We start from the raw sequence: 57,671 nt of genomic DNA, 5'->3' as shown, positions 1-57,671 counted from the left end.
GCTAAGATGAATGGAACCGTCATTGGCCCTGTCGTCACCCCGCCAGCATCAAAAGAGATGGGGATAAATGTATTAGGGGTTATTGCTGCTAGGAGAAAAACGACACTGTATCCGCCTAATAACAGCCACTTCAACTGAATCTTAAAAATAATTCTTGCCATAGCAAGAGCAACAAATATGCCTACCCCTAAGGCAACCGAATAAATCAGCACCATCTGAGAGATCTCCCCTCCTGATACATCATCTATTTGCTGCGCAAGAACACGAACATCAGGTTCTGCCACTGTGACGACAAACCCCAAAATAAAGCCGACTGCAATAATCAGCCATATCTTTTTTGATTTAGGCAAAGTGGACCCGATCATTTCTCCTACCGGAAGAAGTCCTACATGCACTCCAACTAAAAAAAGAATCAAACCGACACTGACCATCACTACGCCGATAAGAAACTGTATAAAAACCTCAGTCGGCAGCCATATAAGAGTAAACTGCAAAATGACAATAACTAAGGTAATCGGAAGCACAGCAAAGACGACTTCTTTGACCGTTTCCATAAACTGCTCCATCTAACACTCCTCCTCGGATAGACTCATGATATATGTACCCTGCTTATCAGATTTGATCTGCATGAGTACCTATTACCTTTAAAAGAAGAGACAAAACCTGTAAATTCCTTCTTTCAATCTAGCAAAAAACATATGACAAGCTATGCGGCTTGCTATATAATGATAAAGATATTCCATTTAGAGTACGACAGGAGGCACGTAAAGAATGAGCGAGAAGAAGAAGATTAATTTACAAGAAGCGATGAAACAGCAGCTAGCACGTAAAAAGCAGCAATCAGCTCAAGGAGCCAGCCGCCAGCTGAATTCACACCAAACAAAGCCGCTTACAAGTCAGCTGACGAAAAAGCCTAATAATCAAAGAAAACGTATGGGGATTTAATTGATTTAGAAAGCGATATTTTAAAAGCTTTCTTTTAAGTTTACATAATAATATTATGATAAATACATTAAATAGCCGTACACCCTTTGATGTACGGCTGACGATTAGCGAGCTGCTGCCGGCTGTTTCACATACATGGATTCGACTTCTTTTAATAAAGGTGTTACCCATTCAATAACAGACGTGCCCTCTTTTTTATCCTGCCATTTAACAAACGCTCTTAGGACGCTGACAAAGTCCTTACTCTGCGTTTTGCTCATAGTAGAATAGGTTTCTTTTAATTGAGAGTATAATAGAGCTTCCCATTTTTCTTCAGTAAGCTCACTCCATGTTTTTACATCCATTGCATTTAATAAGCCAGCAAAGATCTCAACACTATTTGAATACTTTCGTATTGTCGCATCTGACTTACCGTTCGTCTTTTCTTCTTTGAACGTTTCTAGCTCCAAATCGAGGTCAACTACTGTTTTAGGAGCAATGGTTTTCTCCTCTAAAGTCTCATTCAAGCCTTTATCTTCATTTTTGGCCTCTGCCCCGTCCGTCACTTCAGACTGCTCCAAATCTGTTGGGATGCGCTCATGCTTCGTAACTCTCTTACTACCACCCGTTACAAATGGGGACATAGGCAGGTTCAGCTCTTCTCTAAGCGTGTTATAGTCTGCTGTTACTTCTACTTGTCCAAGTTTATTTTTTTGAGCGACGTATACATTGTATTCAGATTGACGCAGCCATCCTTCTACTTTTTCAATTTCATCAGCACGAACAAGTTCTTTTATCGTACGTTTTTCTTCAGTTGAATATGGCTTATCAAGCTGAGCTTCAATATTATTTTGAGCAAAAAGCGAAAAATGCTTTGGAAGTTCTGGATTCATTTGCACAAGCATATTTTTCATTTCGGCATGATATGGAATCTCCCATTCTTTCGTGCCCTCATTCATAAACGAGACAGAAGTAAGTCCACTTAAGCTATTTTTGACCTCGTTCATCGAATCAGAATCGAATGCTTCCACTTCTACGATGTTATCCTGAATTTTAAGCGTGCTTTTTACTTCAGTCGTCAGAACATCACCAGACATTTCTGAGTCTGTATAACGATACCAGTCAAGAATAAAACTAGCCATTTTTTCCTTCTCTGACCAGTTCTCTAAATAAATAGAAGGCTGTTTTTCTAGATATGTTATAAGTTCAGTCTCATTTTCGACTTTCCATTGCGTCTTAAATTGTTTGACAATTTTCATTTTATTAGAGTCTTCACTTTGCTGACCTTTAATGAAAGCAGACAATATTTCTGGAAATTCATTCACTAACAGCGTATCAACTGTTTCTTTTGTCTGTTTTGTTCTCTCTTTTACATAAGTAGCTGCTTCTTCAAGATTTAATGGTCCTTCAAACATTCTCACACCGTAAAAAATAGATTCTTGATTCAGATCTTCAATTAGACTAAATGTTCCATACCAAGGGGCAAAAGAACGCTCACCCTCATCTGTCAGTGTCATTGTATATACATCGTCATTTAAACGATCTTTAAACGTGACTTTGCTTTCTTTACGATCGATTGCTTGCACAAGACGCGGTGTTAACGTGCTCCATTTTTGGATCATCTCATATTCTTCAGCAGTAAGAAAATCCTTGCGCTCTTCTAAAAATGCCGTGATTAACCGGCCTTTTGAACTTTTGTTGAAAAATAACAGCCACAGCTCTGTAAATGATGCTTTTAATTCCTTTGGAACAGCATGGTTTGAGCGTTCATCGAATTCTTTTTCAAGCATAAAACGTTCTTTTACCGTAAATGTTTCTTTTACATACATACGTAATTTTTCAATCACTTGTTTACGTTTCGCAATATAGTGCTCACGCTGTTGTTCAGCGACTACCTTTACCGTTTCTTTATTCATACAGCATTTCTTATACTTCTTGCCGCTGCCGCATGCACATGGGTCATTTCGTTTAATTGTCATTAGCCGTCTCTCCTACTTCATCCGAACAATTTCTGTTTTTATTTCTTAACGTAAAAACAACGCACCTTTAATAATAGACGAAAAATGCCTAATAAATCAATGGTTGTAGTTGAATATAAGGAAATAGAAATAAGACCGCTCCAATCGATAGCTGCATCCATTGGAGCGGTCTTGGCTAATAAGCTTACTGCAGGACCACTTTATCGAAATCCTTTTTTAAGCTTGCTGCATCTTCAAATGAACAATCATGATGAAATGTTTGCTGCATATAGCGTTTTAATAAAACTCTTTCACGCTCTGAACCATCAATTGCCCACTGGATGGCCGTTTTCGCTTCAAAAATCCCAACCATCTTCACAGCGATTTTTTTAGCATAATACGTTTGAGTCTCTTCATCCGCTCGCTCAATATATGTGGTCATGCGATTTAGTGCATGCAGTTCTTTAGACAAGATCTCTTTCTCCTGTTCAAACTGCTTCAAATCATTTTCCAAAAACGCTTTTATACGTTTACAGAAATGTTTATGGACATGTGTTTTCTGCATGAGACGTAACAACTCAAGTCCCAATATATTAGCCGTTCCCTCCCATACCGTCAGGACCTGTGCATCCCTTAACAGCCTTGGTGTCACAAAATCTTCTATATACCCATTTCCACCAAGCAGTTCTATCGCCTCGTGTGAAAAATGGATTGCTTGTTCAGCTGTTTCTTTCTTCAAGATGGCAATCAACAGCCGCACATACGCTGCCTGTTCTTGATCCTTTTGACCTTCATTCATAAGCAGGTCATATTCCTTAATTAAATCAAAGATAGCGACAGTTTCCACTTCATGTTTAACACATAAGGCAAGCAGACTTTCCTGCACCATTGGGTAATCAATTAACTTTTTCTTAAATGCTTCACGGTTAAAAGCATAATCAAGGGCCTCTTGATACGCCCGTCTCATAATGCCAATTGAAGCGACCGCATTACAAATACGAGATAAATTAAGCGCTTCCATCATATAATAAATACCCTTTGATTCTTCTCCTACTAAATAAGCCTTAGCATTGGTAAATTCCACTTCCGCCGACGGAACAGCCCTTACTCCAAGCTTATCTTTTAAACGACGGATGCTTATTCCATTTAATTGCCCATCCTCTAATCTCCAAGGTACAGCAAATAAGCTTAACCCTTTTGTACCTGATGGGCTGCCATCAACTCTTGCAAGCACCATGGCAACACCGCACATCCCCGCATTTGAAGCAAAATATTTTTCCCCGCTGATCAAATAATGGTCCCCGTTCTTTACTGCAGCCACTTCATTAGCTCCTACATCAGAGCCCCCTTGTCTTTCAGTAAGAAACGTCGCCCCTTCATACAATTCTGTTTCACCCGTTGATAATACATGTGGTAAAAAACGATCCTTCACCTGATCGTTTGCATACTTGTCTAACAGAAGAGCAGTCGCCATTGAGAGGGTCACAGGACAGTAGAAACCAGGCTCAGATTGTGAGAGGAGATAGCCTTGTGCATATGAATACATGTAATTTCCTTTTGTATTCAGCTCAGGGATTTCTTTATAGACATACCCGACAATTCCAGTTTGATAGGTCTCTCTTACCGTTTGTTTATAGCCTTCGTTCACCCAAATATGAGATATATCTTCCCCAAACTGATTGTATTTCACAAGTTTCGGCTGCCCTTCCCGGTCTGTATGCTTTGCTCGTTCATCGATCACGGTCCCGCACCTTTCACCAAATGATACAAGCTGCTTATCAGCCCAATTAAACATTCGTGAATCCAAATGTGTTTCTAAAATTTTTTTTAGTACCGGGTCATTCTGATAAAAGTTCATGTTCGCTCCCCCTGGACGTTTCATTTTTGAGATAAACTTTTTTGGCACAACCTAGCTTTTAGATCTGTTAACATATCTGTCATTTCACTTTTTAATTGTTCAAGCTCACTCATCCTGCACTCAATTTCTTCAATCTTTTTTTCTCCATATAAAATAGTTCGTGACAATTGCTTTGTCCCGGTTGAATCCTCTTCAAATAACCCGATCATTTCTTTAATTTCCTCTAATGTAAATCCATATCTTTTTCCTCTAAGAATTAACTTCAGACGTACATGATCTCTTTTTGTATAGATACGCTGATTCCCGCTAGATCGTTTAGGGGTTAGTAAATTCAGCTCTTCATAATACCTGATTGTCCTTGTCGTCACCTGAAACTCTTCTGCGAGCTCCCTTATCTTGTACATGCACGGCACAACCCTTCGAATCTCTACTTTGACCTTATCATTTACGTTAACGTTAACTTCAAGAAAAATCATAAAATTCCTTTTTCAATTGACATTTTCCAGCTTTCTGCTAAAAAGACCTTGATTGAAAAACCCTTCTTATGGTAAAGTTAAGATACTTATTTTTGATCGTTCTTAAGGTGCTAGAAGAAAGAAACTGATGTTGATTTCCTCTTGAACATTATTAATGACGAGAATAGTAATACAATTAGTGCGTATGGCACTTCTAGGAGGAAATACAATGTTAGAAGGTACAGTAAAATGGTTTAACGCAGAAAAAGGTTTCGGTTTCATCGAGCGCGAAGGTGGAGACGATGTATTCGTTCACTTCTCAGCGATCCAAATTGATGGTTTCAAAACTCTTGAAGAAGGTCAAGCAGTAACATTTGAAATCGTTGAAGGTAACCGTGGCGAGCAAGCTGCTAACGTTCAAAAAGCATAATCTAGTATAGCCTAGATACAACCCCACTTCGGTGGGGTTTTTATTTTATCCAAAATACTTTTTAAAAATAATAATGACGGTATACAACCAGTCTCTTGAAATTAACACGGACGTCGGTTACTTCAGCTATTTAAAGCGTTTATGCGTTAGATTTTTATGAGTATTCCGATAAAATCACCTTTATCAGATTATTCAAATACTATTTTAGAATATTTATAGGACTTAAGATTCATTTTTTCGATCATTTTAGAATTCTTGTTTCATCTCCTCTTATTTGTGATGTAGAATGAATGACGTGTCTAATCTAAGATGCTAATCGTCAGAAAATTACATATTAGAGGGGAGCTTTTCTAACTCATGGAAAAAGGTAAAAAGCAAGGTGCCTTTAATAAATTTTTAACTTTTATTGAAGTCACCGGTAACAAACTGCCTCACCCAATTACGCTGTTTGCAATCCTTGCGGTGCTGGTTGTTTTCGCTTCTGCTATTCTCTCAAGCTTAAATATAAGCGTAGAGAGTCCAGCTGAACCTGGTGTAGAAGTAACTATTACAAACTTACTTTCATCAGAGGGCATACATTATATTGTCACTAATATGGTAAGTAACTTTATCAATTTCGCTCCACTCGGAGTCGTACTTGCGACGATGATCGGGATCGGGGTCGCTGAGCGCAGCGGATTAATCAGTGCAGCTCTAAGAGGGCTTGTAACATCCGTGCCAAAGCGTTTAATTACAGCAGCACTTGTATTTGCTGGAATTATGTCAAGTGTGGCATCTGATGCAGGTTATGTTGTCTTACCGCCGCTTGGTGCATTATTATTTATCGCTTTAGGAAGACACCCGCTAGCGGGTCTTGCAGCTGCTTTTGCTGGGGTTTCTGCTGGATTCAGTGCTAACTTATTCTTATCGGCAACAGATCCAATGCTTGGGGAATTAACAAGACAAGCCGCTGCAACATTTGATCCAGCTTACGCTGAAACGATTAATATTGCCATGAACTATTACTTCATTATGGTTTCAGTATTTGTATTAACAATCGCTGGTACATTCGTTACAGAGAAGCTAGTTGAACCGCGCTTAGGGTCATATAAAAAGACAGAATCTGACGAAGCTGAAAAGATTGACTATTTAAGCTCTAATGAGAAAAAAGCATTACTATGGTCTGGTATTTCTATGCTGGCAACAATCGCTGTAATGGCTTTATTAATTGTGCCAGAATGGGGCCCGCTTCGCGGAGATGGTCCTAACCCAGTTGTAAACTCGCCATTTATGCGTTCATTAGGTCCTGTCATCTTATTTGTGTTCTTAATTCCAGGTATTGTTTACGGAGTTATGACGAAAACGATTAAAAACGATAAAGATGTGGCCAACCAAATGTCAGATACAATGGCTTCAATGGGGATGTTTATTGTACTCGCATTTACTGCAGGTCAATTTGTTGCTTTCTTTAACGAAACAAACATGGGCCTTGTACTTGGTGTATATGGTGCTGAATTCTTACAAAGTGTTCAATTCACCGGTATTCCGCTTGTCATTGCTTTTATGATCGTAGCTGGTTTTATCAACCTGTTTATCGGAAGTGCATCGGCAAAGTGGGCAATCATGGCTCCGGTATTCATACCAATCATGATGCAGCTTGGGTATTCACCAGAATTAACTCAAATGGCATATCGTATTGCCGATTCAACAACAAATATCATTTCTCCTCTTATGACATACTTTGCAATTATTATTGCCTTCGCTCAAAAGTATGATAAAAAAATGGGAATTGGTACGTTGATTTCAGTAATGCTGCCTTACTCAATTGTCTTCTCAATCGTATGGGCTCTTATGTTAATTGTATGGATGCTTCTAGGGATTGACCTTGGACCAGCTTCACCAATTCACTACCCATAAGAAGCAAAAAACATGGACCGGTTTCGGTCCATGTTTTTTATTGATCTCCGAGATATCCAATAAACGGAATACCAGCCTCATTCATCTTGTCACACACTTCCACAGATAACAAAGCGTCTTTTCTACCTTCTTGGCTCAGCTCTTTTTGCACTTGTTTAATTAAGTCTTTCATCACATAAACTCCCCCTTTATGTTCTTATTAAAATAAGTATAAAGGAATATTATGTTATATTCTAGTTCTTTTTTACCAATACCAATTTAACTATGATGTTTTTAATATGTAAAAATAAAAAGCACCCCTGATGTTCATCTGACTGATCAGGGGTATGTGTATTATAAGCGGTTCATTTTTTCAATTTGAGCTTCTAGCATTTCAATGTATTCTTCATACACCTCAATAAAAGCTTCTCTTTTATATTGATGCCTGTCATCTTTCATCATATTAATTTTCTTTCTCATTTCTAATAAGTTTGGTTCAACCTCTTGTTTCATCTTATCTCCTCCATTTATACCTTCATTTTAGAAATAATCTTAATGTAACTATTCCACAAGAGCACTGCATTTAAACCTGTAAGCTATTAGACTAAGAAGGAAGAATTAAAAATTCAGTATAAAAACAAAAAAGGCACTACCCATAAGGGCAGTACCTGTATATGTGCAGCTTAGCGTTTTACAACGTTAGCAGCTTGAGGTCCGCGATCGCCTTCAACGATTTCGAACTCAACAGCTTGACCTTCGTCAAGAGATTTAAATCCTTCACCAGTGATAGCGCTGAAGTGTACGAATACATCGTTTCCGCCTTCAACTTCGATAAAACCGAATCCTTTTTCTGCATTAAACCATTTTACTGTACCAGTTTGTGTCATGCTTAAAACCCCATTCTTAATAATTTCTTAATATGCCAATCGTATTTACAATCCTTGGTAAATGAAAATTCACATATTATAAGGAACATCAGTCACTAAACCGAGTGAATATCCCTTATAACATGTGAATACTAAACCTCTGCTTGTGTTACTCATGATTTACCATTAATAATATAGAAGGTATAAAAGATCCCGTTCTATTCTTCCAAACAATAAAAGCCCTGCCTCTCTTTCATCCTTGCGGCTCCGATGACCGCGCCAGCAGATTGAAATGCGCTTGATATTGATGAAGAATTAAACTGTTAACTAGACTATACCTGATTTTATTCTTTTTTGCAAGTCTACTGTTCCTGAACGCGAAAGATGCAGCTTAGTATTTACCTATATTTATGAATTTGTCCTTTGTCTGTTACATAACAAAACCACTTAATTTAAATAAGTGGTTTTGTTATGTTTTGTTTAATAACTAGTTACGACTGTAATAGTCATTGATCATTTCAAGAATTGTCGGTTCTTCTTTTACCTCAACTGGTTTACGCTCCGAGTTCGTTTTGATTTTTTCCATTTTCAACACCCTTTCTATGTTTTGTTCGAATGTTCAATCTTTTTATCTTACTCATAGTATATGCAACTGTACTATAATAGTCAACAACTTTTTTTATGTTGTATTATTACAAATGTATGACAGCTGTCATTAATATAGACCTAAAGCAAAAAAGCATCCGACTGCAATAGCCGAATGCCTTTAATAAGTTGCATACTCACGATAAACTTCTTCCCTTTCCTGAATCAGAAATCGCCACAAGAGCCTCAGGATATGGGGTAAAATAGTTTTGGGAAAGTAAATATTCATTTTCAAATCGATAACTCCAAGAACGGAGCATAGTTAATAGACTGCTGAGAGGAATTTTTTGGTCTTCAAACTGATCAAGAGCTTGCAGAAAATGGTCTTTTTCAGCTTTTGTTAAATGCTTAGAAAAATAGCCGAAAACATGTTGACATACATTAATGTGGTCACTTGGTTTTGGTATACGGTTAAATAACTCATCAAGCTCTTCTTCATAGAGATCAAATACTTCTCCATCTTCTAGTTTTTCATGGTTCGCTACAATCCTCCCGAGTCTCCTCATAGAGTCTTGATTACAAGCCATAAACAAATATTTATTTTTCGCTTGAAACTGCATCAGTTTTGAAATCGAATGACTCTTTTTCACTTCTTTGAATGCAGCAACTGTAAACAATCTTGTTAAAAAGTGTTCACGCACAATAAAATTCTTTAACCTTCCTTCATCTTCTTTAGCTGCCTTTGGAAAATGCTCTTTTACTTTGTTAGCAAACAAGCCGGCTTCTGTTCTTACTACAGGAGATTTTTCAAGGCCGCTGTATACTTTCGCATCATATAAACCGCAGCTAGGGCTTCTTGTTTTGAGTATAAATCCATCAACCTCTTCCAGTTCACTCAAAAAGTCATTTGAATACTCCTCCATTTGTTCGGTAAGGTCACGACCTGTTTCAGGTTGTTTAAGTCTTGTTTCATCTCCGCTTGCTACAAGGCGAATGACTTCTCTTGGAGTACCTAGTCCAATTTCAACTTCCGGACAAACAGGAATAAATTCAACATATGGAGATAATTTCTCAATTAACTTATCCGGGATTCTTTCCCCGTTATACCGGCATGCCTCAAACTCAAGACATTTACTAACCACCACTCTTGGCTTAGCGAACGAACGCATAGGCTCACTCCTATCTCTACTTTTAAAACGATTAAGATAAAATGTTATAAATGGCTTTAGCTACGCCACTATTATCATTCGTGTCTGTCACTTCTTGAGCAAGGCTCTTTACTTCTTCAATCGCATTGCCCATAGCTACTGCATGGCCAGCTACTTTAAACATAGAAAGGTCATTACCGTTGTCACCAATCACCATAACTTCCTCCATTGGAATATTGAGACCAGACGCATATCGTTTAACTGCTCTGCCTTTTTGTGCCTCACAATGAGTAATTTCAAGGTTATCAGAAGCTGAAGAGCTGATGGCTAAATGATCCATCTCCTCTAATTCTTGTTTAGCCTTAGTTCGCTTTTGGTCATCTTTCGTAAAAGCCAGCAGCTTATAAAATGAGATCGTTGGATCATCGAATAATGCTTGATAATTCTCAATATGCGAAACAGCTCCTGTATCATATCTTTCTTCCGCAATTGCTCTCATATGATCTAAGCTGTCTGTAGACCCAGAAGACAGTAATACATCGATAACTGTTTCAATTCCTTTTTCATAATCATCTGTAAAAGCACCTTTATTTGTATATAATTCGAAATACACTTCATGTCTATGTAAAATTTTTGAAGCCTTTTTTACGGTTTCATTATCAAGGGAATGAACGTCTAGAACTTTCCCATCAGCAGATTGAACTTCTGCTCCGTTTACACTGATAACCGGACAGGTAAGTTTTGCTTCATTTAAAGGGATTCTTGCTTCTTTATCATCTCGGCCTGTGGCAATCACTACTTCAATTCCGCGTTTTTGTGCCTCTTTTATCGCCTTAACATTCTCAACTGTCACCTTGCGTTCATCATCTAATAATGTTCCATCCATATCAATTGCGATCATTTTCATTTTTACCACTCCAATTTCTATTCTGTTACCCTTTTCTTCTTATTTTAATCAAGTGAAGGACGAGCCGCAAATTTAGAATCTTTTGTGAGCGGTTACAAAAGTATATATAAATAAAAAAACAGAAGAACTTGAGTTCCTCTGCATGATTTTTAAGATTTTAGCTGGTCATCAAGTTCTTGATTAAGATCATAAAGCATCTGATCTGCGTTTTCTGAAGTAATTCGCTCAATTAAATGAGACATATGATTTCCAAGCATCATGACCCAAAAGAAAATGGTAAAAAAGAAGACAACTAAAAAGACAACCACTACACATCCCTCCCGGTAGTCAAAGTTCGAGTTTTGCTCTTTTGTCTACCGTATGTGGATAGGAGATGTCCTCATGCATAATTTTTCCTGTTTCCCTAAATACTAATAGCATTAGACGATATGGGGTGATGACTATGAAAAAACAAATGTTTTTAATACTAGCTAGTATGAGTATTCTTTTTGCAGGGTGTATGCAAGATAACAGCGCTGATCTGATGGAGGATATTAAACAATCTCAGACAGAAGGATCGTTTGGCGCTCAACGTTTTTCAAATAATACAGACCAGAATCACGCTATCCGCCGTGCTGACACGGAACTCCTTACTTATGCAAAAGAAGCAGGCGTATACCTAGAGCAAACGATCAATCAATTAGAAGACCTGGCTCCGACTTTCCAAGAGGATTCATTTCAAGCAGACTCACTTCATTCCGTTTTATCAACGATCCATGCGATCAAACAGAACAGTGAACGCTTCCATAACATACGTATCCCTCATGAATTTGAAGGCTTTCACCAAATTCATATAGGGTTTATCACTGAATTAACAGACCTTGAGCGGGTTATTGATGACATGAGAGAACCAGTCGACCCAAGACAAGCCTTGAATGCCCGTGTCCATTATGAAAATATTATGATTTCCCATAAGTCAATGGAACGTGAATTTATGTCTTTATCAGAAGACCACGGGTTTCATTAAGTTCTCTTGGAACCAGTGATGAACAAAAAGATAAGGCATGCGGATGCATGCCTTATTGATGAGACAATCGCTCCATTCTTCTTAGAAACTGGCGATCGCTTGTCACTATAATTTCGCGTTTAGGGTAATAGCTTTCTGCCATCCCTTCAATCATATCTTGCAGGGATTTAAGATTTTGGTTATCTGCTGCAACACCTATGACCAATGTTTGATCATCTGATAGCATATATACTTTATTTACCTCTTCAAGGTTTTCAAGTGTCTGCTTTAAATCATCTTGGCCTTGCTGTTTAGTTAAAATCGATTGACCGCTAATCATATCCCGTTTTGTACGATTAGAATATCTCACCTTATCCCTTAAAATCCCAGGCCTGCTGTTTTCAATTCTACGGCCCATATGATTAACACCCTCATGCTTCATCCCTAAATCCCGGTTGTTTGAAACATAGTCATAATGGGTAGTGAGCCTGGCTGTTGAATCGGTTAAGCCTTTTGGGGCAGCATCCGGAACCATCATATCCATTAAAGGCCCTTCGAAACTTCTCGCCCGCTCTACACCATACCCGCTGTATCCCTGATCACGATGTGAGTTCGCTCCTAGTGTAGCTTTTTGTTCTATAGAGCATCCACTCATGATAATTAACAAGAGCATCGTTACAACAATCCTTTTCATTCTTTCCCCTCCTTTGCCTTAGTGTTTGCGAATTTTCACTGAAGAAACAAAAAAACAACCAAATCAGTTCAATTGTTGTTACCAAATGAGACAACAATCCATTTGTTATCCTATAAATCCCATTTTTCTGGTTGCGATGTTTGTCGAACATTTTCTAATAACGACTTATTATGACTACTTTACAAGAATGACTTTTCAACTTTCCTGCAATGGGTATAATAATCTTTGTGTGAAAAAAGACATGACTTCAACAAGACCCTTCAGAAAAAAATAAAATAGTCCGTCTTCTTTCGAAAGTTTAAAATTGGAGTTGAAGGGTATGCTATCTATAAAAATTGAATTAAAGCGCAGACAAATGTTTAAGCTAGCCAAAAAATACGGATTCACGTCTCCACAAACAGTTAAATGCAGCCAAGAACTTGATGACCTTTTAAACCAAGTACAATTTAAACAAAATGCGGAGACAGATATGAAAGGTGTCTAAAGTGAAAATTTTTCATTAAATCCATTGCAATCCCCCTTAAGTTTTGATAAGGTTAACTCACAAAATCAATAATCTTTACTTCACATACTGAAGTGAGGGTAGAGGCGCAAATGTCATGAGTAAAGATGCGGAGGAGAATGAGCTCCATTGATGCATTTTAAAAGGGGGATTTGCCGAAGCGTACAAATGCTCATTCTTTCTACGCTGGGACTGTATTTAACAAATACAGGACTGTCATGCAGCACTGTCTGCATGGAGGGCTATCTCACGCATTGGAATGATTGTGCAGCCACAACATGTCCATGCAACAATGAGACTCCCTCATTGTTGTTTTTTTGTGCCTTGGCACATAGCCCGCTCATACTTGAATGATATTATTACGAATTGAGGGTGAATAGGATGAATTTTGGACGAATACTTACTGCAATGGTAACGCCATTTAATCAACAAGGGGAATTTTGCGTTGAATCTACAAAGAAACTAGTGAGATATCTCATTGAAAATGGTTCCGATGCATTGGTTGTCGGGGGAACAACAGGTGAATCACCTACCCTGTCAACAGAAGAGAAACTAGTATTATTTAAAACGGTGGTAGATGAAGCTGGCGGGCAAGTTCCAGTGATTGCTGGAACAGGTTCGAATAATACGAAAGCTTCGATTGAATTAACAAAACAAGCAGAAGAAATTGGTGTAAATGGAATTATGCTCGTTGCACCATATTATAATAAACCTTCTCAAGAAGGCTTGTACCAACATTTTAAAGTGATTGCAGATGCAACAAAGCTGCCGGTTATGCTCTACAATATTCCTGGTCGCAGTGCAGTTACGCTTAGTGTCGAAACAACTCTTCGCCTTGCGGAGGTTCCAAATATTGTCTCAACTAAAGAAGCAAGCGGAGACTTAGATGCTATTGCTGAAATTATTGAGCATGCACCTGAAGGGTTCTCTGTATACAGCGGTGATGACAGCCTGACACTTCCAATTCTTGCAATCGGTGGAACAGGTGTCGTCTCAGTGGCTTCGCATATTGTCGGAGGCCAAATGCAGCAAATGGTTAAGAATTATTTAGCTGGACAAGTTCAAGCAGCAGCAATGCAGCACCGCCAGCTTCTACCTGTTATGAACACATTGTTTATGGCACCTAATCCAACAGCTGTGAAAGCAGCTCTTGAATTAAACGGCGTTCAAACAGGATCTGTCAGATTGCCTCTTATTCCACTTACAGCTGAACAAAAACAAGAGCTTGTACGTATCATTAAACCTACTATGAACTTTTTTGTGAGCTAATTGTACTGCCAACGATATAAATAATAAAAAGCATGCAGCCTAAAGGCTACATGCTTTTTTCATGAATAGGAACTTTTCTGACCCAATATCTCTCAGCATATCCAGTACCAAATAACACACCGGCTACAATAAAGAGAAAACCAATTAATTGATACATATGGATCGTTTCCTGGAGAAAGATGGCTGAAAAGACAAGCCCAAAAAACGGGACAAAATTATTAAATATCGCTGTCTGACCAGCGCCGATTTTTTGGATGGCTGCATTAAAAACAAAATGACCGATGGCTGTTGCTACAACGGCAGAAAAGAAAAACACTCCATACACAAAGGGCTGTGCCCCTGCCATTGATGCTACCCCTTGCGGTTCTACAACCAAGCTTACGATAAACAGGCCGGCAGAACCAATGATCAGCATCATACCGGTTACTTGCTTAGAGTCTAGTGTAGCTGTAGCTTTTTTAATAAAGATAAAACTGATTGCTTGAACGACCATAGCAATAAATAAATAAATTTCACCAAGTGAAACCGATAATGCCCCTGCTCCGCCCTGAATAAACAACACACCGATTAACGCAAGGGCAATTCCCAAAAGTCGCCACTTTGTTAATTTCTCTCCTAGAAACCATACAGCAAAAAGCGCTGTAGTAAGAGGAAGCAAAGCTAAAATTAAGACAGCATTAGACGCATGAATCATCGTTAATCCTTGTGCAAGGAACGTATGGTGTAAAATAACTCCAAACAACATGCCAAGCAGCATATACATCCATTCACTTTTTGTAAGTGTCCTGAATGAGCGTCCAAAAAGTACAATTAAAACTGTTACCACTCCTGCGGTCATTATCCTAAACGCTGTCATCGTCTGCGGCGGAAACGCTTCTACTAACACCTTTAACATGACTACATTTAATCCCCATGACACCATAACTAAAAACATTAATCCATATGTAAGGAACAAGGCTCGCCTCTCCACTTAACACGCCTACCCTTCATTTTCTATTAAAGCTTTTTTCTATTTTAGCTTTTTCTATTTTAGCTTTTTCTATTTTAGCTTTTTCTATTTTAGCTTTTTCTATTTTAGCTTTTTCTATTTCTGTATTATTGTATCTTACCATCTGACAATCAAAACGTCATTGATTTTTTTCGCATTACGAAAGAAGCACTAGGAACACCTAGTGCTTCAATTTAACTTTAATAATCTTGACACTATTTATAATGCTGTTTCAATAATTGGCTTTTCATATAAATCACGCGAAAACTGTGTCAGTGGTTCCACACCTTTTTTAGTAATTAAGATTGATTCTGTAATCTCTACCCCGTAGGATTCATACCAAATACCAGGCATTAAGTGGAACGTCATATTCGGTTTCAAAATCGATTTATCCCCTGTCCGGAAACTGACAGTATGCTCTCCCCAGTCCGGAGGAAAACTTGCTCCAATTGAATAGCCAAGGCGTGAGCTCTTTTGATAACCATACTTAGCAATAGCCTCACTCCAGGTCCTCTCCACTTCTTCAGCGGTAATTCCAGGTACAATCACCTCAAGCGTTTTTTCAATTCCTTCCTGCACCACTTTTGAGAGTTCCTTTACATGATGAGGAGCTTCCCCCAGCGCAAGGGTTCTTGCAAGGGGTGCATGATATCGTTTATACACACCAGCAATTTCTATCGTTAAAAAATCACCTTTCTTGTATCTGCGTTCACTAAATGTTAAATGCGGACAGGATGTGTTATCGTTAGTCGGCAGCATCGGAACAATCGAAGGATAATCTCCCCCGCATTCATCAAGCCCGCTGATCTGCGCTTGATAGATTGCTGCTGCCACATCACACTCTCTAACCCCTGTACCGAGAGTGTCATAAGCAGCCTGCATCGCCCTCTCTACAATGCTCGCTGCCTTTCTCATGTAAGATATTTCTTGGTCAGACTTAATTAATCTCACCCGGTTTACAAGAACTGTAGCATCCTTAAACTCCGCATTAGGAAGTCCATTTAGTAAACGTTGAAAACATAGAGCTGTAAAGTAATGTGCATCCATTTCAAGTCCAATTTTTCGTTTGCTATGGCCGATTTCATCAATAATCTTCACTACAAAGTCCATTGGGTGTCTCTCTGAAGACTGGACATAATAATCTGGGTACGAAATAATATGGTTTTCATCTAGCCACGTTGTTTTTGCTACACTTGTAGCGTCCATATGTCTACCTATCCAAATGGGCTGAGAGTCTTCAAGAGTAACGATCATCATTTGATGAACATAGAAGCTCCACGCATTGTAATTGGTTAAATAATACATATTAGAGGGGTTTGAGATTAATAAAACATCGATCCCAGACTCTACCATTTTCATCTTCGTTTTCTTCAAACGTTCTTCATATTCTTTCACAGAAAACATATCCCCACCCCTATCCTATTACAAGCTTCATTTCACATAAATAATGATGCTTTTTTCAGTGATCCATTGATTTTAATCTGTTTTTTTCATAGGATTGTTCATTCGAAAGGCTACCACTTTCTCCTCTGTCATTGCTTCCATCGCATATTTAATTCCTTCTCGCCCCAGTCCTGAGCGTTTTACACCTCCAAAAGGCATCCCATCAATTCGTACATCACTGCTATCGTTAATCATCACACCGCCTACTTCTAGCTCTTGGATCGCATAAAAGGCAGCATCAATATTGGATGTAAATAAACCAGCCTGAAGTCCATAACAACTGTCATTTGCTAAATTTACTGCTTCTTCAAGAGATGATACCGGCAGGATGGACACAACTGGACCAAACACTTCTTCTTGAATGATTCTCTCCTCTTTGCCAACATTAACGAGAACAGCAGGTGTTACATACGCTCCGTAACGCTCTCCTCCGCAAAGCAGATTGGCACCATTAGCTACAGCTTCTTTAATCCACGCTTCAACGCGCCTTGCTTCTTTCTCAGAGATCATAGGACCGATATCGGTTGCAGGATCCTTCTTTTCACCAACTTTTAACTGCTTCGCTTTTTCTACAAACTGACTTATAAATTGTTCATACACCATGTTCTCTACATAGACCCTCTGTACACCGATACAGTTCTGACCAGCCACACCAAAAGCTCCATCGACACACGCCTCTACAGCTTCCTTTAGATCCGCATCTTGAAGAACGATGGTTGGAGCATTTGAACCAAGCTCCATTGCCATTTTTTTCACGCCAGCTTTTTGAGTGATCCCCACCCCTGTTTCATAGCCGCCTGTAAATGATACAAATCTTACATCTTCATTGGATACTAGTTCATCACCTAACTCCTTGCCGCTGCCCGTCAGGACTGAAAGGATGCCATCAGGTAACCCAGCTGCTAGAAAGGCTTCAGCAAGACGCAATGCACTTAAAGGCGTTTCACTTGATGGTTTTAAAATCACTGCATTCCCACAAGCAATCGCAGGCCCGACTTTATGTGCTACCAAATTGAGCGGATCATTAAACGGTGTGATGGCCGCTACAATCCCTACTGGCTGATGCGTAATATAACCGATACGTGATTCATGGCCTATCATTTGAGAAAAGGGGATCGTCTCACCATTTAAACGACGGGCCTCTTCAGCACTCAGCCGTATGGTCTCTATACACCTTCTAACTTCTTTCTCTGCTTCTTTCATCGTTTTACTACTCTCTAAAACAATCGTTCTAACAAACTGGTCTTGATGTTCATTAATATATTCTGCAGCACCCATTAAGATAGATTGTCTTTTATAAACAGGTAAGTTTTTTGAAATGTCGGCCCCTTTTTTTGCAAGCTCGATCGCTCGTTTGACATCTTTTTTCGTCGCTTTTGGAACGGTAGCAATACAAGTATTAGAGCCTGGGTCCACGACTTCCAAATAGTCTTGTCGTTCTACCCACCTGCCCCCAAGCAGCATTCTTTCAATAACCATTTGTTCCCTCATCACATCCCCCTCCTTCTAAACGAATAAAGATAGCTTTGTTGATGTTTGTGTTAATAGACTTTAAATGAAATCATTCATATTCATTCAATATATTCATTCAATATATTCATTCAATATGGAGCAAATCAACTAACACAGCAAATGCGGTTTCCCGAATACCAGCTCCTGCACCTACCAGCGTAATATCACCGGAAATATCACACTCATAAGTAATGGCATTCAATGCCCCTTCAATCGATGCGAGCGGGTCTGTCAAATCAAGCTTGATAGGCTTTACGGATGCTTCAACTCCCTCATCTGTCCTTTCTACCGTACCAATTAATTTCCAACGCTTCCCCTCTTTTTTGGCCAACTTAATATCTTCCTCTGTTAGTTCAGTAATGCCGATGCAAGGCACCTCATCTTTTGTTACGGTTTGGTCAAATAACTCCGATGCTAAGATCATTACTTTATAAAGCACATCATATCCTCTCACATCGCTAGTAGGATCTGCCTCAGCATATCCAAGAGCTTTAGCTTTCTCTAATGCCTCCTTATAACTCATCCCGCCCTCCATTTGGGTCAGCATATAGTTGGTTGTTCCGTTTAAAATTCCACGGACACGGATAAAGTCATTTCCCATAAGAGTCAGCTTAGGCATCCTGATCGCCGGTGTACCGCTCATGACAGAACCTTCATAGAAAAACTTAACGCCGTTTTCCCGAGCCATCACTTCTAATTCTTTTTTCTTTAAAGCGACTGGCCCTTTATTAGTCATCACCACATTTTTATTGTGGGTAAAGGCAAGTTCGCAATGGGCAATCGCCGGCTCTCCTGTTTCAATATTGGTAAATGTCATCTCTACAATCGTGTCCGCATTTGTTTGCTTAATTGTCTCTTCACTTGAGAGGCCTCTCACTAAGCCTCTTTGATCTGGATAATGATCAAGAGTACCGTCTTTTTCAATGGACTTCATCACACAATCGAGGTCAAGACCCTCATCATGATGGATAGCCCCTTTATACAAATCAGCAATCGAGACAACTTTAAATTGACGATCATACTTTTTCAAAAGGGAGGACTCTTTCTCTTGAAGGAGCTTAACAACTCCCTGCCCGACGCCTCCAAAACCAATAAGAGCTATTTTTTGGATCACCTAAAATCACCTGCCTTTATGGAATACTTTCCTGCTATTCAATGGCATCAAGTGCTCCTTTGAGATCCTCTATTAAATCAGAAATATCCTCAATCCCTGCAGAATATCTTACGAGCCCTTCAGGAATACCTAATGCCGCTCTCTCTTCCGGAGTGTTTTCAACATGGCTTGTTGTTCTAGCAGGTCCTACAGTTGTTTCAACGGCCCCAAGATTAGCTGCTTTATTGGCAAATTTCAGCTTCGGCAGAAACGCTCTTACAGCATCTAGTTCACCTTTTAGAGCAAAGCTTAGCATCCCGCCAAACCCGGTCATCTGTTGTTTAGCAATCTCATGATGACGATGATCCTCTAAACCCGGGTAATAAACCTCTTGCACTTTATCATGAGTCTTCAAAAACTCAGCTACTTGCTGGGCATTTTTTTGTTGCTGTTCTACCCTTAGCTTTAAGGTTTTCATCCCTCGCAGCAAAAGATAGGCAGCATTCGGGTCCATAGTCGCCCCGTTAATTTCACGATAATGATAAATTTGTTCAACTAGATGCTTGCTGCCAAGTGCCGCCCCTCCTAGCGCATCAGCATGCCCTCCTAAAAATTTAGTAGCACTGTGTAAAACTAGATCAGCACCAAGAGCAAGCGGCTGCTGGTTAATAGGCGTTGCAAATGTATTATCAACAAACGTCAAGGCTCCTACTTTTTTTGCAGCCTTGATAATACGCGCAAGATCAGTAATCTTAACCGTTGGGTTGGTCGGGGTTTCTAAATAGACGAGTGTGCATTCCTTAGCAATCTCTTCTTCCATTTCATCGTGATCACCAGTATTCACTAACGTCACCTCAATATTTAACCGAGGAAGGAATTCACTAAAGATTTTATTTGTTCCGCCGTATGTGTCTTTCAAAGAGACAATGCGGTCACCAGGTTTGAGAAAGGTTAAAAGGGAATTAGAGATGGCAGCCATTCCAGTTGAAAAACTAGTGCAAGCTTCTGCATTTTCTAATATGCGAAGTTTTTCCTCAAACGCTTGAACGGTAGGATTTGTGTTTCGACCATATATGTGGCCAGCCCTTTTTCCTATTGCGACTTCATACCACTCATCTATATCGTCATACGTAAAGGCTACACTGTTTACAACAGGTACTTGAGATGCCCCGTGCACTAGAGCGGCTTTTTCACCTGACCAGACGCTTTTTGTTCCATCCTTTGGAGTATGTTGTTTCATTGACGATCAGCCCCTTTCATCTATACATCCATCCTACGCCAGAAAGCCAAATAAAATCATTCGCAAAACTGTATGAAAAAACACCAGCATCCTTAGATAAATTATACAAATGTTCTGAAAATGATTGCGGCGTTGAATTCCTTTCTTTTACAATAAGAAGAAAGGGGGGATTAGATGAAGCTCACGATGGATGAAGTGTTATCATTACCACTTTTAAAAGATGTTGTTCATCATACGTCCGTTGACTTACAGACAAAAAAAGTGGAATGGATCCAAGCACTTGAGGCCCCTGTAGAGCAGTTTGTACGTCCAAATGAATTAATCCTCACTACAGCAGTAGGCTGCTTGGATGATGAGCAACTATTTGATTTCGTCTGTGACATTATTGACTCTAAAGCGAGCGGGCTGGCTATCGCTGTTGGAAAGTTCGTTAAACAGATTCCAGAGAAGATCATTAAAAAAGCAAATAAAGAAGATTTTATTCTGCTTGAAATGGAATGGGATATTAGATTCTCAGATGTAATTAAAGAAGCACTCCATTTACTTGATACGAAAAAGAGGCAGCATTATCATCAAATAGAATCCTTACAAGAAACCTTACTAGACTTTATTTTAAAAGGAAAAAAGCTGCAAGATGTTTGTGAATATGTTGCGGATACGCTAAAAGCACCTGTTCTTATCACAGATAACCGAGGGAGTCTATATGGATCAAGCAAACAAGTCACTTCGTCTTTAATAACCCACTTTAATCAATATCTTCATAAACAGCTTACGGAGAATGGAATCATATTCAATCATTCAAGCACGATAGAATGGTTTCAATACGAGGAAGACTATGCCCTAGTCCTCGGAGTTGAATCAGCAAATCAGTTGAAGGGCTATATCATTGTAGGGGGTTTTGGACCAAAACCTTTTGCCAGCACTGAATATGAGGAATGGGGCAAGCTTCTTAAGCATGTATCTACAGCGATTGCCCTCTTCTTTCTGCATGAGACGGCTGTCAAAGAAACCGAATGGCTGCTTCGGGATGATTTTGTTTGGGAGCTTGCTAGCGGCGGGGTTCATTCTAGTGACACCTTATCATCACGCGCTAAATCATTAGGTTACAGACTGAACTTGCCATATGTCTCTCTTGTTGCCACACCTGAATATTTCAAACAACGTTTTGAACAAGAGGATAGACTTCAAATGTCGTATGATCATTGGCTTCATTACCAAATCCGGCAAATTGAAGAAGAGGCTGAGAAAATCGCCAAAAAACAAGCTTTAAAAGCGATGATTACTTATCAGCAAGATGAATTAATTATTTTTTTAGAAGTCATTTTTGATCAAGCAGCAGAGTGCGCCATGCGATTTATTAATGAATTTGAAGAGCGTCTTTCTTTTCTCTATCCATCTATTCAGTTCAGCTGGGGAATCAGTAAGCAGTACGGCTATCATTTATTTCAAGAGTGTTATCAAGAAGCAAAGAAAGCCCTGACTTTAGGAAAAAAACGAAATGGGCGAGGAAGCAGAAATCTGTTTACAGATACTAAAATTGACCGGTTAATTGAAGCCATGAGTGAGGTATCGGTTCTTACGGAGTTCACGAGTCATTTACTCGATTCATTGATTCACTATTCTAAAGAGCGTAATATCGATCTTTTGCATACGTTTATGACTTATCATTCTCATAAAGGGAATGTCAGCCAGACCGCAAGAGCACTTAACCTCCATCGGCAGTCTCTCTTATACCGTTTAAGAAAAATTGAAGCACTAACAGGCTGCTCGCTTGATAATGCCGATGATTTATTTCTTCTAGATTTAAGCACTAGGTTATGGAGTGCAGGCCAAGAAGAACAATAAAAGACGAGTATTATAACCCATACTCGTCTTTTAGTTCTTGAAGATGTTTTAAAGATTGATTACTAAACTCTGACTGTTTATGCATAAGTTCATCGATTTTCTCCTCTAGCGCACTGCGAAGAGAATCTGAATATGAAGGGACATCCCCTTCATATGGTTTAATTGTTGCTAGCGGCACCCACGTCTTCTCAAACTCGGCTAAAGCCTTACGTTGATGAAAGAAGACCCCTTCTGTCTGTTTAGGATTATGCAGATCGCCTTGAGTAGGGTGCTTCAAAACAGCCAGCACTTTAATAAGCCCTCTTTGTTCTGATTCTCGCATCTCTACTACTTCTCCGATATAAACACCTGTTTTATACTTTGCTTGAACAATAGACAACAGAACACACCTCCTGCTTAATGCATGGCTCCTAAAAAGGTAAAAATAATAAACGTAATAATACAAATAAATCCAATAATTAAAAACCACGTTGCTTTTTTCTTTTGATTATGAAGAGCTTGATAAATGCCAATCCCGCCGAAAACACCAGTCAGAAGAAAAAACAGCATGGCAAAAAGGACTAAGATAAGGCCTTCTTCCATTATATCACCACCTAAAGCCCAGGAACTAACCATGTAAAGAGGTTCCACATGAACTCTGATACTGGGACTAAATATTGTTCAGAGAATTGACCTAATTGGCTCGATTCCGTTACCCCATCAATAACAATTAAAGTAAACGTCACAAGAATTACAATAATCGTTATCGCTAAAATAAGAGCAAGCAAAGCGGCATATCCTAGCAACACTCTGAGCGCCCATTTAAACCATAAAGGACTAGATTTTGTTTCTTTCTTCATTTCCATGGTATCACTTCCATAAAAAATCCCCCCAAGTTTCACACGTTGGCTACCATACTATCGTACCAAAACTATGTGAAAGTTGAGAGGGAATTCTTGAAAATCTAATGAATTCATGTAAAACACAGCTTTTTAAACAAATTTCCAATGTTAATCGAACGTTATTCTAAGTTTAATTTTGATAAAATACCTTCAATAGGTATGCCATCAGCAGTAGTTATATCACTAAAATCATATAATCTTAAATCGATCAGCACACCAGACTCTGTTACTAACCCCTGATTTTCTTGAACAAATTCTTCTGATGACCCCTCTTCTATCACTTCTAATGATGTGTCTGTACTTTCTTCTAACAAGGAAAGACTTTCATCTGTAATAGAATCAGGCAGCGGAATCAATCGATCAGAAGTTGTTTCACTATCCATCACCGCGAGGTCTAACGGTTCTTTTAATTCAATAGGTTCACTCGTCTTTGCATTAAATTGAAAAATAACGATTGCCCAGACTGTTATAAACATAACAGCGGACATGACAACCATTACAATCTGCTTACTCATAACACCACTCTTTTCTATCTTTATACTCATTTTTAATCAACAATATTAGTTAACACCTACAATTGCACTTATATATCCGTAGGTCTATACTATCATTAATTTAGATAGATGTCAGTGGGTCGTCACACAAAATACAAAAAAACCGCATCTAATTAGACACGGTTTACAGACATCCATTGAGGCGGACTGTCTTTTCCCCAATAAATGCTACCCAGGTCATGGTGTTTCTCAAATTGATCTAGGTAGGTATGGTAATGAAAATTAAATAAGTAACCTTGTTTAGGCGGATGATCTCTTCTTACATGAAAACGAAGCAGATCTTCTCCGCTCTCTTGATTGTACAAATGGACGATTTTCTCCCCGAGCCCTGCTGCAGGATGTTTAGAGAGTGTGACTTGTTCCCACCCTTCTTTTGTTAAATCGCTTGTTGTCTCAATCAGAATATCTTTTAATTTTGGGAGGATTTCTTGCTTAAAAGGTTCTTCGATCTTCCCTGCTATCGCAGACCCAAACTTCATCATGCTTTGATCGTACATATAATTCATAACATATTCAGTAAATACTTCTTGTGAGGAGGAATCTCTGTGAATATAATGATCGGTACTTAATGGTAAGACGTCATGATACAGCTCATAGCTTGTCTCATTAACTTTATAAACGAGTGGTTTCTCACTACTCTCTCCTATAGACTTTGCGGGTGCTTGTGCTTGCACTTCTTTGACATATTCATTTGGTGGAACAAATATACCTAAGGTCAGGAGGGCAGATGAAATAACGAGACCCCTTTTCATCCATGGCATCATCGTACACACGCCCTTTCATAGATTTCAATTTATAATTATAATTTTCACTCTACTTTATTTTCTCATGAAATCTATGAAAACGCTACGATATTCTCCATAAAAAATATGTGTCATTATGGGAGACCTTAACGGCCGCCCTGACACATATCGTTAACGATTCACTCTTATGGCAAGTTTGAGCTCCCCATTAAGAAACGATCACACTCTCTTGCAGCTTCACGGCCTTCATGAATCGCCCATACAACAAGACTTTGACCTCGGCGATTATCTCCAGCTGCAAATACGCCCTCTTTATTCGTCGCGTATTTTCCGTACTCAGCTTTTAAAGTCTGCCTTTTAGTTGTCTCAAGTTTCATTTGATCAATGAGCTCTTGTTCAGGTCCTGTAAATCCGACAGCTAATAACACTAAATCTGCCTTCCAAACCTTCTCAGAGCCTTCAATCGGTGTACGCACTTTCACCCCATCTTCACTAATTGTCGTTTCCACGGCAATCGTATGAAGTTCACGTACATTTCCTTCTTCATCACCAACAAATTTTGTGGTCATAAGCTGATAAGCACGCGGATCTTCCCCGTAAACGGCAAATGCTTCCTTATGCCCGTCCTCAATTTGATGTACATATGGAAACAGCGGCCAAGGATTATCAGCTGTACGATCTGCACCCTTTTGACGGTTAATATCAAACTGCGTAATGGATGCTGCACCATGTCTGACTGATGTAGTAATACAGTCTGCGCCCGTATCACCGCCGCCAATAACAATCACATGCTGATCTTTTGCAGAAATAAATTCTCCGTCTTTATGATCAGAGTTTAATAAGCTTTTTGTATTAGCTGTGAGAAAATCCATTGCAAAATGAATCCCTTTTAAATCACGGCCCTCGACTTCTACCTCACGCGGTTTTGTAGCTCCAGTACATAAAATTACTGCGTCAAACTCACTCTCAAGCTGTTCTGAGGTGATATCTTGACCAACCGTTGTGTTAGGCTTAAACTCAATTCCTTCTTCTTCAAGAATTCTCACGCGTCGGTCTACAATTTGGTATGCAAGTTTCACATCAGGAATTCCATATGTCAAAAGTCCGCCAATACGGTCTTCTCTCTCAAATACTGTAACCAAGTGCCCTGCTTTATTTAACTGAGCAGCAGCCGCTAAACCAGCAGGCCCAGAACCTACAACAGCCACTTTTTTACCTGTTCTTGTTTTTGGAGGGTTCGCTGTAATCCAGCCTTCTTGGAAGCCTCGTTCAACAATATGGTATTCTATGCTCTTAATTGTTACAGGGTCATCAGAAATGGCTACTGTACAAGAACCTTCACACGGAGCAGGACACACTCGTCCAGTGAACTCAGGAAAGTTATTCGTTTTATGCAGGCGATCCAGCGCTTCACGCCATTTACCGCGATAAACTAAGTCATTCCATTCAGGAATTAAATTATAAACCGGACAGCCGATATCAGCTGAGCCAGGAACAGAGGTACCAGCTTGACAAAAAGGCACTCCACAGTCCATACAGCGTGCACCTTGCTGTCTTAATTTAGCTTCGGGCATAAGCAGTTGAAATTCCTGCCAGTTCTTTGTTCGTTCAAAAGGATCTTTTTTTACTGGATTCTCTCTCTTATACTCAATAAAACCTGTTGGCTTCCCCATAAAAATCACTCCAAACTACGCTCAATGTCTATTTATAAATCATCTCACCATCTATTACATTTCAGTTTAATGAAAGGATAGGAGGAAATAGAGCGTTGTCTAACGCTCTATTCTTTCGCTCCCTTTCAATTTAGAATTGCTTATTTTCCACTTACTCTTGATTTATCACGTTTGTTCTCATCGAATGCAACCATAATCGCATCGCGGTGTGACAACCCTTCTTGCTTCACCCGCTCTATTGCTTCAAGCATTCGTTTATAATCTTTTGGTATGACTTTTACAAAGTTTGCCGCATATTGATCCCAATTAGCTAAAACTTTCTCAGCTTGAGTACTCCCTGTATAAGCTAGATGTTTCTCAAGCATCGATTTAACGAGTACTACATCTTCAACAGAAGCAAGAGTCTCCAGATGAACCATTTCTAGGTTGCAGTTTGTCGGGAACGTACCTTCTTCATCAAGAACAAAAGCGACTCCTCCAGACATACCAGCAGCAAAGTTTTTGCCAACTGTACCTAGGTTGATGACCATACCGCCGGTCATATATTCAAGTCCATGGTCACCTACACCTTCAACGACTACGTTTACACCAGAGTTACGTACAGCAAATCGTTCTCCCGCAATACCACGAATGAACGCTTCACCAGATGTCGCACCGTAAAAAGCGGTATTACCAACGATAATATTTTCTTCTGCTTTGTAAGATGCTACTTTGGGTGGGTACACAACAAGCTTTCCGCCTGAGAGACCTTTTCCAATATAATCATTGGCATCTCCTTCAAGCGTCAAGGTCATGCCTTTTGGTACGAAGGCCCCAAAACTTTGACCAGCTGAGCCAGTAAAGTCAAGTTGAATCGTATCTTCCGGCAAACCTTCAGCTCCGTAACGTTTACTGATCTCACTACCGACAATTGTACCAACAACACGGTCCACATTTTTAATTGGGTAAGACCCGCGTACTGGTTTGCCCTCGTATAAAGCAGGCTCACTTGCTTTAAGCAATTCACGGGCATCAAGAGAAAGCTCTAACTGATGATCTTGAGCTTTCGTACAATAATGACGTGATGGATCACCTGAACGAGGTTGGAACAACAGCCCAGTTAAATCGATATGTTTTGCTTTCCAGTTATCCACTTCTTCATTCATTTCAAGTAAATCTGTACGGCCGATCAGCTCATCAATCTTCTTGACTCCAAGCTCTGCCATTAATTCACGAATTTCTTCTGCGATAAATTTCATGAAGTGAACGACATGTTCAGGTTCGCCCATGTATTTCTTTCTAAGCTCAGGATTTTGCGTGGCAATCCCGACTGGGCAAGTATCAAGGTGGCAGACGCGCATCACGATACAGCCTAGTACCACTAATGGAGCTGTAGAGAATGCAAACTCTTCTGCACCAAGAAGCGCTGCAACGACAACGTCCTTACCAGTCATTAATTTTCCGTCTGTCTCAAGCGTTACACGGTCACGTAAATTATTTAATACGAGTGTCTGATGAGTTTCTGCCAAACCGATCTCCCAAGGAAGACCAGTATGTTTAATACTTGTTCTAGCCGCAGCACCTGTACCACCGTCATATCCACTGATGACAATCCCATCAGCACGTCCTTTAGCAACACCGGCTGCAATCGTACCAACACCAGTACCTGCTACAAGCTTAACGCTGATTTTTGCCTGAGGATTCGCATTTTTCAAATCATGAATTAACTCAGCCAAATCTTCAATTGAATAAATATCATGATGCGGCGGCGGTGAAATTAATCCAACCCCAGGAGTTGAACCACGGACTTCTGCCACCCAAGGATACACTTTGTTTCCTGGAAGCTGGCCGCCTTCACCAGGTTTCGCTCCCTGTGCAACCTTGATTTGGATCTCATCAGCATTTACTAAATAATGGCTCGTTACACCAAAACGGCCTGAGGCCACCTGCTTAATAGCACTTCTTTTCAGATCGCCATTTTCATCTTCTGTAAATCTCTTCGGATCTTCTCCGCCTTCACCTGTATTACTTTTTGCACCAATGCGGTTCATCGCAATAGCAAGTGTTTCATGTGCCTCTTTAGAGATCGATCCAAATGACATAGCACCCGTTCTGAAACGTTTAACAATCTCTTCTGCCGGCTCCACTTCATCAAGCGGAATAGGTGTCGCAGCTTTAAATCTAAGCAATCCACGGAGTGTTGTTTGCTCTTTTGTCTGCTCATTAATGGCTGCAGAGTACTTTTTAAATAAATCATAGTTACCGTTACGGCATGCGTGCTGGAGCATATGAATTGTATGAGGATTGTATTGATGAGGCTCCCCATTTCTTCTCCATTGCAAATCATCACCCGCATCAAGCGTACGATCGACGCCTTCTTGAGTGGAATACGCACGGTCATGCCTCATTAATACTTCTTTTGCAATCACTTCAAGTGTAATCCCGCCAATTCTTGATGTTGTCCATGTGAAGTAGCGGTCAATAACGCTTGAATCAATCCCAACAGCTTCAAAGATTTGCGCCCCTCGGTAACTTTGGATCGTAGAAATCCCCATTTTTGAGAGCACCTTCATAATCCCTTTTGTTGCTGCCAAAACATAACGGTTTACAGCTTCAACATATGAATATCCTTCAAGCAGCCCTTCTTGAATACGCTCATCAATCGAATCAAAGACAAGATACGGGTTAATGGCTTCTGCTCCGTACCCAAGTAACACTGCGTGATGATGAACTTCACGTGGTTCACCAGATTCAAGCAAAATACTCACTTTTGTACGAGTTCCTTGACGGATTAAATGATGATGCAAACCAGACACAGCAAGTAATGCCGGTATAGCTGCATGTTCTGTGTCCATATTGCGGTCACTTAATATAAGAAGGGTGTGTCCATCTTCAATCGCTTGGTCAGCTTGGGCAAATAAAGCATTAAGCGCTTCTTCTAAGCGATTTGACGCATGATCTGCTTTAAATAATATCGGCAGTGTACAAGCTTTGAACCCTTCTAATTTGTTATGACGCAGCTTAGCAAGTTCTTCATTATTTAAAATTGGATACGGCAGATGAATATGTCTGCTGCTTTTTGGCTCTGGATTTAATAAGTTACGCTCTGCACCTATGGTCGTACCATATGAAGTCACAATTTCTTCACGGATTGCATCAATAGCGGGATTCGTAACTTGTGCGAACAGCTGCTTAAAATAGTTATATAGAAGCTGCGATTTCTTCGATAATACAGCGAGAGGCGAATCGTATCCCATAGAACCAACCGGATCAACACCCTCTGTTACCATAGGAGAAATCACTTTAGATAATTCTTCATACGTGTAGCCAAAAGCAAGCTGACGCTCTAATAAATTGGAAAATTGCGAACCTTGTACATGAGAAGTTTCCAACACATCCTCTAGTTGGATGTAATTTTCACTCACCCAATCGCTGTACGGGAATTCAGCAGCAATTTCATGTTTAATTTCTTCATCAGGAATAATGCGCCCTTCTTTCGTATCGACTAAGAGCATTTGACCTGGGTGAAGACGCTCTTTGTACAATACATTCTCTGGATCGATATCTAACACCCCGACCTCAGAGGACATTAACACATAATCATCTTTGGTTACATAATAACGAGCAGGACGAAGCCCGTTACGATCAAGACATGCGCCAATCTGCGTACCGTCTGTAAACGAGATCGCAGTAGGTCCATCCCATGGCTCCATTAATGTGCTGTGGAATTGATAAAATGCCTTCTTCTCAGGAGACATATGCGGATCATTCTGCCATGGTTCAGGAATCATCATCATCGCAGCATGAGCCATTCTTCTTCCAGATAGAGATAAAAACTCCAATGTGTTATCGAACATGGAAGAATCACTTCCGCTTTGGTCGACAATTGGACGGATCTTATTGATGTCCGCTCCAAATACATCCGACTCAAACATAGCCTCTCTAGCATGCATCCAGTTTACATTACCCTTTAAAGTATTGATTTCCCCATTATGAATCATATAACGGTTAGGATGGGCACGCTCCCAGCTTGGGAATGTATTTGTTGAGAAACGAGAATGAACAAGAGCAATGGCGGTTTCAAAATCATGATCACAAAGATCTAAATAAAATTGATTTACCTGCTCTGTTGTAAGCATTCCTTTGTAAACGATTGTACGACTTGAAAGACTTGCAAAATAGAACGATTGATCAATTGGGATTTGCTTGGCAAGTTCTTTTTCAGCGCGCTTTCTAACTACATATAATTTGCGTTCAAATTGAAGGTTATCCGTACAATTTTCTTCTCTTTTTATAAATAATTGACGAATATATGGCATGGCTGTTTTTGCCGCATTGCCAAGCATGGTGTCATCAACAGGAACTGTACGCCAGCCTAGAAACGTTAATCCCTCTTCTTGAACCTTTTCTTCAACGTTTCTTTCACACTGCTCACGTAATTGTTCATCTTGTGGCAAAAACAACATCCCAACTCCGTAGTACCCTTCATTAGGAAGAGTCATCCCTTCAGCTAAACAGACTTTTTGAAAGAAGCGATGTGGAATTTGAAGCAATATTCCTGCACCGTCTCCAGTATTGACCTCATCGCCTTGACCACCGCGATGCTCTAAATTTCTGAGAATATGAAGGGCATCTTCTACAACTTGATGAGATTTTTGACCTTTCATATGTGCTAAAAAGCCAATCCCACAATTATCACGTTCAAATTGAGGATCATATAGGCCTTGTTTTTTAGGATATCTAGCGTTCTGCATTAGCACCCAACCTTTCTCCAAAAAGTAAATTCAATCAACTCTCCCCATAAACCATTTGAGCTAATATACAGGATCATATCATTTTTCTGACATTTCGGCAAATTATAAATAGGTAGATCTTTTAATGAAAACGCTTACTTTAAAGGTTTTTCTCACTCTTTTTCAAAAAATGTTCAAATATTTTTTCGACCACAATGAATATAAAGTTCATTCAATGAATAAATATACAACTGCCCTTTACTACGTATCACTTTACTATAAAAGTATAAAAACCCTTTTCCCGTTCTACAAAAAAGAAAACACGTCGTGACGTGTTTTCAAGCGTTTGTGTGTATAATTTTTTCGATTCTTTTTTCTTGAACCCCATTTTCCCCATAACCTTGTTCAGCTATTAAAAGTTTGCCGTCTTTATCAGATAGAACGATGGTCGATACTCTTGTCCCATACGTTTCGCTTTGTATAAATAAAGGCGACAGTAACCGTTCTAACTCTAGACCTACCCCTGTGTCAGGCAGCACATGATCAGGGTAGGTAGTTGTTGATTGCAAAATGTGAAAACCCTTATCTATTAAAGCAGAATAGGTAGTTTCATTCATGATTTCGGTTTCAACGGCTGTTTTTAAGGTATCTATTTTTGGCCAGGTGACATTTAATGTGCTGTTGCTTACATAATAGTTTCCTGGAGTAAGTTTTTGTACGGCATGTAAGCGATTTGAGTAGTAATATACATCATCAATTGTACCTGCAATCAAATTAAAGCCTTGAAAATCATCTTTTTGTTGTCGAATGCTCTCAACATATTCTTTAGCCGGTGTCGTGGATGATAGAAATCCCTTTACTAGTTCTCCCCTAGAAATAAATTTATGGTCCTCCGTTTCTTTTAGAGGTTCTCTAATATTAGTTACGCAGGCAAATCGACCGCTCTTTGTTACGCCAAGCCAAGTTCCCCCGCGCTCAACATCTCTCCCTGCATAAATGTCAGGATGATCTTCCCAAAAATGAACGCGTTTGCTCGGTCGTTCATAAAACTCATCACGGTTTGCAAGCATTATTAATGGAAACTCTTTATTTTGCTTATATGAGATCGCGACTAAACACATTAATATATTCCACCTTTCGAAATGTTCAAGTGTATCTCGAGCTAGACAAATTGCTACTATAAAACTGACAACGCTCCGCAACCTTAATTTCTTTAACATCCTAAAGCACTTATTATAATCCATATCACATTCATTGTCTTTCAAAATTATTTGATACATAATAGAAGGATAATCAACCGAAACCTAACGATGCCGATAATCGTATGTACTATAAATAAACTCTATTTTTCACACGACGGAGGAGATCAATAATGACTCAAGATAATAAACAGGAACAACAACATAAAGAAGTGGAACTGATTAATAAATATAGACAATCAGAAGATATCGATTCACTGCTTGCTTCATTAAATACTTTAGGTGAGGAAGAACAAAAAGAGGCAGGAGAATCACTTGAAGCACTGAAGCGTCCTGTTAAAGAAATGATGAACGATCAATCAAATCAGCTGCCTAACCAACTGCATCAATTAAAAGAAATGGTCAGCCAGCTTGAGCCTGATTACTTAAAAGACAGTCCGCTAAAAAAATGGACGAATAAACTGTTAAGAAGAAGTCCGATCGAACAATATGCTAGAAAATATCAAACGGTTGAAGCTCAAGTCGAACAAGTCATTGAAGGGCTGCTTAGCGGAAAGGACAAACTGCAAGAAGATACATTAATGCTGCAGCAATTAAAAGATGTAGCTAAACAGCGAATTACAAACCTAAATCAACAAATTGATGCGGGTAACAGACTGCACGCTATGCTTGAAGAAGAAATGACTTCTGAGAAGTGGAAAGACAATCCAAATGCATTGAAAAAAGGACAGCTTAAAGTGGTTTCTCGAGTAAAAAACATGTCCCAAGCTGTTATGGTATTACAGCAATCGCTTGCCTCTGTCGATTTGATTATTGAAAATAATGATAAGCTTGAAGAAGCTATTTTCAATGCCATTACCATGACCAAAAATATTATTACCGTCACGGCTTCCATTCAGCTTGCCTTAAATAATCAACAAAAAGTCATTAGTGCTGTTCGTAACGTGAATGAAGCAACTGAATCGATGCTTTTGTCTAATGCAGAAATGTTAAAACAAAATACAGAAGCTACATTGAAGACACTAGAGGAACCTGCTATTGCTATCGAAGCGTTTAAAAAAGCATATAACAATGTGTTTGAAGCGATTGAATTAACAGAACAATCCAATGAACGAATTGTTACGAGCGGTAAACAATTCATTGAAGAAATGGATACTCTTAATAAAGAAATGCAGACAAAATTATTAGATAAATAATGAATAAAAAGATCTTTTTTTCTGGAGGTGATCGTATTGAGTCGTACATTGCTGCAATCCCCTTTCTTTCGTTTTTTGACCCCCGCTCATAAACGTCCTGTTGAGGAACATCTGCTAAAAGATGCAGCCAGTCAAAAGCTGATTCATGAAGCTGAATCACTTATTGAGAGAATGATTGAGAAAGCAGATGGTCAAAATAAGCAGCGCGTCATTAAACGTAAGCATAAAGAGTTTGTCATTAAAATCAAATTGACTCACAAGCAGATCACTTTGAAAATGAACGATACTAAATATACCAATTCTGCGATTCATAAACGGATCACGATCACATGCTACCGAAAATATATGAAGGCTAAAAATGGAGTCGGTGTCATTCGAGAAGCGAGTATTCATTATTTAAAAAATGGACGGGCACATGTCAGACAAGTTGCGGAATCCACTCTATTTAATGGGTTATTCTATCGGATTCACCGATTAGACGAGGCATATACAAATGGGACGTCATCTGCTTTAACATTAGCTGAAGTGAATTCATTAAAAGCTCCTGCACTAAATAAACAGCAGGATATCGGCCTTATAAGACAAGAAGCCATTCGATATTTAGATACAGTAAAAAAATTTTCCGTAGACCCGTTAATTGAAAACCGATTAACCCGCATTATTAAGCAAGTTGAAAAATTACAGGAAGATTTTGATCTCTTGGATTATGAAGAAAAGCATACAGTACGAAGAATGCTCAAGGAAGATATTCCTAACCTCTTGAATACCTTTTTGTCTCTATCAATGAAAAATCAGCTAGACCATAAAGAAGATGTCTTTGTTTCTTTATCACAAATGGAATTAACTCTTATTACTTTTTATGAGCAGCTTGAAGAAAAACGAAGGGAACATATGAACCACCTGCTAAGACTTCAAAAGCTCCGCTATGAGCAAGATCGTAAATCTTAGAACAAACAGACCTTCGTATCACCTTGCTTTAATACTTGTTAAATTGATATAAGACCCTTACACTACTAGTAAGGGTCTTATATGTAATGTAAAGCTAAATTCAGTAGTTAATTTCAATAAAAAGGGGGAAATGAAATGAATGCACCAGTATCCTTAACACCTTCTATTTCAATTATTGACGGCTTTGATATGGGTATGCCAGAAAGGACTGGAAGCTACATACTTAACGAGGAGAAGCTGACTATTATTGAAACAGGACCAAGCCCATCAGTTAAACATATTATTGATGGATTTAAGGCGCTAGATTTAAAACTAGAAGATGTTGAATATATTATTCTTACACATATTCACCTTGATCACGCAGGTGGAGCTGGCCTGCTCATTCAACATTGTCCTAATGCGAAAGTGATTGTGCATCCAAAAGGAAAAAGACACCTTCATGACCCTTCTCGTTTAATCATGGGCGCTAAAGCTGTGTATAAAGAAGATTTTGACCGATTATTTGATCCGATTCTTCCTATTGCAGAGGAGAAGCTGCTTCCTGTTGAAGATGGTGATACTCTCACTTTAAGCGATACGTGTACATTAACTTTTTTACATACCCCAGGACATGCAGCTCATCATATTAGTATTTATGAATCAAAAACAAAAGGCATATTTACGGGTGATACGCTCGGTGTTAGATATGAGCCTTTATCAAAGGACGGTGTGGAACTGATTCTTCCTTCTACATCCCCTAATCAATTTGACCCAGAAGCGACGATACAATCAATGAAGAGAATTCAAACGTTCGATGTTGAACAGATTTACTTTGGTCATTACAGCATGGCTTCACACCCTGAGCTGGTCTATACACATATTGAAAAATGGCTCCCCGTCTTTGTACAAAAAGGAAAAGAAGCTGTTAAAGATGGGTTAGGCGTAAATGAATTAGCTGCATCCATTTTAGAAGCCGTTCAACATGACTTAGACAAAAAGGGCGTAGAACGTGACCACCCAGCTTATGAACACATCCGCCTAGACCTGAAAGTATGTTCAATGGGGATCATCGATTATTTATCAAAGCAAACCTGATTCCATATACGATAAGGTTTATTGCAAAGCGAGGTTTTTACCATGGATAGAATACAAGCCAAACGTTATATGAATCAACTCCTGCTTATAAAAGACGACCCGCACGGTCACTTTATTGGTAAATTACTTGAAATAATAACAGAGCCGAAAAAGCCTTGGCGGGGAAAACTGAAAATAAAGTATATCGTTAAGCTAGGAGACCCAACAGCTTCTGAGGTTATTTCTACACCTAATTATAAAGAAAATGAAATCGTAGAATTTGCAGGGAATAAATTAGCTCCTCTCTCTTTAGCTAAACTTCCGGAGTCATATGATCATTCTCATGCAAATGTCATAGCCGATCGTCTAGCTGCCATTTTCAAAGAACAAAAAGAGCTGCAGATAGAAGAAAATCAACTTTTAGTTTACTTAAAAAATGAGAATCTCGACAGGCTTCTGCACACTGCAGCCAATGAGAATCACGAGCACATCCCCTATGTTTTCTATGAGAGCGGCTCAAGGTTTTTATTAATTGACGAGCACGAGACAACACTTGATTTAGCCGACTGTCCATTTGAATTTAAATGGAGAGGGAAGAAAAAAGATATGCTCGGCTATTACGTAGGTGAAGGGATTTTCAGGAGTCATGACGGTGAGGAATACCGTCCATCAGAAGGGGAAATAATTTATATCGACAAAATGCAATTTGATCCTTATTTTATTTTACAGAACGAATTAGATCCTTCATCACTTGAACTATTTGAAGTGACATTAAAAGATTATCAAATAGATCACAAGGATCTAATCGATTGCCATAATAGCTTATTGCTTCAGCTGCTGCAATCTAACGGTCAAAAATCATTTAAGGGTGTAAACTTTTTAACCTATCGAACACACACAGGGCAAACTATTGTCCAGCATCATTACGAACGTACACTTAATGAAGATGCGAGTGACCATGTGTTTGACCGGTATGAATTTACTTCTGATAACGGAAAACGCTCCGTTGTGACGTATGTATCAAATATATCAAATAAACCAACGTAAGCGCTCAATCAGAGCGCCCACGTTGGTTTTTATTTGAATACCAATAAAGCAGCTGATCCGCATCTCCTACATCTACATGTTCCACACGGAATAACTTCCAGCTAAAACTAGACTGTACAGCTAACTTAATTGTAGCTAAATCTCTTCTTCCTTGAAGCAATGACACATGACGTTCTAATGATTGAATTTTCCTATGCTTCGATATCACAATCACTTGACTTAGTTTTCTATAGCGAATATATAATTGTCCACGAAGTGAACCAGCCGCTGCATCACGATACTGGGCATACCCTATCAAACTCATGAGTGCTACAGCTATCAGGCCGTAATAGGCAAATTCGGGATAGAAGTAAAAAAGTGCCGCTGTCGCTGCAATCGGAATAAACGTGTTCTGCACTAAATATCTAATTAAGGCTCTTTGCGGCACCCGCTTAAATATTGGCTCTGCTGCATATTCAGGCAGCAGTTCTTCTAAAACTTTGTGTGCATCTTTTTTCTTTAGTAGGGGCAAAAGAACAGTTGAGCCTTGCTCCTCTCCTGTCCCTCCGCCTGCACTTTCAACATAAACTGCTGTATAGCCAAACGGCTGGCGGAAGATATTTGCCACATACCTTACAGCAGTTACACGATCTGTATTAATCGTTAATTGCCGTGTTTCAATCAGGCCGCGTTTAATGATTAAGTCTTCGTTTTGTTTGACAACCGAAAAATTACCGTACTTTAAAAAAGTATTGATAAAAGATATTATCCATGAAATAAACACAATGAAAAAGATAATGGCTGCTATAAACCATATACCAGACCCAACTAAAAATCCAAATGTCCGTTCATAGAGGGTTGAAGGGATAACTTGCTCTACCTGACTGAATAACGCCCCTACAGCTGAGATCGTTAAACCGATCCCGCTAGAAGTAAGAGCTGCAATAAGCAGGTGCTGAGTTGATAAATTCCATTTAACAGAAGGTTCTAGCTCTTGCGATGACTCTTGTAACTGCTCATTACCGTCTGGGTTAAACTCACTGTCATTTAATGCATCGGGCTCATGACGATCGTTTGAATCATGGTCTCCTATACCTGCATCAGATGGTTTCAAATTCTGCTTACCAGCTTTTAATGCTTCACTAATTAACGACGCTTCCTGTTTTTTAATGGCATTTAATTGAACTTCAGGTTCACCGCCGCTCCCTGCTGTTTCTACACTTACTTTAACCAGCCCAAACATCCGCTGAAGCAGTCCCGCTGTGATATCGATACTTTGAACTCTTTTTTGTTGTATGTATCTCTTTTTCTTAATAAAGATGCCTTTTTGCACAAATAACTCTCCATCTTCAAGCTTATATTTAAAGCTGATATAAGAAAGGATGCTAGATATGAATAAAATGACAATGAAAACAAGCCAGATATATTCAAACCGTATAAAAGACTCCCCTTGTGAGTTGCTAAAGAATAACGTAATAATAACTGGTAAAATAATGCCCTTTAACCCTTGTAAGAACATCAAAATGATACTCGCTGGATGAAGCCGTTTAAATTCACTCATCATAAGCCACCGCCGCAAGTCTAGCGATTTTGTCTCTTAATTCATCTGCCACTTCAACTGAAAGAGTAGGAATTCGATGACTTGTTGCTGCAGTTGTAATCGTAACATCCGCCATTTTATATCTTCTAAGCAGAGGACCTTGCTCGGTATCAACATGCTGAACTCGTGTCATTGGGATTAACTGTCTCCTAACAATTAATACTCCAAATTGTATATCTACCTCACCCTCTAATACATCATACGTAAAGCGCCTCCAACGAATAGGAGGGATAATAATTACAGTGATTAGGACAAAGATAAGATAGATTCCGATTAAGCTGTATAAAATCCATAGTGGAAAATCAAAAAAATAAATAAGCACACCATATGCAATCGGAAATAAAGCTACAAGCAGACTTTCAAAGAATGCTTGCAGCCTCCATACAGAACGTGCTTTTTCAGGTAAAAAGGTTGATGGTGCAGCGCGCACGTTCACTCCTCCTTAAAAAGGTTACTCCTAGTACCTTTTTTAACTCTTTATGCTTACTCTTCTTCAGTGACGTAAATAATCTCTACCCCTTGCTCTTTCAATAAAGAGATAATGGCCTCGTTTAACTCTCTATCATAAAGAAGTCCAACAGAAGGAACAATCTCAAGCTCCTCTAAATAACCCTTTTCTGCATCTTCAATCAGTTCAAGAATATCTTCCATTTCTCTTTTTTCAAGTTCCTGTATGATCTCTTCTTTATTCATCAGCCGCTACTCCCTTTCATTAGAAATTGAATCAGTCATCTGCTTCCATACAGATCCTTTTGCTTCTTCTCCGCCTTCAATTCGTTCAATTGCCATTTTCACCTGCATCGCCACTTCAAATTCAGGATCATCAGCAGCTTCTTTTAATGCAGGTAGGCTGGACTCGTCACCCACTTCATATAAAAACATCGCAGCACGCCAGCGGACTAACTTATTTTTATCTTTCAAAGCTTTCTCCATCGCCCCAGCTGCATCAGCATCACCAATATCACTCAAACAATCTCCAGCTGTACGACGAACTGTGACTGAAGAATCCTCTAATGCTTGATACAATAACGGAAGGACAACCGGCTTTTCAATCATTCCTAAATAAACAGTAGCCAATCGTCTGATCGATGCTTTTTCATCTTGCAAGGCAAGCTCTAATACAGGAAGATCTTCCTCTTTTGGGTCCATTCTCTCAAGAGCTGCATAACGATCTCGCCAATCTGAAGCTTCAAGCATTTCTTTTGTCATTTTAATAAATCGGCTTTCAGCCTGCTCTGTATTCTTTCCTGCCTCACCATTTGCAATAAGCACCAGCTCGTTTAAGCGAGAGTCTGAGTAAGCCGCGGAAACCTCATCTACTACCTCTTTAGCTACATCATCCAGTTCACCGTAGCGGATCCCTTGATCCACCCATTTCCGCTCCATCACTACATTGTCCTCAGGTTTTTGAGCTTTGCTGATTGCTTCATTAAAACGATCGGGCAGTCCTGCACGCTTTTCTTCTTCTCCGTTAGTTAGTTTCACCTGCATCGGAATGCCTTTGAATACTTGAAGACTTACATACACTTCACCAAATGTATCTTGCGCTTTGTTCTCCTCTTGACGTGCCTCATCTGCATCTTCCCCAAACACTTCGCGAACCTTTGGAAGAATGACTTTCCAATCCACCTTAGGATGGCGGTCAATGGCTAAGAAATCAGCTACATGATACACACTTTTAACTCCTTCTATGTTAAATAATTCTTGTATGTATTCAGGTGCCTCGCCCTTGTTTTTTTCGTTATAACTATTACGTGACCCTTGTCCTAAGCTTTCGCTTAATGTTAATTTCATCGTATTAGGACTCGGAGTTGGTTCAATTGATAAAATATGCATGCTCATACCTCCTGTGTACCTTTTTTTTGATCTTATCACAGCTTGATAAGGGATTCCACCGATAGACCCTTTGTCTCAATTTACTGAATGAATCTTCAGATTTACCAAATTGTTATGTTAAATAGGAACAAACCTCTGTTATACTACTATAAAAAGGAGGTTTCATCATGCGATTTGCTTTTCTTTCAGATATTCATGGCAATGCAACAGCACTAGAAGCAGTTATTACCGATTTAAACAAAAAAGATGTCGATCACATTGTTGTTTTAGGAGACCTCTCTTTTAGAGGACCTGAACCTAAAAGATGCCTTAATTTAATTCGTTCACTTGATGCATCCGTTGTAAAAGGAAATGCAGATGAGTGGCTTGTGCGCGGCTTTAATGAAGGTGAAGTGCCAAAAGAAGCACTTGATGGCCTAAATAAAGAACGCGACTGGACATTGAAACGATTAAATGATGAGGACCTAACGTATCTAAGCGAACTTCCTAGTGAGATGATTGTAGACCGCGGTCAAGATCAATTAATTCATGCGTTTCATGCTACACCTACTAGCTTATTTGAAAATGTATATCCGGATGAAACAACTAAAATTGAGCACCAATTAATGCAAAAGGATGAAGCAGACGTCTATGCATATGGTCATATCCATTTACCGTTTGTTCGTTCTTTCCACGGCAAAAATGTTATTAACCCAGGGAGTGTCGGATTGCCATTTGACGGCCACCCTCTCGCATCTTATATCATTGCCGACCTTGAAGAAGGACGTCACACGATGCAGATTCACAGAGTTCCTTATAACAGAGAGCATGTCGTAGAGCTTTATCATCAAGGCGGTTATCCTAATATTGAAACGATGGGCCGGGTAGTCTTTTACGGGGTGAAACCGTAATTAGCCCCACATTATAAAAGGCCGCCAAGGCCTTTTATAATGTCTATCATACGAGCTTTATCATTGTAGAGGCCTTTAATGGACTGGTCTTTATCAATCAACACCGTCGTTGGAACCCCCATACAACGGTAGGCATCATACGTTTTTGTACCAAGATCCATATAAACAGGCAGAGTAAGCTGCATCTCTTCTTGCCACTTACTTAGATCAACAGATGAATCTCGTCCTGTTACATGAACAAAAATCATTTTGACATCGTCTCGATTCATCGATTGAAAAAGCGCCTGTTTTTCTAAAATGTCTCTTTTCGAATCAGGGCACCACGTTGTAAAGAAAGTTAGTAGGACAACTTTTCCCTTTAATGAGCCTAATGTAAGAGACTCTGTACCGTTTAATGCTGGCAGTGTAAAATCAGGGGCTGTTGAGTTCATAATAGATGCTCCTTTCGATTTGTCCAAAATTGATTGTTACTAAAACGAGGAAAGCCTCTTCGCCTTATACTAAGGTGAGGAGGCTTCTTTTTACTTGGATAACCTTTATCTAGGTTAACCTAAACAAACAATGGTCATTTATGACTGGCAATGTTCGTTGTATGCAAGAGCTAAATTTCGAATAATCGATTCAGGGGCTGCTCCTTCAATTTGCTCACGAGGGATAAAGTGAACGACCTCAGATCCTTTCAAGATTGCCATTGATGGAGAAGATGGCGGAATATCACTGAAATAAGAACGCATAACAGCAGTTGCTTCCTTATCTTGTCCTGCAAACACTGTCACTAAATGATCTGGTGTGTGATCATGTGATAACGATGTAATCGCAGCAGGTCTTGCAAGCCCTGCTGCACACCCGCACACAGAGTTAATGACAACAAGCGTTGTCCCTGTAGCACCCTGCATATATTGATCTACTTCCTCAGCTGTTGTTAATTCACGGAATCCGGCATCCGTCAGCTCTTTTCTCATTGGCAGTACTACCTGCTTCATATATTCTTCATAATGCATTGACATAACTACTATCTCCCCTTTTTATCTTCACCTAGATTATGTATGCCCTCTTTGCCTACATATGGTTTTAACATTTCGTACAAATGAGCGATGGAGTGAAAAGCATAGATTCTCTCTACACCTAAGCCTTTTTTAAAAACGAGCAGTACGGGAACACTTTTAATTTTCCACCTGTTTGCAAAGCCTGCCGCGGTATTGACATTCAATTCTAGCGGATTAAATGCAGGTGCAGATTCCTCAAGGATCATAAGCATTCTCCTAGCTAATTTACACGTTCCACAAAGAGGGGTTGTCACAAACACAAATTGTAATTCTTCCTTACTTTTGAGACGTTCATTTAATTCTTGTTCCGTAATACTCTCCATCATGCTCACTCCTGACACTTCTATTGTAGCAAATAATGTTAGCTTACGCACGAAAAAGAGAATTGCTTCAAAAAGCAAAAAAGCTGCCCTTGAAGATCGTTAAGAATCTTCAAAGACAGCCCTTTCTTGCTTATAGTTAGCAGGCACCAAAAAAGCATGTAAGCTTTTAACGTTTTAGGATCATATTATTTTGCAGCTGTCTGATCTGCTGCTGTTTACGATTAAGTGCCTCACGCTGTTCTGGAGTCGCCGCTCTTAGCACATCATCAAGCTCCCCGCTCATTTCCTCTAACATCATTTGAGCATTTGTATACTCTTCATCTGTTCCGGGTTGAACGCGTCTAGCATCATCATACACTTTTTGAACTTGTTCAATCACTGATTCTGCTTTCTCCATACATGATTCCATTTGGTCACGGTTAGCCATCATTAACTCCCCCTGTAAATTGGTTTAGCGAATGATGTTACTATGCCTTTTTGTTTACGAATTTATTCATGAACTCAGCGTATACACCATCAAATCATGAGCAAGATGCGTGTTTTCAAAAATCGTTTTAGCCTCATTGAGAAACGCCTCTTCCTCACCTGTATACCTTGAGCTGATATGAGTGAGCAGCAGAGTCTTAACTTTTGCTTCTTTTGCAAGGGAAGCTGCTTCTAGTGTTGTGCTGTGACCAAATTGAACAGCATGATCCGCTTTATCCGATCTAAATGTGGCCTCATGAATCAAAATATCTGCTTCCCTGCTGAATTTAATCATTTCTTTAGTAGGCCTTGTATCTCCTGCAATCACCACAACCCGGCCATTTTTTTTGGGACCGACAAATTCATGTCCATTGATCGTGCGACCATCTTCTAAAGTGATTGTTTTTCCCTCTTTTAACGATTGATAATGCGGACCTTTTGGGATATTGTACGCTTCTAGTTTCTTAATATCCAATGTACCTGGCTTATCTTTTTCGGTCAGCTTAAATGCAAAACTTGGCGTCACATGATTTAGTGCCAATGCTTCCACTGAAAGATGTTCCGTTTCAAACATGAAGCCTTCTTCAAGCTCAATCACTTCATATGGATACCTGAGATGAGTCTTTGATACAGCTAGAGACGCCTCGATAAACTCAGCTAAGCCTTTGGGTCCATAAATGACAAGAGGACTCAGCGCTCCCTGAAAAGACCTTGAACCCATTAATCCAGGCAGGCCAAAAATATGATCGCCGTGTAAATGTGTGATAAAAATCCGGTCAATTTTTGTTAAAGTGATGGGTGAATGCAATAATTGATGCTGAGTTGCTTCTCCGCAGTCAAACAACCATTGAGTGCCTTTTTGCTGCAAAAAACGTATCGCCATCGCACTTACATTTCTCTCAATAGCTGGAACTCCTGAACCAGTTCCTAAAAAATGAAATTCCATGGTACCCCTCCGCCAGTATGTATTAGTTGAAGTATAGCATTTTATCTTTAACTAATTCACTAAAAAACGAACAACCCTGAAGGATTGTTCGTTCGTTACCTGATTATTCATGAATGCTTTTAGCAGGCATAGATACATAAGCGTCTTCGCCATTTTCTGCTTCTTTTGGAATCGGGGACTTCTTGTAACGCCCGATAATGGTACTTGCCACAAAAATTACAAGAACAGATAACAAGGCTTGTTGGAAGCCTACTAACATGGCAGCAAATAAAATAATTAAGAAATCACTAACAAAAATTGTAACCCCTCGATTAATTCCCCATTTTTGATCCATATACAGAGCTAAAATATGAATACCCCCAAGAGATGAACCATTATTCAAGACAAGTGTTACACCTATCCCGATGAAAATCCCAGCTAATGCCGTTGCAAGCCATAAAGGAACATTGAAAAAAGGCATCACATCAAGGAGATCTCTGATCACTGAAATAGCAGTGATGGAAAGTAAACTTGATAAAGTAAACCATTTACCTAGCTTCGTCCATGAAATGATAAAGAAAGGTAAATTCACTAAGAAAAATAATAAACCCCAGCTCCACGGGCTCATATATGTTAACACTGTAGCAAGTCCTGCCGTACCGCCAAACGTCAAATCATGCATTGCTAAAAAGCGCAGCCCAAAAGAAGTCAATAACAGCCCTGCCAAAACAAGGCCTATGCCTTTATACCTCTCCACTACCAAACACTCTCCTATCCACACTTTCTCTCTTTTCTAAAATGGATTTTATTTCTCTCTATTCTTCTTATCATCAAATCCATCATTATGTATAATGTTGTAATCATCTCTATTATCTTATTTTACCTTAATCCAATTTGAGGAAACCGTCAATGTATCTCATTGAATTTTTATTCATCAGAATTATCAGATAACCTTATTTATTAGTTGTACATACGTCTTTGTCTATTTTTCTATACATTTTTTTATACATTTTTATAGGTACACGAAGAAACCTCCCACTACATTAGGGGAGGTTTTGTTCTATACTAAAAGATCAATCTCTTCTATTAATTTTACGATTTCAGGTTTACTAACCTGCCTGTCTGCACCAACTGCAATCCCCTTATGATATAAGTCATCCGTAATTAAAGAGGAAAAGATAATAACAGGGATTCGTTTAAAATCATCATCTTCTTTTATCCGTCTGGTTAAATGGAGTCCATCCATTTTCGGCATCTCAAGATCTGTTATAACAAGCTGTATCTCTTCTTCAACCGTATGCTCATCAGACGTTTGAAGATATTCAAGATAATCAAGCGCCTCTTTCCCATTTTCAAAGAAGGTTACTTGTTCATACCCCGCCTCAGCTAAGGTCTGATGAAGCAGCTTACGCAACATAGCTGAATCTTCCGCTACGACAATCTTTTTATGACTGCGCTCTCTTCTCCCGAGCTTTCTAACTTGTTCCACATTGATTCCTTTTGATGGGTTAATATCTACTACAATTTTCTCAAAGTCAAGAAGGAGAATCATTTGTCCGTCAAGTTTAATGACACCTGTTGTAGCACTTTGGAGCCCTTGAGATAATTCAGTCGGCTTTTCAATTTGTTCCCAAGAAATACGATGAATTCTCGAAACGCCGCTGACACGAAAAGCAACTTTCATTTTATTTAACTCGGAAACGATAAATTTATCTTGAGTGTCGTCACCCTCGCTCACACACCCTAATACTTCTTTTAAGTTAACAACTGTTAACACCTCATCACGCAGACGAATCATTCCTTCAATGTGCGGATGACTATTAGGAATATGGGTTACGGTTTGCGTCTGAACAATTTCACGAACTTTCATCACATTTATCCCATACGTACCATTGCCAACATTAAACACTATGACTTCAAGCTCATTTGTTCCAGAATCAAGCAAAATCCCCTCTTGATTTAACGCCATTATACTCACACCTTTTGAACTAGTTTTAGATTAAAAGAAAGCTCGTTCGCAATGAGAACGAGCTATTTATAAAAAGACATCAAATTAATAAGTTGAATAAACTTTCATTTTTGTTGATTTCATGATAACCGAATCCTTTTTTCTCCAATCGATCTATTAAGTGATCGTAATCTTCATCACATTTAAGTTCGATTCCAATCAGGACAGGTCCATTTGCCTTATTATTTTTCTTTGTATACTCAAAACGTGTAATATCATCATCCGGCCCAAGGACATCTGAGATAAATTCTCTTAATGCCCCTGCACGCTGCGGGAATTGAACAATAAAATAATGTTGCAGCCCTTCATAGATCAACGAACGTTCCCTCATTTCCTGCATACGTCCAATATCGTTGTTACCTCCACTTACTACACAAACAACCGTTTTTCCTTTAATTTCATCTTTATAGAAGTCGAGGGCAGAGATCGGCATAGCCCCTGCAGGTTCTGCGACAATCGCATTCTGGTTGTACAACTCAAGGATGGTTGTACAAATTTTCCCTTCAGGTACTAACACGATATCATCAAGGATCTTTTGACAAATCTCAAATGGAAGATCTCCTACTTTTTTTACAGCGGCACCGTCCACAAATTTATCAATCTTTTCAAGTTCAATGACTTTTCCTTGTTCGATCGATTCTTTCATCGCCGGTGCGCCTGAAGGCTCACATCCGATGATCTTTGTGCGTGGTGAAATACTCTTAATATATGTTCCAGTTCCGCTGATTAATCCGCCGCCGCCGATGGATGAAAATAAGTAGTCTATATTTTCTTCAATATCATTCATAATTTCCATACCCACTGTACCTTGACCGGCTACAATTTTTTCTTGGTCAAAGGGGTGAATAAATGCCATTTGATGCTCTTCGCAATATTTCATTGCTTCATTAAAAGAATCATCAAATGTATCACCAATTAAAATGACTTCCACATATTCCTTACCAAAGAATTTCACTTGATCTACTTTCTGCCTAGGTGTAGTTGAAGGCATAAAGATCTTGCCTGTGATCTTTAGGGTATGGCAAGAATAAGCAACACCTTGAGCATGATTGCCAGCACTCGCACATACGACCCCATTGTTTAATTCTTCTACAGGCAAGCTTGATATTTGGTGGAAAGCACCGCGGATTTTAAATGAACGAACAACTTGCAAGTCTTCACGTTTCAAATAGACATTACATTGATAGCGTTCAGATAACACTTGATTTTTTTGAAGCGGCGTGTGTGTAACGACATCCTTTAATCGTTGATTGGCAATGATGATATCTTCAATGTGTAAGGTTCCCATGTGTGTAATCCCCTCGTTTGCTTTCGTTTTGCTAAGGTATAGCCTAATTCCTCTAAAAGATTGTGTTAATATAACACATTCAATAACATTTTTAACAACTCTTTAAAACGCACATACATACATTAATATCTTCATCATCTTACCATATGCTCTTATTTTTGCGAACCCCTATATGTAGCGAACAATCATCTTTCTCTTTCTTTCAGCATCCTCAGTAACATTCATCCGTTGCATACAGCTTTGGTAAGCGATTGCTTGTTGATTATTTTTTAGAGCGCCACTATAATAAAGTGGACGAACGAGTATGACCTATTCGTCATACATAGATCGATATATGTGTTTCTACTATGGTTTATCTATTAGAGGAGGGTCGAATATGTTTAAAAAACTAGCATTAATGACAACGATCTTATTAACATCATTATTCATGGGAGCGCAAGCTATTTTAGCAGCAGGCGGCGGTGCTGCAGAAGATGCTGCACATGCTGAACCATCTGGTTTAATCACTGGGGCGCTAACTGCACTTTCAATTGTAACTCTTGCTTTTATGATCTTTCTATCATTCCGTGATAACGGCTAATAAGAACGCACGAAAGTTTGATTTAAGGGTTTGGTTCAGTTTGAACCAAACCCTTGATTTATGTGATGCAATAAAGAGATGCATACTGCACCGAGAATTCACACAAAGGAGCTTTACTATGGGGGCATTACTATGACGTTTGATGTGTTAAATGTTATTGGGACCGTCGCCTTTGCACTGAGTGGCGTCATTGTCGCAATGGAGGAAGATTACGACTTAATGGGAGTATATATCCTCGGCCTTGTCACCGCTTTTGGCGGCGGAGCAATTCGTAACCTGCTTATCGGGGTGCCTGTGTCAGCACTTTGGGATCAAGGGACTTTATTCACAATTGCTATTATTGTTATGACTGTTGCCTTTATTTTCCCTTCCCTTTGGATTAACAGATGGCTGAAATTCGGTATCCTGTTTGATGCGATGGGCCTTGCTGCTTTTGCCATTCAAGGGGCCATGTATGCCACAGAAATGGGTCATCCGCTAAGTGCCGTTCTTGTCGCTGCAGCGCTCACAGGAACAGGGGGCGGCATGATTAGAGATGTATTAGCAGGCAGAAAACCATTATTCTTGCGAAAAGAAATTTATATTGGCTGGACATTGATTGCAGGTCTCGCGATCGGTCTTAATTTAGTAACCGGAACAATCGGGCTGTGGCTGGTATTTATTGTAATGGTTGTACTTAGAATGTTATCCGTCCATTATCAGTGGCAGCTTCCACACCGCAAAATTGAACAGCCAGCAAACTAAAAAAAAGAACCGCAATTTTATGATTGCGGTTCTTTTTCTATCGGGGCATCCGGATAGGTGATCCAATCACTCCAGCTGCCTGGGTAGAGTTTTACATTTTGATACCCTAAGCCCTTTAGAGCTAGAATATTCGGGCAAGCCGTGACGCCAGAACCACAGTAGACGATAATTTCTTCATCAAAATGCAGATCAGCAAAACGTTCTCTTAAACGATGTTCATCTTTCCACATTCCAGATTCATCTAAGTTTTCCTTCCAGAAGCCATGAACCGCCCCTGGAATCCGGCCCGCTTTCTTATCAACAGGCTCTGAAATCCCTTGATACCTTGCAAGCTCCCTAGAGTCAATCAAAATAGCATCATTAAGCGATGCGGCTACTACTTCTTCTTTTGAAATCGTCATATGCGGCTGTACATTTACAGAAAAGTCCTTCCTTGTGAAAACAGGTATTTCTTTTGTAACAGGAAAGCCGTTCTCCATCCACTCTTTAAATCCGCCATTTAATATATAGACGTTTTCATGGCCGACATAAGATAACATCCACCACAGTCTAGAAGCAAATGCACCGCCCTCATCATCATACGCAACGACCATTGTTTCTTGGTCAATTCCTAAGCGGCTGAACATCTCCCCTAGTGCTTCAGGCGTTGGCAATGGATGTCTGCCGCCATGCTCTCCTTTCTCGCCAGTCAGATCCCCTTCAAGATCCAAGTAAGCCGCATTAGGAAGATGACTTTCTTCATACCTTCTGAGACCATCACTTGGGTCACCAAGCTTTGTTCTGCAATCAATTAAACGGAGCGAAGCCCCATCCTCTATTAAGCTTTTGACCTCTTTAGCTGTTTTAATAAATGGCAGGTTTTGATTCATCTGTATCCAGCTCCTTACCGTCTTTTTAATGATGGGTTGTATCCTGTTGTTCATCGAGCAATTGATTTAACTGATTGAGGACAAACGCAACCGATTTAAAGGTTTCAATTTGCTTTTTCAACCCTGTTTTTGGATAAAAGGATTTAATCGCCACCACTTCTAAGTTATCAAACGTGTGAGTGATTTGGATCGGATATAAATGCTTAGGCTTTGTTTTCAACACAAACGCTTCTGCAAGCGGCTTCCAATTTTCGCTTGTTTCTTTCACGCGATCAGCAAATGGTTTTACCACACCAAAAAAATCAGGTTCATATCCTTCTTTTCGAACCTGATTTATATAATAAGATTCTGCTTCTTCATTTAGACGAAGAAGGTCTTGGTTGTATGTTTTTAAATCTAATTCTTCTTTGGAAAGCATTCTTCCTCACCTCTCCCTTATCATAGCAAATGACGATAAGGGTTAAAAGGAAAACATCTGCTTAAACGACCTCCACTTTCTTTTCGGTTCTGCGCCAGCTGCAACCGGCAATTCCACTTCCTCGTCTGGTGTTACTTTTTCCTCCATTTTATCAATCCTAGCCTCTAGCTTTTGAAGCATTTTCATCATATTCTCAATTTCCGAACGGTGCTTTAATAATTGATAACTTACCACTTCATCTGCTTTTTTAGAAAGTTCAGCCTCAAGGTCCTCTACTCGTTTCAGCACATTTTCAAGCTTTTCTTCATATACCCCAGCATGGACGTTTACTGCTTTAGTTTGCTTTTGGATCTTTGTATCCGTTGATGGACTCTTAGAAATGAGCGATGAGTATTCACTTAAGTCCACTTCTTTCATTTTTTTGCCTTCTTGAAGCTGCGCTTGGATTGTTTTTAATACAACAAGCTGTTCATCGGTAAAAAAGTAGTGACCATGTTCATTTGTCTCACAGTGAATATTAAAGAACTTCATCCAGCGTTGAATGGTTGTCGGATTTACCCCTAACTGCTCTGAAACCTCTTTTGTTTTCATCGTCATTTCCATAAGACGTCCCCTCCCGTTTAAAGTTCTAAGTTGAAAATTCGTTCTTTATCTTCTCTAAACCTGCATGATGACAAAACTAGAATCCTTTCGGCAAAGAAGGTTAAAAAAATACACGCAGAGATTATAGTCGTCTAATTTTGACGATACGTGTAAAACTTTATGCGGGTTGTACATCTAATTATTGATCATAGGCATACTATTTTTAAGGAGGGATTAGCATGCACCAAAATAACACGAATAAAAAACTGAACCAAAAAGACCAAGCACCAAAAAGAGAACACCAAAAAGATTCTGGTTATACTGGAGATAAAAAATTAGGAGGACCTAATCGTCCTGCCGAGTAAGCAAGATAAAAGCAAAAGCCGAGTTCCCATAAGCGAACTTGGCTTTTATTTATGCATAAATTTTTGCCCCCACTTATAAATCCAATAAAGTTCTACCCTCTTCGTATGGACCCATTCCCTGATTTCCTCAGGTCTTGTTTCTTTTACCCGCTTAAATAGAGGAGTTAGCGGCTTCCTCGAGTAAAACCAATCTAGTCCTTTAGATGGCTTATGATGATAGACCGGATGTAAAACGCGCAGCATAGGGCTTGTATTAGGGGATGTGATATCACATATTCGCTCATAGTCTCTTCTTGAACCAGTATGTTCAACTTTTCGCGTGAATTGTAAGATATCTTGATGAACTACAGGGTGAAATAAAATCATCGCCAACCTTTTTCCCAGTTCAATTCGTTGATTAACATGAGTAAAATTTCGGACATACTGACCATAAATGGATCCGTTCAACGTGGGTAGAAGAACATAGCTGAAATGCGCATATTCCTCCAATTGATAGCGCAATGTATGGAACACATTTTTTTGAAAAAGACCGCTGCTCATTACTTCTAACTCTAACAATTGTTGTTCATTAATAATTAAGGAAGTACATAATCTCACTTCATCCCTTGCTTCCCAAAATATTTTCCATTCCTGTCTCATAAATTCGGAGACGTGAAATGTCTTTAATTGTTCAAAAACGGGTAGTTGTTTTTTCTTCGCCCATTCATATAGTAGAAGTTGTGGGTAAGCGTCTTGAAAAATGATCCAATTTGCTCGCTCGTACATGGCAAAAATAGTAGCACGAGAGTTTTTGTCAAGAATACCTTGAAACCATTTACTCGATAAATCCGTCATATTCCAGCCTGCATTTCTAGAAACAATTCCCGCAAGCATTGCCCATCTAATCTCTGGGTTTCTCTCATAAAAGCGTTCATATGCTTTTGTTCGACTAATATTATCTTTGTTATATTTCTCAACAGTCTTCTTTATTAATTGAAGTTCATTCGTAGAAATAGTCATAAATTTTATCCTGCTTTCGATTTCATAGGATCTTTTCATCTTGGTATCATACGTTTTATTTGTCACATAACATCCAAAATTACTATCTACCCAGTTCATTATAAGATATGGTAAGATTGTGTGATGGAATCTCCCTACTAGCTTTTACCATATTTTTGATTCCATGCATGTTCTTACATGATGATGAACAAAGGTTGTGATGAAGATGACAATCCGGTATCCAAATGGAAAACGATTTGAGACTTCGCCAAAGAGCAGGAAGCTGCCAAAGAAAACAAACGAAATAACCTACAGTAATCGAGGGATGACTTTAGAGGAGGATATAAATACAACAAATGAATGGTATCTAGAGACAGGTAAAGCTGTCATTCATAAGAAACCTACTCCCGTTCAGATCGTAAAAGTAGATTATCCAAAAAGAAGTGCTGCTGTCATAAAGGAAGCATATTTTAAGCAAGCCTCTACTACTGACTATAACGGCGTATACAAAGGTAGATATATTGATTTTGAAGCAAAGGAAACAAAAAACAAAACGTCTTTTCCTTTGAAAAATTTTCACGATCACCAAGTGAAACATATGAAAGAAGTATTATCACAACAAGGCATCTGTTTCATACTATTACGCTTTTCAACTACAGACGAAGTGTATTTATTAGATGCCACGCATTTAATTCAATTTTATGAACAAATGGCTGATTCAAGAAAATCAATACGAAAGTCCGATGTTGAAAGATATGGACATTTGATTAAAATAGGATATCATCCACGCATTGATTACCTGCCAATCGTTGATGAAGTTTACTTCTCGTAAAAAGCAGCGAGTGCAATACTGATTTAAGTGAAAAGAGTTAAGTTGCATAAGGTTAGCATGAATAAGGTTAAACATGCATAGAAAGGAAGATTGCGATGTCAGAAGAACAAAACACACGAGCTGGCCGTCGTCAAGCACGTCAAACAAAGAAAAAAGATAAAAAGCCTAGAAAAGGTTTGTTTAAAAAAATTGCAATTGCGATTATGACGCTAGGGATTCTAGCGATTCTTGGCGGAGGAATTACAGCATTTGTGATGATTCAAGGAGCACCGCCGCTTGATGAAGAACGTTTGCAGTTATCTCAAGCATTAATCATCCATGATAAAAATGATGAATTTGTTTCCCAGCTTGATTCCTCAGAACGAAGAATCAATATTAGTATTCAAGATGCACCACAAGTACTAGAAGATGCCTTTATCGCCGTTGAAGATATTCGCTTCTATGATCATTTTGGTATTGATGTCCGACGTATGTTTGGAGCCTTAGCCGCCAACGTAACAGATGGTTTCGGAGCTGAGGGAGCTAGTACAATTACACAGCAGCTTGTTAAGAATTTATTCTTAAATGAGCAGAAGCAATTAACACGAAAAGTCCAAGAACAGTATTTAGCTGTTAAACTTGAACAAAAATATTCAAAAGATCAAATTCTTGAAATGTACATGAACCAAATCTATCTCGGCTCTGGAGGCTGGGGTGTTGAAGCTGCATCTCAAAGCTACTTCAATAAATCGATTCAAGATTTAACTTTAGCAGATGCGGCATTATTAGCAGGGATCCCAAGACGTCCAAGCTTCTATGATCCCACTCAAAACCCTGAAGCTGCAGAAAGCCGCAGAAATTTAGTTATTTCTTTAATGGAGCAGCACGGCAAAGTAACAAGTGAGGAAGCAGCTCAAGCTAAAGCTATTCCAATTGAAGACCAATTAAATCCTTCGGGAAAGCGTGAAGCCTATCCATATGAAGCCTTCTACAATCAGATCGTTTCTGAAATTGAAGCTATGGATGGGATTTCGATTCACGATTTATACCATTCAGGATTACGAGTATACACAACCTTAGATGTTGAAGCACAAGAGCATGTTGAACGAGTGCTTCAAACGGATGAATTTATTTCAAACTTTCCTGATAATGAATTTTTCCAAGCAGGGATTACCCTGCTTGATACAAAAACTGGTGAAATTCGAGCTATAGGAAGCGGATTAGAAGATACAGGCATTCAGCGCGGCTTAAACTATGCTACTGAAATTGAAAGACAGCCCGGCTCTACAATTAAACCGATCCTAGATTACGGCCCGGCTATTGAATACCTGCAATGGTCAACCGCAAAAGTTCTAGTAGATGAGGCGCACACGTACAGTAATGGAACAGAATTTGGCAATTTCGGCGGTACATACGAAGGTGCCATGTCTATGCGCCGTGCGCTGGCTCGCTCACGAAACGTTCCAGCAGTTAAAGCGTTGCAGGAAGTTGGAGTGGATCGTGCGGCTAACTTTGCTCAAGGCTTAGGAATTCCAATTGATCAAGACCCAATGCCGGAGTCATATGGATTAGGCGGTTTTAATACTGGATTTTCTACAATGGATCTTGCAGGAGCTTATGCAGCGTTCGGTAATAATGGGACGTACAATAAGCCGCATACAGTGCGTAAAATTGTCTTCCCGGACGGTCGAGAGATCAATACATCTCCTGAGCCGACTGCAGCAATGAGTGATTACACAGCGTATATGGTAACAGATATGCTGAAAACAGCTGTAACGGACGGTACTGGCACAATAGCCAACATACCAGGCCTCCCAATGGCAGGTAAAACAGGAACAACAAACTTTGCACAAGACACACGTACTAAGTACAACATCCCGCGTGACGGGGTACCTGATGTATGGTTCTCAGGCTACACAACGAACTATACCGCAGCTGTATGGGCTGGTTTTACAAAGTATGATGAGGGCAATTACCTTCAATCCCAAGAAGACCGCCGCTTAGCTCAGCGTATTTTTAAAGCGGTAATGGAAGAGGTTTCTAGTAACATAGAAACTCCAGACTTCACACAGCCTAACTCAGTGGTACGGATTGGAGTTGAGCGTTCAACAGGACTTCTGCCTAGTGAATTTACTCCACGGAGTGAAATTGTAGAAGAACTATTTGTTCGAGGAAATGAGCCGACTCGAGTATCGGAAGAGTTCATTCGTTTGCAAGCACCATCAAATATGACTGCAGGCTATGATGAAGGCTCAAATCAAGTCATTGTCAGCTGGGATTATCCGAGCAATCAACGTGATGCAGTTACATTTGATCTGCAGCTCAGTGTGAACGGTTCAAGCCCGCAAACGGTCGCACAAGGATCTGATATGCAATTCATTTTATCAGATGTCGAACCAGGTGCTACGTACCGATTCACAGTAACTGCCGTGTCAAACGATAATTCAAGCTTACGCAGTGATCCTGCAAGTGCTGAAGTGACAATTAACGGTGCTGAAGAGGAAGAAGAATTAGAGGAAGAACCTATTGAGGAAGAAGAAACAGAAGAGCCTCAAAATCCTGATGGTGAAAACGAAGAAGATAACAATCAGGAAGACGAAGGAAACAATAACGGAAATAACAACGGAAACAATGGCAATAACGGGAACGGAAACGGCAATGGAAATGGAAATGGGAATAACAACGATGGTTCCGGGAACGAAGAAACTCCACCTGCTCCTGAAGAACCAGGTGATGATGAAGAAGTTGAAACAAACAGCAGTTCCATAAGAGAAGAAGAAGACGAATAAGCAGCAGAAAAGGACACCCACCAATCAATGGTTGGGTGTTCTTTCTTATGGTTAGATCCCTTCTTTAATGAGTTATTACAGATATACGGATACAAAAGAACAGCACCACACAAGAGTGTGCGGTGCTGCTCAGGGGTAAAATTTTTATTGTTCTTTAAATGAGGTGAATCATTACTAAAACACTCCACAAAAAGAAAGCCAAAGCAATAACTAGCGGATGAAATATACGTAGACTCCTGCAGGATGTAAAGCAGGGCTGAGACCCCACAGTGCAAGAGCACGAGGAGGCTCAGCAGCTTCCTGCGGAAAGCGAAGTATATTTCAGGAGCGGCAAACATCCTACTTATGCCGATCGATTTAACGTACCTTTACAAGATTACTCTCTTGAGATAATGGTAACGAATAGCTATTCACAATCAAACGATAGCCTCCAGCTCTTTCCACTCTGTCTCAATCACTTGCTTTTCTTGCTCTGACATATCAACAGTTAACCGTTCATACTCACGGTCAAGACTGTCTAAAATTTGGTTTTTCATCTCTGCTTCAAGAGTATCAAAAAGATCTACTGCTTCACTGTCTACTTCTTTTTCTAGCTGACTCAAATACGCTTTAGCCATTTCTGTACCGTCAGATACGAGCTGGTCTTTTAGCTTACGACTTCCCCCTTCTTCAAAAAAGCTCTTTAACGAAGATAAAAATGAAAGATAGTCATTAGGATTTATAGTGAAAATATGATGTTCTCTTTGATGATCAAATTGTACGTTCAACTCTTCAGCATCTAACATAAAATGCGTAAATTCATTTCTAATGGACTCCTCAGTCTCTCTCATCCATGTCATTAGAGCCTGCTTCATAGAGGTTTCTACTCGCAATATCGTTGCTCCTAATTCTTGTACTAAGAAGTATTCACCTGAGTTTCTCCACTCTTTGATAGCAGCAGTAAGACTTTGGTGTTGAGCCTTTTTGGATTTTCCAGTAACAGTAACTACATTAACTGCATCTGTGTATTGATCATTTAATACATATTGAACGCGTTCACGCAGATATAGAAATAGCTCGTTAATTTCTTGGATCGTTCTTCTTTTTGCTGAGATCGGTTCAACGTCCTCCACATGTTTTTTCCACTTAGTGACTTGCACTTTTTTATTTTCTTGTTTAGCTAGACGCTCTTCCTTGCTCGCATTCATATAATTCAGCGTTTCATTTAACTGTTCTGTATATGTTCTTGTTTCTTCTTGAATTAATGAGAAGCTTAACTGTTTTAATTCTTGAATCGTCTCTGTATAAAATGCCTTCTCAAACCGTTCAAACATTTCATCATGAGAAGAGTTGCTGCGTTTCGCCTCTAACCCTTTTTTACTTGATAAAGGATATAGTCGAGGCTTATCGATACCAATATTTACAAGCTGATCATGAATGTGCTTTCTAACTCCGTTTAACTCTGCTGGACTGCTCGCAAGGTCTGCTGCATTTAAAATAAAATACAATTTATCCGTACTGAAGCGATCATTGACTTTAGCCATTTGTGTAAGAAAATGCTGATCTGACTTCGAGAACGCATGATTATAATACGTTACATAAAAAATCGCATCAGACTCTCTTAATTGAGTAAAAGCTACATTTGTATGCCGACCGTGAATGGAGTTTACTCCAGGCGTATCGACTAAAACGATCCCCTCTTTTGTCAACGGGCAGTCATAGTAGATCGTCACATGGTGAATCAAACAGGCATACTTTTCATCTGCCACGTATTGCGTGAGCTGTTCATGGGAAACAGATAACGTCTCTCCTAGCGTCCACTCAGTCTTTTTTAGGCTTTCTTTTAATGTTAATAAATAAGAGACATATGTTCTTTGCCAGCTTGTTGTTTGTTGTGTATCTTTAGGACGCCATTTTCCTAAGCTGTCAAGCGTCAGTGATTCATCTAACTGCTTCGCTACCGATTTAATCTCTTGATTCAGCTGTTCGGGCGTTTTTATCTCGACGCTTGCACTCAAATTTTGATGCTCGCTGTTTGACTGCTTAACGGTGGTAACAGTAGCTGTCGTAGGATGCGGGGAAACCGGTAAGATGGCATCGCCTAATAAGGCATTAGCAAAGCTTGATTTACCCGCACTAAATGCTCCAAATAATGAAATGATAAAAGAACGGTTATAATATCTTTTCACTCGATCTAAGAGCTTTCTCTTTTCACGATCCACTATTTCAGGTGCTACATGCGATTGTGTAATCGTAGTAAGCTTTGTTAACCAGCTGTTCGCTTCTTCCTCATCAAAACGAGCTCTTTTCTCACTAGCATCCTCATCCCAGTTTGTTTCAATCACACTTTCTTCAGGTAAGGAAACATGGTGAAAGACTGATTGGTCTACATCTTGCGGAACCTCACGTTCACTCATTGCCTCAAGCTGACTTTCATAGTGACCTTGATCAGAGTATGAGGCTGCAAGCTCAAAGTACTCTTCTTTTTCCATGTTAAACTCTGCTTCAATATCGTCTAGTTTGATTGTATATGTTTCAATTTCTTTAAAGCGAGTTAACTCTGCTTCTAATTGCAGCCTTTCACCTTCCCAATGACTTCTTAGCCCCGAGATA

At 39.4% G+C, this 57,671-nt stretch carries 58 protein-coding genes and 1 riboswitch (2 of these 59 running past the window's edge); of the genes, 17 read left to right on the top strand and 41 right to left on the bottom strand.

What is annotated here, in order from left to right:
- Positions 1 to 566, bottom strand: the 5' portion of a protein-coding gene (locus A33I_RS04435) for a DUF1538 domain-containing protein (protein WP_022627250.1). It extends 127 nt beyond the left edge of the window; 566 of the gene's 693 nt are visible here — the first part of the coding sequence; it begins with the start codon at positions 564 to 566; its stop codon lies beyond the left edge, outside the window.
- 205 nt (positions 567 to 771) lie between these two features.
- Between A33I_RS04435 and A33I_RS21035 the strand changes: the two genes are divergently transcribed.
- Complete coding sequence (locus A33I_RS21035) at positions 772 to 945, top strand: hypothetical protein (protein WP_022627249.1); 174 nt, start codon at positions 772 to 774, stop codon at positions 943 to 945.
- A gap of 104 nt (positions 946 to 1,049) precedes the next feature.
- Here A33I_RS21035 and A33I_RS04430 read toward each other — a convergent pair whose 3' ends face one another.
- The 3 genes from A33I_RS04430 to A33I_RS04420 form a co-directional block, all read right to left on the bottom strand.
- Positions 1,050 to 2,903, bottom strand: coding sequence for an SEC-C domain-containing protein (locus A33I_RS04430; RefSeq protein WP_022627248.1), 1,854 nt, complete (start codon positions 2,901 to 2,903; stop codon positions 1,050 to 1,052).
- Positions 2,904 to 3,087: 184 nt separating this feature from the next.
- On the bottom strand, positions 3,088 to 4,740 hold the full coding sequence (locus tag A33I_RS04425) for an acyl-CoA dehydrogenase family protein (protein ID WP_022627247.1): 1,653 nt from the start codon (positions 4,738 to 4,740) through the stop codon (positions 3,088 to 3,090).
- Between the two features lie 20 nt (positions 4,741 to 4,760).
- Complete coding sequence (locus A33I_RS04420; RefSeq protein WP_031311405.1) at positions 4,761 to 5,144, bottom strand: MerR family transcriptional regulator; 384 nt, start codon at positions 5,142 to 5,144, stop codon at positions 4,761 to 4,763.
- A gap of 280 nt (positions 5,145 to 5,424) precedes the next feature.
- Between A33I_RS04420 and A33I_RS04415 the strand changes: the two genes are divergently transcribed.
- Positions 5,425 to 5,625: a cold-shock protein gene (locus tag A33I_RS04415; protein ID WP_012958600.1), complete on the top strand. Its 201-nt coding sequence runs from the start codon at positions 5,425 to 5,427 to the stop codon at positions 5,623 to 5,625.
- 357 nt (positions 5,626 to 5,982) lie between these two features.
- Positions 5,983 to 7,521 carry an AbgT family transporter gene (locus A33I_RS04410; RefSeq protein ID WP_012958599.1) on the top strand — a complete coding sequence of 513 codons (1,539 nt, stop codon included), beginning with the start codon at positions 5,983 to 5,985 and terminating at the stop codon, positions 7,519 to 7,521.
- A 37-nt stretch (positions 7,522 to 7,558) separates the two neighbouring features.
- On the opposite strand, the gene A33I_RS20750 is transcribed toward A33I_RS04410, so the two are convergent.
- The 6 genes from A33I_RS20750 to A33I_RS20740 form a co-directional block, all read right to left on the bottom strand.
- Positions 7,559 to 7,696, bottom strand: coding sequence for a hypothetical protein (locus A33I_RS20750; RefSeq protein ID WP_022627245.1), 138 nt, complete (start codon positions 7,694 to 7,696; stop codon positions 7,559 to 7,561).
- A 158-nt stretch (positions 7,697 to 7,854) separates the two neighbouring features.
- Complete coding sequence (locus tag A33I_RS20745) at positions 7,855 to 8,013, bottom strand: hypothetical protein (RefSeq protein ID WP_022627244.1); 159 nt, start codon at positions 8,011 to 8,013, stop codon at positions 7,855 to 7,857.
- A 170-nt stretch (positions 8,014 to 8,183) separates the two neighbouring features.
- The gene (locus tag A33I_RS04405) at positions 8,184 to 8,387 is read right to left on the bottom strand and encodes a cold-shock protein (RefSeq protein ID WP_012958596.1); all 204 of its coding nucleotides are present in this window, start codon (positions 8,385 to 8,387) and stop codon (positions 8,184 to 8,186) included.
- A gap of 761 nt (positions 8,388 to 9,148) precedes the next feature.
- Positions 9,149 to 10,120 carry a YbgA family protein gene (locus A33I_RS04400; RefSeq protein WP_022627243.1) on the bottom strand — a complete coding sequence of 324 codons (972 nt, stop codon included), beginning with the start codon at positions 10,118 to 10,120 and terminating at the stop codon, positions 9,149 to 9,151.
- A gap of 31 nt (positions 10,121 to 10,151) precedes the next feature.
- A complete protein-coding gene (locus A33I_RS04395; protein WP_022627242.1) occupies positions 10,152 to 11,006 on the bottom strand; it encodes a Cof-type HAD-IIB family hydrolase in 855 nt (284 codons plus the stop codon).
- Between the two features lie 149 nt (positions 11,007 to 11,155).
- The gene (locus A33I_RS20740; protein WP_022627241.1) at positions 11,156 to 11,314 is read right to left on the bottom strand and encodes a hypothetical protein; all 159 of its coding nucleotides are present in this window, start codon (positions 11,312 to 11,314) and stop codon (positions 11,156 to 11,158) included.
- 134 nt (positions 11,315 to 11,448) lie between these two features.
- Here A33I_RS20740 and A33I_RS04390 point away from each other — a divergent pair, with 134 nt between their 5' ends.
- On the top strand, positions 11,449 to 12,012 hold the full coding sequence (locus A33I_RS04390) for a hypothetical protein (protein WP_022627240.1): 564 nt from the start codon (positions 11,449 to 11,451) through the stop codon (positions 12,010 to 12,012).
- 52 nt (positions 12,013 to 12,064) lie between these two features.
- Here the strand turns inward: A33I_RS04390 and A33I_RS04385 are convergent, their stop codons facing one another.
- Positions 12,065 to 12,685, bottom strand: coding sequence for a YhcN/YlaJ family sporulation lipoprotein (locus tag A33I_RS04385; protein WP_022627239.1), 621 nt, complete (start codon positions 12,683 to 12,685; stop codon positions 12,065 to 12,067).
- Positions 12,686 to 13,004: 319 nt separating this feature from the next.
- On the opposite strand from A33I_RS04385, the gene A33I_RS20140 reads away from it, so the two are divergent.
- Positions 13,005 to 13,169 carry an aspartyl-phosphate phosphatase Spo0E family protein gene (locus A33I_RS20140; protein WP_022627238.1) on the top strand — a complete coding sequence of 55 codons (165 nt, stop codon included), beginning with the start codon at positions 13,005 to 13,007 and terminating at the stop codon, positions 13,167 to 13,169.
- 91 nt (positions 13,170 to 13,260) lie between these two features.
- Positions 13,261 to 13,440: riboswitch (Lysine riboswitch) on the top strand.
- Positions 13,441 to 13,568: 128 nt separating this feature from the next.
- The gene (gene dapA / locus A33I_RS04380; protein ID WP_022627237.1) at positions 13,569 to 14,456 is read left to right on the top strand and encodes a 4-hydroxy-tetrahydrodipicolinate synthase; all 888 of its coding nucleotides are present in this window, start codon (positions 13,569 to 13,571) and stop codon (positions 14,454 to 14,456) included.
- 46 nt (positions 14,457 to 14,502) lie between these two features.
- On the opposite strand, the gene A33I_RS04375 is transcribed toward dapA, so the two are convergent.
- From A33I_RS04375 to A33I_RS04355, 5 genes are all read right to left on the bottom strand, one after another.
- Complete coding sequence (locus A33I_RS04375) at positions 14,503 to 15,411, bottom strand: DMT family transporter (RefSeq protein ID WP_022627236.1); 909 nt, start codon at positions 15,409 to 15,411, stop codon at positions 14,503 to 14,505.
- A gap of 252 nt (positions 15,412 to 15,663) precedes the next feature.
- Positions 15,664 to 16,848, bottom strand: a complete 1,185-nt coding sequence (locus tag A33I_RS04370; RefSeq protein WP_022627234.1) for a M24 family metallopeptidase — start codon at positions 16,846 to 16,848, stop codon at positions 15,664 to 15,666.
- Between the two features lie 72 nt (positions 16,849 to 16,920).
- Positions 16,921 to 18,378, bottom strand: a complete 1,458-nt coding sequence (locus A33I_RS04365; protein ID WP_022627233.1) for an aldehyde dehydrogenase family protein — start codon at positions 18,376 to 18,378, stop codon at positions 16,921 to 16,923.
- A gap of 106 nt (positions 18,379 to 18,484) precedes the next feature.
- Positions 18,485 to 19,513: a homoserine dehydrogenase gene (locus A33I_RS04360; RefSeq protein WP_022627232.1), complete on the bottom strand. Its 1,029-nt coding sequence runs from the start codon at positions 19,511 to 19,513 to the stop codon at positions 18,485 to 18,487.
- 34 nt (positions 19,514 to 19,547) lie between these two features.
- Positions 19,548 to 20,732 carry a cystathionine gamma-synthase family protein gene (locus A33I_RS04355; protein WP_022627231.1) on the bottom strand — a complete coding sequence of 395 codons (1,185 nt, stop codon included), beginning with the start codon at positions 20,730 to 20,732 and terminating at the stop codon, positions 19,548 to 19,550.
- A 174-nt stretch (positions 20,733 to 20,906) separates the two neighbouring features.
- Here A33I_RS04355 and A33I_RS04345 point away from each other — a divergent pair, with 174 nt between their 5' ends.
- A complete protein-coding gene (locus A33I_RS04345; RefSeq protein WP_022627229.1) occupies positions 20,907 to 22,577 on the top strand; it encodes a PucR family transcriptional regulator in 1,671 nt (556 codons plus the stop codon).
- A 10-nt stretch (positions 22,578 to 22,587) separates the two neighbouring features.
- Here A33I_RS04345 and kapB read toward each other — a convergent pair whose 3' ends face one another.
- The 8 genes from kapB to A33I_RS04300 form a co-directional block, all read right to left on the bottom strand.
- Positions 22,588 to 22,956: a kinase-associated lipoprotein KapB gene (gene kapB, locus A33I_RS04340; protein ID WP_022627228.1), complete on the bottom strand. Its 369-nt coding sequence runs from the start codon at positions 22,954 to 22,956 to the stop codon at positions 22,588 to 22,590.
- 17 nt (positions 22,957 to 22,973) lie between these two features.
- Complete coding sequence (locus A33I_RS04335; protein ID WP_012958580.1) at positions 22,974 to 23,159, bottom strand: hypothetical protein; 186 nt, start codon at positions 23,157 to 23,159, stop codon at positions 22,974 to 22,976.
- 11 nt (positions 23,160 to 23,170) lie between these two features.
- On the bottom strand, positions 23,171 to 23,422 hold the full coding sequence (locus A33I_RS04330) for a hypothetical protein (RefSeq protein ID WP_022627227.1): 252 nt from the start codon (positions 23,420 to 23,422) through the stop codon (positions 23,171 to 23,173).
- Between the two features lie 155 nt (positions 23,423 to 23,577).
- On the bottom strand, positions 23,578 to 23,973 hold the full coding sequence (locus A33I_RS04325; protein WP_022627226.1) for a hypothetical protein: 396 nt from the start codon (positions 23,971 to 23,973) through the stop codon (positions 23,578 to 23,580).
- A 152-nt stretch (positions 23,974 to 24,125) separates the two neighbouring features.
- Positions 24,126 to 24,776, bottom strand: coding sequence for a YpjP family protein (locus A33I_RS04320; RefSeq protein ID WP_022627225.1), 651 nt, complete (start codon positions 24,774 to 24,776; stop codon positions 24,126 to 24,128).
- Between the two features lie 164 nt (positions 24,777 to 24,940).
- Entirely contained in the window at positions 24,941 to 26,428 is a 1,488-nt protein-coding gene (locus tag A33I_RS04315) for a glutamate synthase subunit beta (protein WP_022627224.1), read from the bottom strand.
- A 140-nt stretch (positions 26,429 to 26,568) separates the two neighbouring features.
- Positions 26,569 to 31,161, bottom strand: a complete 4,593-nt coding sequence (gltB, locus tag A33I_RS04310) for a glutamate synthase large subunit (protein ID WP_031311403.1) — start codon at positions 31,159 to 31,161, stop codon at positions 26,569 to 26,571.
- A gap of 317 nt (positions 31,162 to 31,478) precedes the next feature.
- Positions 31,479 to 32,261: an NRDE family protein gene (locus tag A33I_RS04300; protein ID WP_022627221.1), complete on the bottom strand. Its 783-nt coding sequence runs from the start codon at positions 32,259 to 32,261 to the stop codon at positions 31,479 to 31,481.
- A gap of 251 nt (positions 32,262 to 32,512) precedes the next feature.
- Here A33I_RS04300 and A33I_RS04295 point away from each other — a divergent pair, with 251 nt between their 5' ends.
- From A33I_RS04295 to A33I_RS04280, 4 genes are all read left to right on the top strand, one after another.
- Complete coding sequence (locus A33I_RS04295) at positions 32,513 to 33,535, top strand: toxic anion resistance protein (RefSeq protein WP_022627220.1); 1,023 nt, start codon at positions 32,513 to 32,515, stop codon at positions 33,533 to 33,535.
- A gap of 36 nt (positions 33,536 to 33,571) precedes the next feature.
- Positions 33,572 to 34,483, top strand: coding sequence for a hypothetical protein (locus tag A33I_RS04290; protein ID WP_022627219.1), 912 nt, complete (start codon positions 33,572 to 33,574; stop codon positions 34,481 to 34,483).
- Between the two features lie 135 nt (positions 34,484 to 34,618).
- Positions 34,619 to 35,557, top strand: coding sequence for an MBL fold metallo-hydrolase (locus A33I_RS04285; protein WP_022627218.1), 939 nt, complete (start codon positions 34,619 to 34,621; stop codon positions 35,555 to 35,557).
- A gap of 42 nt (positions 35,558 to 35,599) precedes the next feature.
- Positions 35,600 to 36,583, top strand: coding sequence for a DUF2777 family protein (locus A33I_RS04280; protein WP_022627217.1), 984 nt, complete (start codon positions 35,600 to 35,602; stop codon positions 36,581 to 36,583).
- Between the two features lie 4 nt (positions 36,584 to 36,587).
- Here A33I_RS04280 and A33I_RS04275 read toward each other — a convergent pair whose 3' ends face one another.
- The 4 genes from A33I_RS04275 to A33I_RS04260 are packed head-to-tail and all read right to left on the bottom strand — an operon-like array spanning position 36,588 to position 39,998.
- A complete protein-coding gene (locus tag A33I_RS04275) occupies positions 36,588 to 38,123 on the bottom strand; it encodes a PH domain-containing protein (RefSeq protein ID WP_022627216.1) in 1,536 nt (511 codons plus the stop codon).
- Entirely contained in the window at positions 38,116 to 38,592 is a 477-nt protein-coding gene (locus A33I_RS04270) for a PH domain-containing protein (RefSeq protein ID WP_022627215.1), read from the bottom strand. Before A33I_RS04270 ends, A33I_RS04275 begins: the two co-directional genes overlap by 8 nt.
- 53 nt (positions 38,593 to 38,645) lie before the next feature.
- Positions 38,646 to 38,855: a hypothetical protein gene (locus A33I_RS04265; protein ID WP_012958567.1), complete on the bottom strand. Its 210-nt coding sequence runs from the start codon at positions 38,853 to 38,855 to the stop codon at positions 38,646 to 38,648.
- 6 nt (positions 38,856 to 38,861) lie between these two features.
- The gene (locus A33I_RS04260; RefSeq protein ID WP_022627214.1) at positions 38,862 to 39,998 is read right to left on the bottom strand and encodes a conserved virulence factor C family protein; all 1,137 of its coding nucleotides are present in this window, start codon (positions 39,996 to 39,998) and stop codon (positions 38,862 to 38,864) included.
- Positions 39,999 to 40,165: 167 nt separating this feature from the next.
- Between A33I_RS04260 and A33I_RS04255 the strand changes: the two genes are divergently transcribed.
- Complete coding sequence (locus tag A33I_RS04255; protein ID WP_012958565.1) at positions 40,166 to 40,888, top strand: metallophosphoesterase family protein; 723 nt, start codon at positions 40,166 to 40,168, stop codon at positions 40,886 to 40,888.
- A gap of 11 nt (positions 40,889 to 40,899) precedes the next feature.
- Here the strand turns inward: A33I_RS04255 and A33I_RS04250 are convergent, their stop codons facing one another.
- The 8 genes from A33I_RS04250 to ilvA form a co-directional block, all read right to left on the bottom strand.
- Positions 40,900 to 41,319, bottom strand: coding sequence for a TlpA family protein disulfide reductase (locus A33I_RS04250; RefSeq protein WP_022627213.1), 420 nt, complete (start codon positions 41,317 to 41,319; stop codon positions 40,900 to 40,902).
- A 138-nt stretch (positions 41,320 to 41,457) separates the two neighbouring features.
- Positions 41,458 to 41,895, bottom strand: coding sequence for a BrxA/BrxB family bacilliredoxin (locus tag A33I_RS04245; protein WP_022627212.1), 438 nt, complete (start codon positions 41,893 to 41,895; stop codon positions 41,458 to 41,460).
- Between the two features lie 5 nt (positions 41,896 to 41,900).
- Entirely contained in the window at positions 41,901 to 42,257 is a 357-nt protein-coding gene (locus A33I_RS04240; protein WP_022627211.1) for a thioredoxin family protein, read from the bottom strand.
- Between the two features lie 166 nt (positions 42,258 to 42,423).
- On the bottom strand, positions 42,424 to 42,687 hold the full coding sequence (locus tag A33I_RS04235) for a YtzC family protein (RefSeq protein WP_083477579.1): 264 nt from the start codon (positions 42,685 to 42,687) through the stop codon (positions 42,424 to 42,426).
- Positions 42,688 to 42,750: 63 nt separating this feature from the next.
- Positions 42,751 to 43,668, bottom strand: coding sequence for a ribonuclease Z (gene rnz, locus A33I_RS04230; RefSeq protein ID WP_022627209.1), 918 nt, complete (start codon positions 43,666 to 43,668; stop codon positions 42,751 to 42,753).
- A 103-nt stretch (positions 43,669 to 43,771) separates the two neighbouring features.
- On the bottom strand, positions 43,772 to 44,404 hold the full coding sequence (locus A33I_RS04225) for a YitT family protein (RefSeq protein ID WP_022627208.1): 633 nt from the start codon (positions 44,402 to 44,404) through the stop codon (positions 43,772 to 43,774).
- A 303-nt stretch (positions 44,405 to 44,707) separates the two neighbouring features.
- Positions 44,708 to 45,616, bottom strand: coding sequence for a chemotaxis protein (locus A33I_RS04220; protein ID WP_022627207.1), 909 nt, complete (start codon positions 45,614 to 45,616; stop codon positions 44,708 to 44,710).
- Between the two features lie 79 nt (positions 45,617 to 45,695).
- Positions 45,696 to 46,943 (bottom strand): threonine ammonia-lyase IlvA, encoded by a 1,248-nt coding sequence (gene ilvA / locus A33I_RS04215; protein ID WP_022627206.1) that lies wholly within the window; start codon positions 46,941 to 46,943, stop codon positions 45,696 to 45,698.
- Between the two features lie 376 nt (positions 46,944 to 47,319).
- Here ilvA and A33I_RS04210 point away from each other — a divergent pair, with 376 nt between their 5' ends.
- Both A33I_RS04210 and A33I_RS04205 read left to right on the top strand, forming a co-directional pair.
- Positions 47,320 to 47,523 (top strand): hypothetical protein, encoded by a 204-nt coding sequence (locus tag A33I_RS04210; RefSeq protein ID WP_012958556.1) that lies wholly within the window; start codon positions 47,320 to 47,322, stop codon positions 47,521 to 47,523.
- Between the two features lie 132 nt (positions 47,524 to 47,655).
- Positions 47,656 to 48,267, top strand: a complete 612-nt coding sequence (locus A33I_RS04205) for a trimeric intracellular cation channel family protein (protein WP_012958555.1) — start codon at positions 47,656 to 47,658, stop codon at positions 48,265 to 48,267.
- A gap of 17 nt (positions 48,268 to 48,284) precedes the next feature.
- Here A33I_RS04205 and A33I_RS04200 read toward each other — a convergent pair whose 3' ends face one another.
- Genes A33I_RS04200 through racA form a run of 3 tightly spaced genes read right to left on the bottom strand, consistent with a single transcriptional unit; the run spans position 48,285 to position 50,157 of the window.
- Positions 48,285 to 49,136, bottom strand: coding sequence for a sulfurtransferase (locus A33I_RS04200; protein WP_022627205.1), 852 nt, complete (start codon positions 49,134 to 49,136; stop codon positions 48,285 to 48,287).
- Positions 49,137 to 49,161: 25 nt separating this feature from the next.
- Positions 49,162 to 49,554, bottom strand: coding sequence for a YppE family protein (locus tag A33I_RS04195; RefSeq protein ID WP_022627204.1), 393 nt, complete (start codon positions 49,552 to 49,554; stop codon positions 49,162 to 49,164).
- A 42-nt stretch (positions 49,555 to 49,596) separates the two neighbouring features.
- A complete protein-coding gene (racA, locus tag A33I_RS04190) occupies positions 49,597 to 50,157 on the bottom strand; it encodes a chromosome-anchoring protein RacA (protein ID WP_022627203.1) in 561 nt (186 codons plus the stop codon).
- A 218-nt stretch (positions 50,158 to 50,375) separates the two neighbouring features.
- On the opposite strand from racA, the gene A33I_RS21395 reads away from it, so the two are divergent.
- Positions 50,376 to 50,501 carry a hypothetical protein gene (locus A33I_RS21395; RefSeq protein WP_022627202.1) on the top strand — a complete coding sequence of 42 codons (126 nt, stop codon included), beginning with the start codon at positions 50,376 to 50,378 and terminating at the stop codon, positions 50,499 to 50,501.
- A 45-nt stretch (positions 50,502 to 50,546) separates the two neighbouring features.
- Here the strand turns inward: A33I_RS21395 and A33I_RS04185 are convergent, their stop codons facing one another.
- Complete coding sequence (locus A33I_RS04185) at positions 50,547 to 51,500, bottom strand: DUF2515 domain-containing protein (RefSeq protein WP_041203348.1); 954 nt, start codon at positions 51,498 to 51,500, stop codon at positions 50,547 to 50,549.
- 205 nt (positions 51,501 to 51,705) lie between these two features.
- On the opposite strand from A33I_RS04185, the gene recU reads away from it, so the two are divergent.
- Both recU and A33I_RS04175 read left to right on the top strand, forming a co-directional pair.
- Complete coding sequence (recU, locus tag A33I_RS04180) at positions 51,706 to 52,311, top strand: Holliday junction resolvase RecU (RefSeq protein ID WP_022627200.1); 606 nt, start codon at positions 51,706 to 51,708, stop codon at positions 52,309 to 52,311.
- Positions 52,312 to 52,406: 95 nt separating this feature from the next.
- Positions 52,407 to 55,079: a PBP1A family penicillin-binding protein gene (locus A33I_RS04175; protein ID WP_022627199.1), complete on the top strand. Its 2,673-nt coding sequence runs from the start codon at positions 52,407 to 52,409 to the stop codon at positions 55,077 to 55,079.
- Between the two features lie 416 nt (positions 55,080 to 55,495).
- Here A33I_RS04175 and A33I_RS04170 read toward each other — a convergent pair whose 3' ends face one another.
- Positions 55,496 to 57,671, bottom strand: the 3' portion of a protein-coding gene (locus A33I_RS04170; protein ID WP_022627198.1) for a dynamin family protein. 1,391 nt of this gene lie beyond the right edge of the window; 2,176 of the gene's 3,567 nt are visible here — the last part of the coding sequence; the start codon falls outside the window, past its right edge; it ends in the stop codon at positions 55,496 to 55,498.

This window comes from Alkalihalophilus marmarensis DSM 21297, from assembly GCF_000474275.2.
In the GTDB taxonomy this organism is placed as follows: Bacteria; Bacillota; Bacilli; order Bacillales; family Bacillaceae_D; genus Alkalihalophilus; species Alkalihalophilus marmarensis.
Note: the sequence above shows the minus strand (reverse complement) of the source record. Positions and strands in the feature narration are given on the sequence as shown.

Bases quoted from the DNA above. Each gene is read 5' to 3' on its own strand.
- A33I_RS21035 (WP_022627249.1), top strand. From the start codon at position 772: ATGAGCGAGAAGAAGAAGATTAATTTACAAGAAGCGATGAAACAGCAG.
- A33I_RS04430 (WP_022627248.1), bottom strand. From the start codon at position 2,903: ATGACAATTAAACGAAATGACCCATGTGCATGCGGCAGCGGCAAGAAG.
- A33I_RS04425 (WP_022627247.1), bottom strand. From the start codon at position 4,740: ATGAACTTTTATCAGAATGACCCGGTACTAAAAAAAATTTTAGAAACA.
- A33I_RS04420 (WP_031311405.1), bottom strand. From the start codon at position 5,144: ATGTACAAGATAAGGGAGCTCGCAGAAGAGTTTCAGGTGACGACAAGG.
- A33I_RS04415 (WP_012958600.1), top strand. From the start codon at position 5,425: ATGTTAGAAGGTACAGTAAAATGGTTTAACGCAGAAAAAGGTTTCGGT.
- A33I_RS04410 (WP_012958599.1), top strand. From the start codon at position 5,983: ATGGAAAAAGGTAAAAAGCAAGGTGCCTTTAATAAATTTTTAACTTTT.
- A33I_RS20745 (WP_022627244.1), bottom strand. From the start codon at position 8,013: ATGAAACAAGAGGTTGAACCAAACTTATTAGAAATGAGAAAGAAAATT.
- A33I_RS04405 (WP_012958596.1), bottom strand. From the start codon at position 8,387: ATGACACAAACTGGTACAGTAAAATGGTTTAATGCAGAAAAAGGATTC.
- A33I_RS04400 (WP_022627243.1), bottom strand. From the start codon at position 10,120: ATGCGTTCGTTCGCTAAGCCAAGAGTGGTGGTTAGTAAATGTCTTGAG.
- A33I_RS04395 (WP_022627242.1), bottom strand. From the start codon at position 11,006: ATGAAAATGATCGCAATTGATATGGATGGAACATTATTAGATGATGAA.
- A33I_RS04390 (WP_022627240.1), top strand. From the start codon at position 11,449: ATGAAAAAACAAATGTTTTTAATACTAGCTAGTATGAGTATTCTTTTT.
- A33I_RS04385 (WP_022627239.1), bottom strand. From the start codon at position 12,685: ATGAAAAGGATTGTTGTAACGATGCTCTTGTTAATTATCATGAGTGGA.
- A33I_RS20140 (WP_022627238.1), top strand. From the start codon at position 13,005: ATGCTATCTATAAAAATTGAATTAAAGCGCAGACAAATGTTTAAGCTA.
- dapA (WP_022627237.1), top strand. From the start codon at position 13,569: ATGAATTTTGGACGAATACTTACTGCAATGGTAACGCCATTTAATCAA.
- A33I_RS04370 (WP_022627234.1), bottom strand. From the start codon at position 16,848: ATGTTTTCTGTGAAAGAATATGAAGAACGTTTGAAGAAAACGAAGATG.
- A33I_RS04365 (WP_022627233.1), bottom strand. From the start codon at position 18,378: ATGAGGGAACAAATGGTTATTGAAAGAATGCTGCTTGGGGGCAGGTGG.
- A33I_RS04355 (WP_022627231.1), bottom strand. From the start codon at position 20,732: ATGAAACAACATACTCCAAAGGATGGAACAAAAAGCGTCTGGTCAGGT.
- A33I_RS04345 (WP_022627229.1), top strand. From the start codon at position 20,907: ATGAAGCTCACGATGGATGAAGTGTTATCATTACCACTTTTAAAAGAT.
- A33I_RS04335 (WP_012958580.1), bottom strand. From the start codon at position 23,159: ATGGAAGAAGGCCTTATCTTAGTCCTTTTTGCCATGCTGTTTTTTCTT.
- A33I_RS04330 (WP_022627227.1), bottom strand. From the start codon at position 23,422: ATGGAAATGAAGAAAGAAACAAAATCTAGTCCTTTATGGTTTAAATGG.
- A33I_RS04325 (WP_022627226.1), bottom strand. From the start codon at position 23,973: ATGAGTAAGCAGATTGTAATGGTTGTCATGTCCGCTGTTATGTTTATA.
- A33I_RS04320 (WP_022627225.1), bottom strand. From the start codon at position 24,776: ATGATGCCATGGATGAAAAGGGGTCTCGTTATTTCATCTGCCCTCCTG.
- A33I_RS04315 (WP_022627224.1), bottom strand. From the start codon at position 26,428: ATGGGGAAGCCAACAGGTTTTATTGAGTATAAGAGAGAGAATCCAGTA.
- gltB (WP_031311403.1), bottom strand. From the start codon at position 31,161: ATGCAGAACGCTAGATATCCTAAAAAACAAGGCCTATATGATCCTCAA.
- A33I_RS04300 (WP_022627221.1), bottom strand. From the start codon at position 32,261: ATGTGTTTAGTCGCGATCTCATATAAGCAAAATAAAGAGTTTCCATTA.
- A33I_RS04295 (WP_022627220.1), top strand. From the start codon at position 32,513: ATGACTCAAGATAATAAACAGGAACAACAACATAAAGAAGTGGAACTG.
- A33I_RS04285 (WP_022627218.1), top strand. From the start codon at position 34,619: ATGAATGCACCAGTATCCTTAACACCTTCTATTTCAATTATTGACGGC.
- A33I_RS04280 (WP_022627217.1), top strand. From the start codon at position 35,600: ATGGATAGAATACAAGCCAAACGTTATATGAATCAACTCCTGCTTATA.
- A33I_RS04275 (WP_022627216.1), bottom strand. From the start codon at position 38,123: ATGAGTGAATTTAAACGGCTTCATCCAGCGAGTATCATTTTGATGTTC.
- A33I_RS04265 (WP_012958567.1), bottom strand. From the start codon at position 38,855: ATGAATAAAGAAGAGATCATACAGGAACTTGAAAAAAGAGAAATGGAA.
- A33I_RS04260 (WP_022627214.1), bottom strand. From the start codon at position 39,998: ATGCATATTTTATCAATTGAACCAACTCCGAGTCCTAATACGATGAAA.
- A33I_RS04255 (WP_012958565.1), top strand. From the start codon at position 40,166: ATGCGATTTGCTTTTCTTTCAGATATTCATGGCAATGCAACAGCACTA.
- A33I_RS04250 (WP_022627213.1), bottom strand. From the start codon at position 41,319: ATGAACTCAACAGCCCCTGATTTTACACTGCCAGCATTAAACGGTACA.
- A33I_RS04245 (WP_022627212.1), bottom strand. From the start codon at position 41,895: ATGTCAATGCATTATGAAGAATATATGAAGCAGGTAGTACTGCCAATG.
- A33I_RS04240 (WP_022627211.1), bottom strand. From the start codon at position 42,257: ATGGAGAGTATTACGGAACAAGAATTAAATGAACGTCTCAAAAGTAAG.
- A33I_RS04235 (WP_083477579.1), bottom strand. From the start codon at position 42,687: ATGATGGCTAACCGTGACCAAATGGAATCATGTATGGAGAAAGCAGAA.
- rnz (WP_022627209.1), bottom strand. From the start codon at position 43,668: ATGGAATTTCATTTTTTAGGAACTGGTTCAGGAGTTCCAGCTATTGAG.
- A33I_RS04220 (WP_022627207.1), bottom strand. From the start codon at position 45,616: ATGGCGTTAAATCAAGAGGGGATTTTGCTTGATTCTGGAACAAATGAG.
- ilvA (WP_022627206.1), bottom strand. From the start codon at position 46,943: ATGGGAACCTTACACATTGAAGATATCATCATTGCCAATCAACGATTA.
- A33I_RS04210 (WP_012958556.1), top strand. From the start codon at position 47,320: ATGTTTAAAAAACTAGCATTAATGACAACGATCTTATTAACATCATTA.
- A33I_RS04205 (WP_012958555.1), top strand. From the start codon at position 47,656: ATGACGTTTGATGTGTTAAATGTTATTGGGACCGTCGCCTTTGCACTG.
- A33I_RS04200 (WP_022627205.1), bottom strand. From the start codon at position 49,136: ATGAATCAAAACCTGCCATTTATTAAAACAGCTAAAGAGGTCAAAAGC.
- A33I_RS04195 (WP_022627204.1), bottom strand. From the start codon at position 49,554: ATGCTTTCCAAAGAAGAATTAGATTTAAAAACATACAACCAAGACCTT.
- racA (WP_022627203.1), bottom strand. From the start codon at position 50,157: ATGGAAATGACGATGAAAACAAAAGAGGTTTCAGAGCAGTTAGGGGTA.
- A33I_RS21395 (WP_022627202.1), top strand. From the start codon at position 50,376: ATGCACCAAAATAACACGAATAAAAAACTGAACCAAAAAGACCAAGCA.
- A33I_RS04185 (WP_041203348.1), bottom strand. From the start codon at position 51,500: ATGACTATTTCTACGAATGAACTTCAATTAATAAAGAAGACTGTTGAG.
- recU (WP_022627200.1), top strand. From the start codon at position 51,706: ATGACAATCCGGTATCCAAATGGAAAACGATTTGAGACTTCGCCAAAG.
- A33I_RS04175 (WP_022627199.1), top strand. From the start codon at position 52,407: ATGTCAGAAGAACAAAACACACGAGCTGGCCGTCGTCAAGCACGTCAA.